Annotated in this window: 44 protein-coding genes and 2 pseudogenes (2 of these 46 running past the window's edge); 25 read left to right on the plus strand and 21 right to left on the minus strand. The window is 70.5% G+C overall.

The genetic code is table 11. The features are described 5' to 3' along the window. A protein-coding gene (locus AC1P0E_RS02940; RefSeq protein ID WP_482745633.1) for an FUSC family protein crosses the window boundary here: on the minus strand, positions 1-45 show its 5' end (the start). Its footprint begins 1,464 nt before the window's first position; the window shows 45 of its 1,509 coding nt (coding positions 1-45); it begins with the start codon at positions 43-45; the stop codon falls past the left edge of the window. A gap of 240 nt (positions 46-285) precedes the next feature. On the opposite strand from AC1P0E_RS02940, the gene AC1P0E_RS02945 reads away from it, so the two are divergent. The 4 genes from AC1P0E_RS02945 to AC1P0E_RS02960 all read left to right on the plus strand — a co-directional run bounded on the left by AC1P0E_RS02945 (position 286) and on the right by AC1P0E_RS02960 (position 4,311). Beyond that, a complete protein-coding gene (locus tag AC1P0E_RS02945) occupies positions 286-768 on the plus strand; it encodes an Lrp/AsnC family transcriptional regulator (protein ID WP_482740579.1) in 483 nt (160 codons plus the stop codon). Between the two features lie 25 nt (positions 769-793). Beyond that, positions 794-1,477, plus strand: coding sequence for an HAD family hydrolase (locus AC1P0E_RS02950; protein WP_482740580.1), 684 nt, complete (start codon positions 794-796; stop codon positions 1,475-1,477). Positions 1,478-1,703: 226 nt separating this feature from the next. After that, entirely contained in the window at positions 1,704-2,618 is a 915-nt protein-coding gene (locus AC1P0E_RS02955; protein WP_482740581.1) for a D-alanyl-D-alanine carboxypeptidase family protein, read from the plus strand. Between the two features lie 79 nt (positions 2,619-2,697). Then, on the plus strand, positions 2,698-4,311 hold the full coding sequence (locus AC1P0E_RS02960; protein ID WP_482740582.1) for an alpha-amylase family glycosyl hydrolase: 1,614 nt from the start codon (positions 2,698-2,700) through the stop codon (positions 4,309-4,311). Here the strand turns inward: AC1P0E_RS02960 and AC1P0E_RS02965 are convergent. Further along, positions 4,308-5,492 carry a zinc-dependent alcohol dehydrogenase gene (locus AC1P0E_RS02965; protein WP_482740583.1) on the minus strand — a complete coding sequence of 395 codons (1,185 nt, stop codon included), beginning with the start codon at positions 5,490-5,492 and terminating at the stop codon, positions 4,308-4,310. The two genes, AC1P0E_RS02960 and AC1P0E_RS02965, sit on opposite strands and share 4 nt — an antisense overlap. A 141-nt stretch (positions 5,493-5,633) precedes the next feature. On the opposite strand from AC1P0E_RS02965, the gene AC1P0E_RS02970 reads away from it, so the two are divergent. Beyond that, positions 5,634-5,927, plus strand: a complete 294-nt coding sequence (locus AC1P0E_RS02970) for a WhiB family transcriptional regulator (RefSeq protein ID WP_482740584.1) — start codon at positions 5,634-5,636, stop codon at positions 5,925-5,927. Positions 5,928-6,371: 444 nt separating this feature from the next. Here AC1P0E_RS02970 and AC1P0E_RS02975 read toward each other — a convergent pair whose 3' ends face one another. Continuing rightward, complete coding sequence (locus AC1P0E_RS02975; RefSeq protein WP_482740585.1) at positions 6,372-9,005, minus strand: AMP-binding protein; 2,634 nt, start codon at positions 9,003-9,005, stop codon at positions 6,372-6,374. 223 nt (positions 9,006-9,228) lie between these two features. On the opposite strand from AC1P0E_RS02975, the gene AC1P0E_RS02980 reads away from it, so the two are divergent. Then, positions 9,229-10,248: an iron ABC transporter substrate-binding protein gene (locus AC1P0E_RS02980; RefSeq protein ID WP_482740586.1), complete on the plus strand. Its 1,020-nt coding sequence runs from the start codon at positions 9,229-9,231 to the stop codon at positions 10,246-10,248. 6 nt (positions 10,249-10,254) lie between these two features. Continuing rightward, entirely contained in the window at positions 10,255-11,856 is a 1,602-nt protein-coding gene (locus tag AC1P0E_RS02985) for an ABC transporter permease (protein WP_482740587.1), read from the plus strand. A gap of 31 nt (positions 11,857-11,887) precedes the next feature. Here the strand turns inward: AC1P0E_RS02985 and AC1P0E_RS02990 are convergent, their stop codons facing one another. Continuing rightward, the gene (locus tag AC1P0E_RS02990; RefSeq protein WP_482740588.1) at positions 11,888-13,084 is read right to left on the minus strand and encodes an RNA-guided endonuclease InsQ/TnpB family protein; all 1,197 of its coding nucleotides are present in this window, start codon (positions 13,082-13,084) and stop codon (positions 11,888-11,890) included. A gap of 143 nt (positions 13,085-13,227) precedes the next feature. Here AC1P0E_RS02990 and AC1P0E_RS02995 point away from each other — a divergent pair, with 143 nt between their 5' ends. Then, positions 13,228-14,268 (plus strand): ABC transporter ATP-binding protein, encoded by a 1,041-nt coding sequence (locus tag AC1P0E_RS02995; RefSeq protein ID WP_482740589.1) that lies wholly within the window; start codon positions 13,228-13,230, stop codon positions 14,266-14,268. A gap of 29 nt (positions 14,269-14,297) precedes the next feature. On the opposite strand, the gene AC1P0E_RS03000 is transcribed toward AC1P0E_RS02995, so the two are convergent. Next, positions 14,298-14,849 (minus strand): DoxX family protein, encoded by a 552-nt coding sequence (locus tag AC1P0E_RS03000; RefSeq protein WP_482740590.1) that lies wholly within the window; start codon positions 14,847-14,849, stop codon positions 14,298-14,300. 695 nt (positions 14,850-15,544) lie between these two features. On the opposite strand from AC1P0E_RS03000, the gene melC1 reads away from it, so the two are divergent. Further along, entirely contained in the window at positions 15,545-15,928 is a 384-nt protein-coding gene (gene melC1 / locus AC1P0E_RS03005; RefSeq protein ID WP_482740591.1) for an apotyrosinase chaperone MelC1, read from the plus strand. 51 nt (positions 15,929-15,979) lie between these two features. After that, the gene (gene melC2 / locus AC1P0E_RS03010; RefSeq protein WP_482740592.1) at positions 15,980-16,807 is read left to right on the plus strand and encodes a tyrosinase MelC2; all 828 of its coding nucleotides are present in this window, start codon (positions 15,980-15,982) and stop codon (positions 16,805-16,807) included. Positions 16,808-17,018: 211 nt separating this feature from the next. On the opposite strand, the gene yicI is transcribed toward melC2, so the two are convergent. Both yicI and AC1P0E_RS03020 read right to left on the minus strand, forming a co-directional pair. After that, a complete protein-coding gene (gene yicI, locus AC1P0E_RS03015) occupies positions 17,019-19,301 on the minus strand; it encodes an alpha-xylosidase (RefSeq protein ID WP_482740593.1) in 2,283 nt (760 codons plus the stop codon). After that, positions 19,298-22,198: a glycoside hydrolase family 3 C-terminal domain-containing protein gene (locus AC1P0E_RS03020; RefSeq protein ID WP_482740594.1), complete on the minus strand. Its 2,901-nt coding sequence runs from the start codon at positions 22,196-22,198 to the stop codon at positions 19,298-19,300. The genes yicI and AC1P0E_RS03020 overlap by 4 nt, the downstream gene beginning before the upstream one ends. A gap of 313 nt (positions 22,199-22,511) precedes the next feature. Here AC1P0E_RS03020 and AC1P0E_RS03025 point away from each other — a divergent pair, with 313 nt between their 5' ends. The 5 genes from AC1P0E_RS03025 to AC1P0E_RS03045 are packed head-to-tail and all read left to right on the plus strand — an operon-like array spanning position 22,512 to position 28,883. Further along, positions 22,512-24,188: an extracellular solute-binding protein gene (locus tag AC1P0E_RS03025; protein WP_482740595.1), complete on the plus strand. Its 1,677-nt coding sequence runs from the start codon at positions 22,512-22,514 to the stop codon at positions 24,186-24,188. Between the two features lies 1 nt (position 24,189). After that, positions 24,190-25,209 carry an ABC transporter permease gene (locus AC1P0E_RS03030; RefSeq protein ID WP_482740596.1) on the plus strand — a complete coding sequence of 340 codons (1,020 nt, stop codon included), beginning with the start codon at positions 24,190-24,192 and terminating at the stop codon, positions 25,207-25,209. After that, positions 25,206-26,132 (plus strand): carbohydrate ABC transporter permease, encoded by a 927-nt coding sequence (locus tag AC1P0E_RS03035; RefSeq protein WP_482740597.1) that lies wholly within the window; start codon positions 25,206-25,208, stop codon positions 26,130-26,132. The genes AC1P0E_RS03030 and AC1P0E_RS03035 overlap by 4 nt, the downstream gene beginning before the upstream one ends. A gap of 32 nt (positions 26,133-26,164) precedes the next feature. Beyond that, positions 26,165-28,123, plus strand: a complete 1,959-nt coding sequence (locus AC1P0E_RS03040) for a beta-galactosidase (protein ID WP_482740598.1) — start codon at positions 26,165-26,167, stop codon at positions 28,121-28,123. Positions 28,124-28,163: 40 nt separating this feature from the next. Continuing rightward, positions 28,164-28,883, plus strand: coding sequence for a glycoside hydrolase family 12 protein (locus tag AC1P0E_RS03045; protein ID WP_482740599.1), 720 nt, complete (start codon positions 28,164-28,166; stop codon positions 28,881-28,883). A gap of 52 nt (positions 28,884-28,935) precedes the next feature. Here the strand turns inward: AC1P0E_RS03045 and AC1P0E_RS03050 are convergent, their stop codons facing one another. The 3 genes from AC1P0E_RS03050 to AC1P0E_RS03060 all read right to left on the minus strand — a co-directional run bounded on the left by AC1P0E_RS03050 (position 28,936) and on the right by AC1P0E_RS03060 (position 32,227). Continuing rightward, complete coding sequence (locus AC1P0E_RS03050; protein ID WP_482740600.1) at positions 28,936-29,943, minus strand: LacI family DNA-binding transcriptional regulator; 1,008 nt, start codon at positions 29,941-29,943, stop codon at positions 28,936-28,938. 206 nt (positions 29,944-30,149) lie between these two features. Next, positions 30,150-31,877, minus strand: coding sequence for a glycoside hydrolase family 6 protein (locus tag AC1P0E_RS03055; protein WP_482740601.1), 1,728 nt, complete (start codon positions 31,875-31,877; stop codon positions 30,150-30,152). A 206-nt stretch (positions 31,878-32,083) separates the two neighbouring features. Then, complete coding sequence (locus AC1P0E_RS03060; RefSeq protein ID WP_482740602.1) at positions 32,084-32,227, minus strand: hypothetical protein; 144 nt, start codon at positions 32,225-32,227, stop codon at positions 32,084-32,086. 307 nt (positions 32,228-32,534) lie between these two features. Here AC1P0E_RS03060 and AC1P0E_RS03065 point away from each other — a divergent pair. The 3 genes and pseudogenes from AC1P0E_RS03065 to AC1P0E_RS03075 all read left to right on the plus strand — a co-directional run. Continuing rightward, positions 32,535-33,431 (plus strand): annotated as a pseudogene (locus AC1P0E_RS03065) (cellulose binding domain-containing protein); the annotation flags it as partial. Then, positions 33,431-33,652, plus strand: a complete 222-nt coding sequence (locus AC1P0E_RS03070; RefSeq protein ID WP_482740603.1) for a glycoside hydrolase family 48 protein — start codon at positions 33,431-33,433, stop codon at positions 33,650-33,652. The pseudogene AC1P0E_RS03065 and the gene AC1P0E_RS03070, both read left to right, overlap by 1 nt. A 63-nt stretch (positions 33,653-33,715) precedes the next feature. Next, on the plus strand, positions 33,716-36,409 hold the full coding sequence (locus AC1P0E_RS03075) for a cellulose binding domain-containing protein (RefSeq protein ID WP_482740604.1): 2,694 nt from the start codon (positions 33,716-33,718) through the stop codon (positions 36,407-36,409). A gap of 253 nt (positions 36,410-36,662) precedes the next feature. Here the strand turns inward: AC1P0E_RS03075 and AC1P0E_RS03080 are convergent, their stop codons facing one another. The 3 genes from AC1P0E_RS03080 to AC1P0E_RS03090 all read right to left on the minus strand — a co-directional run bounded on the left by AC1P0E_RS03080 (position 36,663) and on the right by AC1P0E_RS03090 (position 40,005). After that, positions 36,663-39,110, minus strand: coding sequence for a glycosyl hydrolase family 95 catalytic domain-containing protein (locus AC1P0E_RS03080; protein WP_482740605.1), 2,448 nt, complete (start codon positions 39,108-39,110; stop codon positions 36,663-36,665). A 162-nt stretch (positions 39,111-39,272) separates the two neighbouring features. After that, positions 39,273-39,695, minus strand: coding sequence for a secondary thiamine-phosphate synthase enzyme YjbQ (locus tag AC1P0E_RS03085; protein WP_482740606.1), 423 nt, complete (start codon positions 39,693-39,695; stop codon positions 39,273-39,275). Positions 39,696-39,714: 19 nt separating this feature from the next. Further along, positions 39,715-40,005, minus strand: coding sequence for a hypothetical protein (locus AC1P0E_RS03090; protein WP_482740607.1), 291 nt, complete (start codon positions 40,003-40,005; stop codon positions 39,715-39,717). A gap of 100 nt (positions 40,006-40,105) precedes the next feature. On the opposite strand from AC1P0E_RS03090, the gene AC1P0E_RS03095 reads away from it, so the two are divergent. Then, on the plus strand, positions 40,106-41,191 hold the full coding sequence (locus AC1P0E_RS03095; RefSeq protein ID WP_482745634.1) for an FAD-dependent oxidoreductase: 1,086 nt from the start codon (positions 40,106-40,108) through the stop codon (positions 41,189-41,191). 5 nt (positions 41,192-41,196) lie between these two features. On the opposite strand, the gene mltG is transcribed toward AC1P0E_RS03095, so the two are convergent. Together mltG and AC1P0E_RS03105 are read right to left on the minus strand one after the other, a co-directional pair. Continuing rightward, positions 41,197-42,021, minus strand: a complete 825-nt coding sequence (mltG, locus tag AC1P0E_RS03100; protein WP_482740608.1) for an endolytic transglycosylase MltG — start codon at positions 42,019-42,021, stop codon at positions 41,197-41,199. Between the two features lie 372 nt (positions 42,022-42,393). Further along, on the minus strand, positions 42,394-44,202 hold the full coding sequence (locus AC1P0E_RS03105; protein ID WP_482740609.1) for an ABC transporter ATP-binding protein: 1,809 nt from the start codon (positions 44,200-44,202) through the stop codon (positions 42,394-42,396). A 112-nt stretch (positions 44,203-44,314) separates the two neighbouring features. Between AC1P0E_RS03105 and AC1P0E_RS03110 the strand changes: the two genes are divergently transcribed. The 4 genes and pseudogenes from AC1P0E_RS03110 to AC1P0E_RS03125 all read left to right on the plus strand — a co-directional run bounded on the left by AC1P0E_RS03110 (position 44,315) and on the right by AC1P0E_RS03125 (position 46,941). Continuing rightward, complete coding sequence (locus tag AC1P0E_RS03110; RefSeq protein ID WP_482740610.1) at positions 44,315-44,770, plus strand: MarR family winged helix-turn-helix transcriptional regulator; 456 nt, start codon at positions 44,315-44,317, stop codon at positions 44,768-44,770. 115 nt (positions 44,771-44,885) lie between these two features. Beyond that, a pseudogene (locus AC1P0E_RS03115) lies at positions 44,886-45,281 on the plus strand (FAD-binding oxidoreductase); the annotation flags it as partial. 104 nt (positions 45,282-45,385) lie between these two features. Further along, positions 45,386-46,465 carry an NAD(P)H-dependent amine dehydrogenase family protein gene (locus AC1P0E_RS03120; RefSeq protein WP_482740611.1) on the plus strand — a complete coding sequence of 360 codons (1,080 nt, stop codon included), beginning with the start codon at positions 45,386-45,388 and terminating at the stop codon, positions 46,463-46,465. Beyond that, the gene (locus AC1P0E_RS03125) at positions 46,462-46,941 is read left to right on the plus strand and encodes a carboxymuconolactone decarboxylase family protein (RefSeq protein ID WP_482740612.1); all 480 of its coding nucleotides are present in this window, start codon (positions 46,462-46,464) and stop codon (positions 46,939-46,941) included. The genes AC1P0E_RS03120 and AC1P0E_RS03125 overlap by 4 nt, the downstream gene beginning before the upstream one ends. 44 nt (positions 46,942-46,985) lie before the next feature. On the opposite strand, the gene AC1P0E_RS03130 is transcribed toward AC1P0E_RS03125, so the two are convergent. Continuing rightward, entirely contained in the window at positions 46,986-48,635 is a 1,650-nt protein-coding gene (locus AC1P0E_RS03130) for a GMC oxidoreductase (protein WP_482740613.1), read from the minus strand. Positions 48,636-48,721: 86 nt separating this feature from the next. Beyond that, on the minus strand, positions 48,722-50,356 hold the full coding sequence (locus tag AC1P0E_RS03135) for a peptide-N4-asparagine amidase (RefSeq protein ID WP_482740614.1): 1,635 nt from the start codon (positions 50,354-50,356) through the stop codon (positions 48,722-48,724). A gap of 156 nt (positions 50,357-50,512) precedes the next feature. Between AC1P0E_RS03135 and AC1P0E_RS03140 the strand changes: the two genes are divergently transcribed. Beyond that, a complete protein-coding gene (locus tag AC1P0E_RS03140; RefSeq protein WP_482745635.1) occupies positions 50,513-52,354 on the plus strand; it encodes an ABC transporter transmembrane domain-containing protein in 1,842 nt (613 codons plus the stop codon). After that, the gene (locus tag AC1P0E_RS03145) at positions 52,351-54,132 is read left to right on the plus strand and encodes an ABC transporter ATP-binding protein (RefSeq protein WP_482740615.1); all 1,782 of its coding nucleotides are present in this window, start codon (positions 52,351-52,353) and stop codon (positions 54,130-54,132) included. Before AC1P0E_RS03140 ends, AC1P0E_RS03145 begins: the two co-directional genes overlap by 4 nt. A gap of 228 nt (positions 54,133-54,360) precedes the next feature. On the opposite strand, the gene AC1P0E_RS03150 is transcribed toward AC1P0E_RS03145, so the two are convergent. The 4 genes from AC1P0E_RS03150 to AC1P0E_RS03165 form a co-directional block, all read right to left on the minus strand. After that, positions 54,361-55,860, minus strand: coding sequence for a SulP family inorganic anion transporter (locus AC1P0E_RS03150; protein WP_482740616.1), 1,500 nt, complete (start codon positions 55,858-55,860; stop codon positions 54,361-54,363). An 8-nt stretch (positions 55,861-55,868) separates the two neighbouring features. Continuing rightward, a complete protein-coding gene (locus AC1P0E_RS03155) occupies positions 55,869-56,477 on the minus strand; it encodes a carbonic anhydrase (RefSeq protein WP_482740617.1) in 609 nt (202 codons plus the stop codon). Positions 56,478-56,591: 114 nt separating this feature from the next. Continuing rightward, positions 56,592-56,981, minus strand: coding sequence for a hypothetical protein (locus AC1P0E_RS03160; protein ID WP_482740618.1), 390 nt, complete (start codon positions 56,979-56,981; stop codon positions 56,592-56,594). A 212-nt stretch (positions 56,982-57,193) separates the two neighbouring features. Then, a protein-coding gene (locus AC1P0E_RS03165) for a flavin monoamine oxidase family protein (protein ID WP_482740619.1) crosses the window boundary here: on the minus strand, positions 57,194-57,671 show its final stretch. 1,484 nt of this gene lie beyond the right edge of the window; the window shows 478 of its 1,962 coding nt (coding positions 1,485-1,962); the start codon falls outside the window, past its right edge — the gene reads right to left on this strand; the stop codon is at positions 57,194-57,196.

The following is a 57,671-nucleotide window of genomic DNA, read 5'->3' on the forward strand; positions in this document are numbered from 1 at the left end:
GGAGACGCGCAGCCGCAGGAGCCCCGGATCAGGAGCGGTAAACATCCTCTTCACGACGGTAGGTTCCGCCCCCCTTCGGCGTTCGAAGCACCCGCTTCAGACCTTCGGACATGGCAAAGGCGCCGCGGGTCCGGAAGCCGGCTTCGTTGCCGTCCGGCGCTGGCGGCGCCATCAATGAGTAAAGGAAAGCATCAAGAAGCACACTGGCTCAACTCGACCAGATATGACTGAACCATTGGTACAGTTCACGGGCAGACCGCCGGGCCAGAAGGAGACCAACGGATCATGGCAGTGGACGAGCTCGACACCCGCATCCTGCGACTGCTCATCGAGCAGCCGCGCACCAGCGTGCGCGAGTACGCCCGCCTCCTCGGCATCGCCCGCGGAACGCTCCAGGCCCGGCTCGACCGGCTGGAGCGCGACGGTGTGATCACCGGTACGGGTCCCTCCCTCTCCCCCGCCGCCCTCGGCCACCCCGTGCTCGCCTTCGTGCACGTCGAGGTCACCCAGGGGCATCTGGACGAGGTGGGTGACGAGCTGGCGGCCGTGCCCGAGATCATCGAGGCGTTCTCCATCACGGGCGGCGGGGACCTGCTGACGCGGGTGGCCGCCCGCGACAACGGGCACCTGGAGGACGTCATCCAGCGGCTGATCCAGATGCCCGGCGTCGTACGGACGCGGACCGAGGTGGCGCTGCGCGAGCGGGTGCCCCACCGGCTGCTTCCGCTGGTCGAGTCGGTGGGCAGGGCGGCCGCGAAACAGCGGTGACGGACCGGCTTGGCATGCTGGTGCCATGAACCGCCCGCACCGCACCTCGGTCATCTTCGATCTCGACGGCACGCTCGTGGACAGCGAGCCGAACTACTACCGGGCGGGCAGGCAGCTGCTCGCCCAGTACGGCGTCACGGATTTCGGCTGGGAGGAGCACACCCGCTTCATCGGCATCGGCACCCGCGAGACCCTGGCGGTGCTGCGTGAGCAGTACGGGATCACGGCGCCGCTCGACGAGATGCTCGCCGGCAAGAACCGGCTGTATCTGGAGCTGGCCGCCGCGGCCACCGAGGTCTTCCCCGAGATGCGGAAGTTCGTGGAGCGGCTGCACTCCGAGGGGACCCCGATGACCGTGGCCTCCGGCTCCTCCCGCGCCGCCATCGAGGCCGTGCTCGCGGGCACCGGGCTGGACACCCTGATCACCGAGGTCGTCTCCGCCGAAGAGGTCCCGCACGGCAAGCCCGCGCCCGACGTCTTCCTGGAAGCGGCCCGCAGGATCGGCGCCGCCCCGGCCGACTGCGTGGTACTGGAGGACGCCCCGGCCGGGGCGGCGGCAGCGCACGCCGCCGGCATGCGGTGCGTCGCCGTGCCCTATGTGCGCGGGACGGAGAACGATCCGGCGTTCGCCACGGCCGGACTGCTCTTCCCCGGCGGCCAGGACGAATTCACGGCGCAGGCGGCGTACGACTGGCTCGGACAGCGGTAACCCGGACAGCACTCACTCGGCAGCGCCGGCCGAGCTGTTCGCGGAGGATGGCGGCGGACGTCCGGGCGACACGGACACCACGGCCGTGGCGTCCGTTTGTGGACACCTGGTGGGCGAAAACAGGTCACCGGACCTTCACACTCACCCCACCGTTCCCCCGCAGCGAACCTGATGGGAACATGCCGTTCGACAGGATTCGTACAGTGAGTGGAACGGAGAACCATACGTGAGACCAGGGGGCATATCAGTCCGCCGCTGGGGGACGGCGCTGGTCGCGTCGACGGCGGCATTCGCGGTGATCACACCCACGGCCTCCGCACAGGCGGCCACCGGTCCTTCCGTCACCGCGAAGGGCGCGTTCCTGCTCGACAGCAAGCCGAACAAGACGCTGTGGAGCAAGTCCGCCGACACCAAGCGCCAGATGGCCAGCACCACGAAGGTCATGACGGCCGTCGTGGTGCTGGAGACCCGGGGTGTCGACCTCAACAAGAAGGTCACCGTAAAGCAGAGCTACCGCGACTACGTCGCGCGTAACGGTGCGAGCACGGCCGACCTGAAGAAGGGCGACAAGCTCTCGGTGCGTCAGCTGCTGTACGGGCTGATGTTGCCGTCGGGCTGCGACGCCGCGTACGCCATCGCCGACACGTTCGGCACGGGCACCACCGAGGCGGCCCGCACCAAGTCGTTCATCTCCAAGATGAACAAGAAGGCCTCGGACTTGGGGATGACCAACACCAAGTACGACTCCTTCGACGGTATTTCGCGGGCGGGGAACAACCTCACCACGCCCCGCGACTCGGCCAAGCTGGCCCGGCGCGCCCTCGGGAACTCGACCTTCGGGTCGGTCGTGAAGGCAAAGAGCACCAAGCAGACGGCCACCAACGGCCGGGTCTACACCTGGTACAACACGAACCAGCTGCTCGGTTCGTACAACGGCGCGATCGGCATCAAGACCGGTACCGGTTCCGTCGCGGGCCCCTGCCTGGTGTTCGCCGCCAAGCGGGGCGACCGGACGGTCGTGGGGGTCATTCTCAACGACGCGAACCGCTACGCGGACGCCAAGAAGATGCTCGACTGGGCGTTCAACACCCGCACCACCATGAAGCTGCGTACGCTCCCGGCGGGAGCCGAACAGGACTAGTGCCAGTCAGTACGGATGCCCCGGCCGGATCGTTTCCGGCCGGGGCATTTCGCGCTCCCGCCAGGGGAAGTACCCCTCCATGACACCGTTCCGCCCCACCCCCGCCTGGCTGGCCGACGCCGTCTTCTACCAGATCTACCCGCAGTCCTTCGCCGACTCCGACGGCGACGGCATCGGTGACTTCAACGGCATCACCGAGCGCCTCGACCACCTCGCCTGGCTGGGTGTGAACACGGTCTGGCTGAACCCCTGTTTCGCCTCGCCGTTCCTCGACGCCGGCTACGACATCAGCGACTACCTCACGGTCGCGCCCCGCTACGGCACCAACGACGACCTCGCCGCGCTCGTCGAAGCGGCCCGCCGACGCGGCATCCGTGTACTTCTCGACCTCGTCGCCGGGCACACCTCCGACCGGCACCCCTGGTTCACCGCCTCCGCCGACGACCCGGGCGACGACCGCTACATCTGGACCGACGGCACCCGGCCGCCGCCCGCGCGGTTCGTGGCCTCGCCCGGCGCCCGCCCCGGCGCGTACCTGCCGAACTTCTTCGACTCCCAGCCCGCGCTCAACTTCGGCTACGCCCGCATGAATCAGGCCGAACCCTGGCGCCGGCCCGTCGACGCCGAGGGCCCGCGCGCCAACCGGGCCGCCCTGCGCGACATCATGGACCACTGGCTCGGCCTCGGCCTGTCCGGCTTCCGCGTCGACATGGCCGCCTCGCTCGTCAAGGACGACCCCGACAAGAGCGAAACCTCGAAGATCTGGACCGGACTGCGCCACTGGCTCGACGCCACCCACCCCGAGGCCGTCCTGCTGGCGGAGTGGGGCGACCCGGCAGTCTCCGTACCGGCGGGCTTCCACGCCGACTTCTTCCTGCAGTTCGGCGGACCGACCGTGGGCCGCCCCCTGCGCTCCCTGTGGAACAACCGGCACGGCACCGACAACGACGACTGGGACCCCGTCGACTGCTTTTTCGACCCCGCGGGCAAGGGCTCGCCCCGCCCCTTCGTCGACGCGTGGCAGGACGCCACCGCCACCATCGCGGGGCGCGGGTTCACCGCGCTGCCCACCGCCAACCACGACTTCGCGCGTCTCAACTGCGGCCCGCGCACCGCCGAGCAGCTCCCCGCCGCGTTCGCCTTCCAGCTCACCTGGCCGACTCTCCCCGCCATCTATTACGGTGACGAGATCGGCATGCGCTTCGTCCCCGGCCTCCCCGACACCGAAGGCAGCGTCCTGGGCCCGCGCTACAACCGGGCGGGCTCCCGTACCCCCATGCAGTGGGACACCACCCCGGGGGCCGGCTTCTCCACCGCACCGGCGGACCGCTTCTACCTTCCGCTCGACCCCGACCCGGACCGGCCGACCGTGGCGGCCCAGCGCCAGGACGAAGGCTCACTGCTGCACCTGGTACGCCGCCTCGTCGCCCTGCGCACCGCCACCCCGGAGTTCGGGACCACGGGCACGGTGGCCGTCCTGCACGACGGTCATCCGTTCGTCTATGTGCGGGGCGGGCGCTACCTGGTCGTCATCAATCCCCAGCACCGCGCGGCCGGCGTCAGCACACCCGCCGCCGTGTCCGCCGGCCCGCCCCCACGGCCCGTGGAGGTCTCGGGCGTACACATCGGCGGCGGCAGGATCACGGCGGAGGGTTTCGCGTACGGCGTCTTCGAACTCGGCCGGGCCGGCTAGGGCTTGAGCAGCGTCTTGACCATGCCGTCCTGCTTGGCCTGGAACATCTCGTACGCCTTCGGCGCGTCCGCGAGCGGCATCCAGTGGGTGGCGAACCCCTCGACGCCCAGCGGGTCGTCGTCGCCGAGGAGCGGCAGGATGTCGTCCACCCAGCGCTTGACGTTGGCCTGGCCCATCCGCAGCTGGATCTGCTTGTCGAAGAGGGTCAGCATCGGCATCGGGTCCGCCATGCCGCCGTACACGCCGGACAGGGAGATCGTGCCGCCCCGGCGCACCACGTCGATCGCGGTGTACAGGGCGTGCAGGCGGTCCACCCCGGCGTGTTCCATCAGCCGCTGCCCGACGGCGTCGGGCAGCAGGCCGGTCATCCACTGTGCGGCCTTGGCGACGGGGGCGCCGTGGGCCTCCATGCCGACTGCGTCGATCACGGAGTCGGTGCCGCGGCCGTCGGTCAGGTCGCGGATGGCGTCGGGCAGGTTCTTGCCGTACGTGCGCAGGTCGAGCGCCTTGACGCCGCGGGTTCCGGCGCGGCTCAGCCGCTCCGGCACCAGGTCGACGCCGATCACCAGGCTCGCGCCCCGGTGCAGGGCGATGCGGGCGGCCATGTCGCCGATGGGCCCGAGGCCGAGTACGGTCACGGTGCCGCCGGGCGGGATCGCGGCGTACTCGACGGCCTGCCAGGCGGTGGGCAGGACATCGGAGAGGTAGACGAACCGCTCGTCGGGCGGCCCTTCGGGCACCTTGACCGGCAGACTGTCACCGAACGGTACGCGCAGGAACTCGGCCTGCCCGCCGGGGACTTGCCCGTACAGCTTGGTGTATCCGAACAGCGACGCGCCCATGCCGCGTTCCCGGACCTGGGTGGTCTCGCACTGGGAGTGCAGGCCCTGCTCGCACATGAAGCAGTGCTGGCAGGAGACGTTGAACGGGATCACCACCCGGTCGCCCGGCGCGAGCGCGCTCACACCGGCGCCGACTTCCTCGACGACGCCCATCGCCTCGTGTCCGAGGATGTCCCCGGGGTCGAGGTAGGGCCCGAGGACCTCGTACAGGTGCAGGTCGGAACCGCAGATGCCGGTCGAGGTGACGCGTACGATCACGTCGGTCGGCTCTTTCAGCTGCGGGTCGGGCACCGTGTCAACCCGTACGTCCCGCCTTCCGTGCCAGGTCAGTGCGCGCATCGCTCTCTCCTCGCCAGTCGGTCTCCCTGGATCTCCGGGTCCCCACGGAGGGCGTCTTCATTCCTTAATGTCCGGATCGCCCACAGGTGGGGTTTGGCCCCGGACGGTACGGGCACCCGGCGGCCCATGGATGGGCTCCCGATGGACCAGAGGTGGTTGGACAGGGCCGCCTGCGCGGACACCGACCCGGAACTCTTCTTCCCCGTGGGGGTCAAGGGACCCGCGCTGGACGAGCAGGCCGCGGCCAAGGAGGTGTGCGGGCGCTGCCCCGTGACCCGCCAGTGCCTCGCCTACGCGTTGCGTTCCGGACAGCGCACGGGGGTGTGGGGCGGCCTGGGCGAAGAGGAACGCTCTCCACTGCACCGGGCCGTGGCACGGTCCGGCCGCAGTGACCGGCCCGCTGGCCCCCGCCCGGGGTCTGCTCCGACCAGATGATCTTGCCGCTGTCGGTGTAGCGGGTGGATCGGGGCGGCTCCGTACCGGATGGCGTCGGTGACCAGCTCGCTGAGGATCAGTTCCGTGGTGAAGGATTCCTCGTCCGGGCCCCAGTCCGCGAGCCTGCGCGCGACGCCCTTGCGCACGTCGGCGACGGCCGAACCGATGAGGGGCGGGTAGCGGTGGGGTGTAGCGGGTCCCGTCCGGCGCGTACACGACGATCAGGTCCACACCGGCGCCCCGCCTGGCCTCCTCGGCCCACGGCTGCAGCGCGGCGGTGGGATCCGCGCTGTCCGGCGCCGGGGCGATTTCCGGGGAGTGCGCGGACGCCTCGGCGACGGCGTGCGTGCGGAGGGAGGCTTCCTGCATGCTCTCGCGCCGCCCCTGCAGTACGTGCGACACGACTGCCGCGGTGACCAGCAGCCCGGCGACGGCGAGCCTCCGTCAGCGGACGGGGTTCGCGCCGGTTTCGTGCCCGCGGCCGACCGGCGCCGTACGCCACCAGCGGAGGGAGGGCCGCCACTTCATGACGCGGGTGGCGAGGGCGGCGTACGCGATGCCGACGAGGAGCGAGGCGAGCGTCGCGACCAGTGCGAACTGGCCCTCCAGGCGCGGGAAAACCTGCCAGTGCGTCACGTAGATGTAGAGCGAACTGCCCGCGAGGACACCCGCGACCCGGTTGACGGAGGTGAGGCTCGGTATGTTCCGGACCCAGATCAGCAGAGTCAGGCCGATCACGACGACCACCTCGCGGGCGAGCTCCCCGGGGAAGAAGCCCGGCACCGTCGCGAGGACCGCGGCGTTCACGAGCAGCCGCTGCCGCGCCGTGGTCGCCCTCGCGGCGGTCCAGCCCAGGGCGAACAGCCAGAAGACCTCGGCCACCAGCGGAACGTGCCCCCGGGCGTCGAGGCCGAAGAGGTCGTAGCGGCCGATCAGCCCCAGGGCCGTCAGGACGGCGGGGAGCGCGAACGGGAAGCGCCGCTCGGCGCGATCCACTTGTGGCAGGGCCAGCAGCGCGGCCACCGCGACCAGCATGTAGAGCAGGACCTCGATGAACCAGAAACCGTCGTTGGGACCGAGGAGGCTGGTGAGCAGCAGGACGTTGGTGATGCGGTAGTCGTCGGTGACGAGCAGCATCAGCGCGAGCCACGCCACAGTCGGCACGACGATCCGCGCGATGCTGCGCCCCATGTTCCCGAGGCGCTCGCGCCGGCCGGCGGAACTGAGATGGAAGCGGGCGAAGTTGTACCCCGCCACACCCAGCAGCACATGGGCACCGCCCTTGATCCAGAAGAGATGGATGTGCGAGCCGACGATCAGCACGATGGCGACGGCGCGCAGGGCCACGCTGGTTTCCAGGGAACGGCGGCGGGTTTCCAGGAAGCCACGGCGAGCTTTCAGGGGGCCACCGCCGGCGCCGCGCCGCTTCGGCGCCGGCCGGGCCGACGGCTGCTGGAGTGCGCGGATGGGGAGCGTGTGCCAGTTGTCGGGCAGACGCCCCAGTACCCCTTCGAGGTTCAGCGACATCTCGACGTACGACAGGGAATCGCCGCCGAGGCCGACGAAGCTGCTGTCCTCGGTGACATCGTCCCGATCGAGGATCCGTGCGTACAGCCGGCACAGGTCGGCGGCGGTGAGTACGGACCCGGCCACGTCCGCAGGGGCCCCGGGTGCGGCTTCCGTCAGTTCGCGTATCGCCCGGTAGTCGGGCTTTCCCGTGGCGAGCCTGGGAAGTTGGGGAAGTACCCGGACGCGTACGGCGCGCGCCGGCAGACCGCATTCGGCGGTCACCAGCCGGCGCACCTCGGCCGGATCCACAGCCTCCGGGTCACCCGCGACGGCCACGGCCAGCGCGTCGTCGTCACCGGTGCAGCAGGAGGTGATGCCGCGCCTTTCGAGCATCACCTCCACCTGCTGGGGGTCGATGCGCAGGCCGAGGATCTTCGCGAACCGGCTGCGCCGGCCGACCAGTTCGTACAGACCGTCGGGGGTACGCCGGGCGATGTCGCCGGTGCGCAGTTCGTCGACCGTACGGCCGAGTCCGAGGTCGCGCGGGCTCTCGGCGTAGCCGAGCATGACGTTGGGCCCCGCGTACACCAGCTCGCCAGTGGACTCGCCGGGCCACTCCGGCAGCGGCTGGAGCCGGAAGGAGCCGCCGGGGACAGCGATTCCGGCCGCCTCGGGGCGGGATTGGGCGAGATGCGGCGGCAGGTAGGCCATGCGGGCCGTCGCCTCGGTCTGGCCGTACATGACGAACAGGTCCCAGCCCGCCTCCCGGCCGAGAGCGGCGTACCGCGCGACCCGGTCGGGCGCCAGCCGTCCGCCGGCCTGGGTGACGTAACGCAGATGCGGCAGTTCCATCGTCGCGAAACCGACCCGGTCGAGCAGGTCGAAGGTGTACGGGACGCCGGCCAAGGCCGATCCGCGGGCGCTGCGGAAGAGCTCCCAGAAGCAGGCGTCGGCGACCGAGAGGCCGGTGAGGATCACCGCGGCGCCGCGCAGCAGGTGGCTGTGGATGACCGAGAGGCCGTAGCAGTAGTGCATCGGCAGGGTGGTCGCGGCGCGGTCGGTGTCCCGGATGTCCAAGTACTCGGCTATGGACTCGGCGTTGGCCTGCAGGTTCTCGTGCGAGAGCCGGACGAGTTTCGGTGACCCGGTCGAGCCGGAGGTACTGAGCAGCAGCGCGAGGTCCGGGTGGAGGGCGTGCGCGGAGACCTGGCGCCGCTCGTCGAGCACCCACTCCCCGCCGTCGGCGTGCGCCACGACGTCCGGATCGTACGCGTCGGTCAGTGACCGCACGGCCTCGGGGTGGTCGCCGGGCACCAGCAGGGCGGGGTGGCCCGCCGCCAGCGCGGCGAGGTGTACGACGAGAGCGTCGACGGTGTTGGCGGCGACGAGCAGGACCAGGCGCCGGGCCGGGCCGAGGCGGCGGACGGTGGCGTCGACCCGTACGGCGAGCTCGCGATAGGACACCGGGCCGTCGGCGGTGATGACGGCCGTGCGGTCGCCGTGGGCCGCGAGCCCGGAGGCGAACGGAACGGTCTTGGTGCCTGGGAGCAGGCCGGAAGGGGCTTTCACGAGCGCATCTTAGGAAAGGCTTACCTGCTTGGATAGTCACGGAACCATCACAGGTGATCCACTGAGAGTGCACAGATAAAGAAGAGGTAAGGTCGGCTCCGCCGTCCGCACGACACGGCCGGAACGTTACGTACATCACTCTTGACGTTTAGGTTAGCTTTACCTTATTCATTGGGCGTCCCCAGCGGAGACAGCAGTCAGCCGCAATGCAGAAAGGCTTCGCATGCGACGCCCCTTGATCAGACGTCTGACCGCGCTGTGCGCCGCGGCGACCCTTCTTGCCACCGTCGCGGGCTGTGGCAACGCCGAGGACGACGCCGGACTCGTGATCTACTCCGGCCGCAACGAGAACCTGGTCAAGCCGCTCCTGGACGATCTCGAGAAGGCCATCGGCACCACGGTCGCCGTTCGCTACGGCGACAGCGCCGAGATGGCGGCCCAGATCCAGGAGGAGGGCGACAAGACCAACGCCGGTCTGTTCTTCTCCCAGGACGCCGGAGCACTCGGAGCCCTGTCCACGAAGGGCCTGCTGAAGAAGCTCCCCCAGCCGACGCTCGACCGGGTGGAGCCCTCCTTCCGCGGCAGCGCGGGCGACTGGATCGGCACCTCGGGACGCGTCCGCGTCCTGGCGTACAACCCCGGCCAGGTCACCGAGGTGCCGGACAGCGTGCACGAGCTGACGAAGCCCGAGTGGAGGGGCAAGGTCGGATACGTCCCGACCAACGCCTCCTTCCAGGCCTTCGTCACCGGCATGCGCGTCCTGGAGGGCGACGACGCCACGCGCGCCTGGCTCAAGGGCCTCAAGGCCAACGACCCCAAGGTGTACGAGAACAACCTCAAGACGCTGGACGCGGTCGGCCAGGGCGAGGTCGCTCTGGGCCTGGTCAACCACTACTACTGGTACGAGCAGGTCGCCGAGAAGGGCGAGGACAAGGTCGGCGCGAAGATCCACTTCCTGCCCGGCGGCGACCCGGGTTCGCTCGTCAACGCGGCCGGAGTCGGCATCCTCAAGAGCAGCGACCAGGCCCCGGCGGCGCAGAAGGCCGTGGACTTCCTGCTGTCCAAGAAGGCGCAGACGTACTTCGCCGAGGACACCAAGGAATACCCGCTGGCCGCAGGCGTCACCAGCACGGTCAAGGACCTGCCCCCGCTGGACTCCCTCGACGCCCCCGAGATCGACCTCGGCAAGCTGGAATCGCTTCAGGAGACCCTGAAGATGCTCCAGGACGTCGGGATGGTCTGAGCCGTCATGTCTGCCCCGGATCCCGTCGCAGCGGCGGGACCGGGCGCCCTCCCGCCCCGCCCGCCCGGCCCTTCCACGGCGCCGGCCGGGCGGTTGAGCGCCGAGCGCCGCCCGCCCGCCGTCCTCGTCGTTCCCGCCGTCGTGGCCGCGGTGTTCGCGCTGCTGCCGCTCGGCTACCTCGCGGTCCGCTCCCTGGAGCGCGGTCCCGCCTTCGCCTGGCAGGTCGTCGCGAACGAGCGCACGGCCGAACTCCTCGGCCGCAGCCTGGGACTGGCCTCTGTCGTCGTCACGGCCAGCCTTCTGCTGGGCATCTCGCTGGCGTGGCTGACGGTGCGGACCGCACTGCCCGCCGCCCGTGCCTGGTCCGTACTGGTGACCCTGCCGCTGGCGGTGCCCAGTTACGTCGCGGCGTTCGCCTGGCTGTCCGCCTTCCCGGAGCTGGCGGGCTTCACCGGGTCGGCCCTGGCGCTGACCCTGGTGAGCTTCCCGTACGTCTACCTGCCCGTCACGGCCTCGCTGCGCGGCGCGGATCCGGCACAGGAGGAGGTCTCCCGGTCGCTCGGCACCGGACCGCTGCGGACCTTCTGGCGTGTGACGCTGCCTCAGGTGCGGCCCGCGGCGGCCGGTGGCGCGGTACTCGTCGCGCTGTACGTACTCTCCGACTTCGGCGCCGTGTCCCTGATGCGGTACGACACCTTCACGCGCGGCATCTACACCTCGTACCGGGCCAGTTTCGACCGTACGCCCGCCGCCGCACTGAGCGTCGTCCTCGTCGTGATGACCGTCGCGCTGGTCGCCGCCGAGGCACGTACGCGCGGCCGCGCGGGCCACGCCAGGACGGGTACCGGCGCCGCGCGCCCGGCCGTCCCGGCGCCCCTCGGCCGGTGGCGCGTACCCGCGCTGGCCTGGTGCACGACGGTCACGGCCGTCGCCGTCGTCACGCCGCTGGCCACGCTCGGCTACTGGCTCGCGGTCGGCAACTCCGCCACCTGGGACCCGTCCCGGCTGCTCGACACGGCCGGCACGACCCTCGGCGTCGCCGCCGCGGGCGCCGCGCTCACCACCCTGCTCGCACTGCCGGTGGGGGTGATCGCCGCCCGCCACCGGGGCCGGACCGCGCATCTGCTGGAGCAGTCGGCGTACGCGGGCCACGCGCTCCCGGGCATCACCGTCGCCCTGTCGCTCGTCTTCTTCGCGGTGCGTTACGCCGAACCGCTCTACCAGGACTACCCGTTGCTGGTCTGCGCCTACGCCGTGCTCTTCCTGCCGGTCGCGGTCGCCGCGACGCGGGCCGCCGTACTTCAGTCCCCGCCGGTACTGGAGGACGTTGCCCGCTCGCTCGGCCGCAGCCCCCTGCGCGTGCTGCGCGAGATCACCGTGCCGCTGGCCGCGCCGGGCGTCGCGGCCGGGGCCGCACTGACCTTCGTCGTCTGCATGAAGGAACTGCCGGCGACCCTGCTCCTGCGCCCCACCGGCATGGACACCCTCGCCACCCGCCTGTGGACGGAGACGGGAACCGGGTCGTTCGCCGCCGCCGCGCCGTACGCGGCGGCGCTGATCCTGCTCGCCGCCATCCCCTCGTACCTCCTTGGGAGGCACCGCACTTGACATCCTCCCCCTCGTGAACGAGGGGGCTTCCTCACTTCGCAGTGAGGGTTTCCTGCTTCGCAGCAAGTTGCCCCGTCCGGGAGGACTCCCGTTGAGGTCTTACACCCGCTCCACAGGCTGTAACCGCCAGTCCGGCGGCCAGAATGTTGCGTGCCGCGTTCACGTCGCGGTCATGCGTGGTACCGCACACGCACGTCCATTCCCGGACGTTCAGCGGCAGTTTCTCTCGGATGGTGCCGCATGCGGAGCAGAGCTTGGTGGAGGGGAACCAGCGGTCGACGGTGACCAGGTTCCTTCCGTACCAGGCGCACTTGTACTCCAGCATCGAGCGCAGGTCGGTCCAGGCCGCGTCCGAGATGGCGCGGGCCAGAGTCTTGTTCTTGACCATGTTGCGTACGGTCAGGTCCTCGATCACGATCGTTTGGTTTTCACGAACGAGCCGAGTGGTGAGCTGGTGCAGGAAGTCCCGGCGCCGGTCAGCGATCCGGGCGTGCACCTTGGCGGCCTTGAGGCGGGCCTTGTCCCGGTTGCGGGAGCCCTTCTCCTTCTTCGCCAGGACCCGCTGGGCCCTGGCCAGACGTGCACGGTCTTGGCGTTCGTGCCGCGGGTTGGTGATCTTCTCCCCGGTGGACAGCGTCACCAGGCTGGTGATTCCGGCATCGATCCCGACCGCGGTGTCCAGCTTCGGCAGGGGCTTGACGGACGCGTCCTCGCACAGCATGGACACAAACCAGCGGCCCGCGCTGTCCTGGGACACGGTCACCGTGGACGGCTCCACCCCCTGCGGGGGCGGCCGGGACCACACGATCGCGAGGGGGTTCTTCATCTTCGCGAGCGTCAGTACACCGCCCCGGTACGTGAACGCCGACTTGGTGTACTCCGCACAGCGGCGGGTCTTCTTCTTCGACTTGAACCGGGGGTACTTCGCCCGGCCCTCGAAGAAGTTCGAGAATGCCCCTTGCAGATGCCGCAGCGCCTGCTGCAACGGCACCGACGACACCTCGCAGAGAAAAGCCAGCTCCTCGGTCTTCTTCCACTGCGTCAGCATCGCAGAGGTGGCGTTGTAGTTCACCCGCTCCTGACGCTGGAACCACGCCACCGTACGGGCTTCCAGTGCCAGGTTGTAGACCTTGCGGACACACCCGAACGTGCGCGACAGCTCCGCTGCCTGCTCGTTCGTGGGGTGAAAGCGGTACTTGAACGCCCGCTTCACCAGCTCGGTCTTCACATCTCACTAACTACCAGACCCGTTAATAGGACACGGACAGCCAGAACGGATGCGCACCGAGACTGCGCCGCTTCGCGGCTCCGGGCCAAGGATGCGTTTCCTCCCCGAGCCAAAGCACGGGGTATCCACGCAAGGAGTTTGGGATGAACGATCTGCGGATCACCGGAGTCTCCAAGGCCTACGGCCCGGGCGCCACGGTCCTCGACGGACTCGACCTGCACGTCCCCAGTGGCGCCCTGGCCGCCGTACTCGGCCCGTCCGGCTGCGGCAAGACCACGCTGCTGCGCATCATCGCGGGCTTCCTCCGGGCGGACGCGGGCACCGTCACGGTCGGCGGGCGCACACTGACCGCACCCGGAGTGCACCTCCCTCCGGAGAGCCGCCGAGTCGGCATCGTGCCCCAGGAGGGCGCGCTCTTCCCGCACTTGAGCGTCGCCCGCAATGTGAGCTTCGGCCTGAGCGGCCGGCCGAACCGCGCCAAGCGCCGCAGCCGTACGGACGAGATGCTCGAACTGGTCGGCCTGGCCGGATACGGCGACCGCATGCCGCACGAGCTGTCCGGAGGCCAGCAGCAACGCGTCGCCCTGGCCCGCGCCCTGGCACCGGAGCCCGCCCTGGTCCTGCTGGACGAGCCGTTCAACGCCCTCGACAGCGCCCTGCGCGCGGGCGTCCGGGCCGACGTCCGAGCCGCCCTGCGCGCCACCGGCGCCACCGGCGTCCTGGTCACCCACGACCAGCAGGAGGCCCTCTCCACGGCGGACGTCGTCGCGGTCGTACGGGACGGCAGGGTCGCTCAGTGCGGCACACCCCAGGAGGTCTACCGGCGCCCCGCCGACACCTGGGTGGCCCGCTTCGTCGGCGACGCGGTACTGCTCCCGGGCAAGGCCGACGCCGGCACGGCGACAACCGCCCTGGGCCGCCTTCCACTCGCCGCGCCCGCCGAGGGCCGCCGCGACGGCACCGTCCTGCTGCGCCCCGAGCAGCTGCGACTCCACCTCGACGAAACCGCACCGGTCCAGGGCACCGTGACCGATGTGGCCTTCTACGGTCACGACGCCATGGTCACCGTCACGGTCGACGGCCTGGAAGCCCCGGTAGGCATCCGCGTCACGGGCCCCGTGCCCGTCCAACCGGGCCAGCGCACCGGCATCGGCGTCACGGGAGAGGCGACGCTGCACGTCTGACACCGCGGCTCGTGGGGCTGCGGCGCCCCTCAGCCGACGGGAAGCCGGTCCCGCACGGAGCCGGCCGCCGACTGCACACTGTGCGCCGCACCGGAGACGGCCGAGCCCACGTCGCGCCCTGCCCGGCGAGCGCTGCGGCGGCCGGACGAGGCCGCGGCCCGCGAGCGGTAGGCCAGCGACGGCTTCCCGTGCGTGTCCGCCGCGGCGAGCAGCAACCCGCCGAAGAGGGACAGGTTCTTGACGAACTGGACGCGCTGACGGGCCCGTTCGTCCGGGTCCTCGGTGTTCCACCAGGCGTGCCCGGCGATCGTGGTGGGCACGAGCGAGGCCGCGAGCGCGAGAGCGGATGCGCGCGGGAACCGGCCGATGGAGAGCAGGACTCCGGCCCCCAACTGGACGGCGCTGTTGATCTGTACGAGCCGCACTGTCTCGTCCGGCAGCTGCGGTACCCGTTCCGTTACGGGCTGGGCCACCGGGTCGGCGGCAGGAGCCACGGATTGCGGGTCGCGCAAAGTACGCAGCCCGCCCGAGACGAAGACGGAGGCGAGCAGGGGACGCGCGGCTTTCCTCAGAATAGGCATGCCCACCGCGTGCCCCGAGTTGGGACGCTCACGCCTGCGGCATCACCCGAGGAAGCTCAGCCGCACCTGGCGGTCGGAGTTGTGCGCCCTGTCAGCGGCCCGTGTGTACGGTGCCCGTCAGTCCGCCGGTTCCGGAGCCGACGGGCACCATCGACCCGTCAGCGTCCGCGCGGAGGCGGCACGGACGGCGCCCCCGGGTCGCTTCCACAAGCCGGCCCTTCCAGACCCGCAGGTGGTTGTCGGCGCAGGCGGCCACGAGCAGGTCCTGGTCGTCACACCCCAGGCGCGCCCAGCGCAGGAACGGCCTTAGGCCCACCTGCAAATCCGGACAGCCTCCGGGCGTGACGACTGCCACGATTACCAGCAGGCGACAACAAATCCTTCACGCCTTGGCTACATTCTCCGCAAAATCTTCGGATCAATCCCAACTCAACGAGCAGCACAGGAAGATCGACTTGGTTCAAACCCGCACTATGTGTGGGCTCTTGTCCGTATAGCAACCACCGACTGCACCGCGACTTCGCCCTGCCGGACATAAGGCTGTAGTCATATTCCCCGACGGCCCGCCGGGGCCCGGACGGCCTGACCAGCCGGATGTTCCTCGGTGAGGGGTCGTCAATTTGCTGCCCAGCGCCGCAACAAGGGCCCCGGGCGCATCAACTCGCATCGACTCGCAACAACCAGGGGGAACAACCATGTCTCAACTAAGCCGACGCCGCGCCCTGGGCGCCTCCGCCACAGCTCTGGCCGGTCTCGCTCTGACGGGCTTCGCGCGAACGGCCGAGCCGTCCCGCCCTCCGGCCGCCGGCCACCGCCCTGGGCACACCCCCACACAGCCGAAGCCGTTCGACGAGTCCTTCAAAGGACGTCGCATACAAGGCGCGCTGTCACACCACGGAGGACACCACGGCGCCGGTTACTCCGTGCACATCGACGGCGAGGAGCTGCACGTGATGCAGAACGCCGACGGCACGTGGATCAGCGTTGTCAATCACTACGAGACGTTCGCCGGCCCGCGCGCCGTGGCTCGCGCCGCCGTGATCGAACTCCAGGGATCGCAGCTCGAACCCCTGCTCTGACGTCACCGCCGTCCAGCAACGCCGTCCAGCCCTGAACCCGAAGGCATTCCCATGACCGTACGCAAGAACCAGGCGAACCTCACCCCCGCCGAGAAGCGCCGCTTCGTCGACGCGCTGCTCGAGCTCAAGCGCAGCGGGCGTTACGACACGTTCGTCACCACCCACAACGCCTTCATCATGAGCGACACCGACAACGGAGACCGGGTGGGCCACCGTTCGCCGTCCTTCCTGCCCTGGCACCGCAGGTTCCTCATACAGTTCGAGCAGGCTCTCCAGGCAGTCGACCCGGACGTGGCACTGCCCTACTGGGACTGGACTGTGGACCGCTCCCCCACGTCCTCACTGTGGGCGGCCGATTTCCTGGGCGGTACCGGCCGAAGCAGGGACGGGCAAGTGAGCGACGGCGCCTTCGCAGTCACCGCCGGCAAGTGGCCGGTGTCCATACGGGTCGACGGGCGTGGTTTTCTCCGCCGAGCCCTCGGCTCCGGCGTACAGCAGCTGCCCACTCGTGCGGAGGTCGACTCCGTGCTCGCGATGCCCACGTACGACACCGCGCCCTGGAACAGCGCGTCCGACGGATTCCGCAACCACCTGGAAGGCTGGCGCGGCGTCAACCTTCACAACCGCGTACATGTATGGGTGGGCGGACAGATGGCCACCGGTGTCTCCCCCAACGACCCGGTGTTCTGGCTGCACCATGCGTTCATAGACCGGCTCTGGGCCCAGTGGCAGGCCCGGCACCCGGGATCGACGTACCTGCCTGCCGCCGGAACACCCAGCGTGGTGAGCCTCAATGACGTCATGCGTCCCTGGAACGACGTGACGCCCGCCGACATGCTGGATCACACCAGCCATTACACGTACGACACCGCGGCGTAGCCCGGCCTCCGCCCCTCGTCAACGAAAGGACTGGTACTGGCGGCGGAGGATCTCGATGTCTTACCCGCTGCCGCGGGTGTCCGAGTCAGTACGGGTGCGGAGCGGCGCCGGGCCGGTGAAGGTACTGGCGGCCATCACGGCAACGTCGGGGGCGGGGCGGGACTGTCTACGTGGCCGGCCGGGTGTGGCCGTGGGCGGCGGCATGATTCGGTCACCGCCCGCCCCGGCCGAGCCGCACCACTACCTCGCCCACTCCCTCGGAAGTCACGCGCCCGCCCACCTCCCGGACAGTGAAGGGTCTTTGCGTGCCCCGCGCCGTGACCCGCAGTTCGTCGTCGGCGCGCGTCACACGGAAGACGGCCGCGGGCTCTCCATCGAGCCCGGACACGACCCGCTCGCCCTCCTGCGTGTCCTGGGTGATCAGGAGCGTGAGGCCCTCCAGCCAGTCACCGTCGGGACGCTCGGCGTCGGCACCCCACGGCAGCACGGCGCCCGGGCGTACGTACAGCGGCAGGCTGTCGAAGCCGTGCACCTCGTGGCGCCAGCCCGGGCCCTGGACCCTCTCGCCGGTCAGCAGATGGGTCCAGGTCCCTTCGGGCACGTAGAACTCGACCTCCCCGCCGACGCTGAAGACGGGTGCGACCAGCAGGTCGGGGCCGAGCATGTACTGGCGGTCCAGAGTGCGGCAGGCCGGGTCGTCGGGGAACTCGAGGAGCATGGGCCGCATCATGGGCACGCCGGTGGTGTGCGCCTCGGCCGCGACGCCGTACAGATAGGGCATGAGGCGGTGCTTGAGGCGGGTGAACCCGGCGGCCACGGCGACCGCTTCCTCGCCGAATGCCCAGGGCACCCGGTAGGAGACATTTCCGTGCAGGCGGCTGTGCGAGGACAGCAGGCCGAAGGCCAGCCAGCGTTTGAAGACCGCCGGGTCGGGGGTGCCCTCGAAGCCGCCGATGTCATGGCTCCAGAACCCGAAACCGCTCAGCGACAGCGACAGGCCGCCGCGCAGCGACTCGGCCATGGCTTCCAGGGACGCGAAGCAGTCGCCGCCCCAGTGCACCGGGAACTGCTGTCCTCCGACCGTCGCGGAGCGGGCGAAGAGCACCGCCTCTCCCGGGCCGCGCTCCTCCTCGAGGAGCTCGAAGACCGCCTGGTTGTAGAGGTGCGTGTAGTAGTTGTGCATCCGCTCGGGGTCCGAGCCGTCGTACCAGGCGACCTCGGTGGGTACCCGCTCGCCGAAGTCGGTCTTGAAGCAGTCGACGCCCTGGTCGAGCAGGCCGCGCAGCAAGCCCGTGTACCAGGCGCGGGCGGCCGGGTTGGTGAAGTCGACCAGGGCCATGCCGGGCTGCCACAGGTCCCACTGCCACACATCGCCGTTCGGCCGCCGCACCAGGAAGCCACCCGCCCGCGCCTCCTCGAACAGCGCGGACTTCTGGGCGATATAGGGGTTGATCCACATACTGACCCGCAGCCCGCGCTCCTTGAGCCGGCGCAGCATGCCCTCCGGATCGGGGAAGACCTCAGGGTCCCACTCGAAGTCCGACCACTGGTACTCGCGCATCCAGAAGCAGTCGAAGTGGAAGACGCTCAGCGGGATCTCACGCTCGGCCATGCCGTCGACGAACGAGGTGACGGTCTGCTCGTCGTAGGGCGTGCAGAACGAGGTCGTCAGCCACAGCCCGAACGACCAGGCCGGCGGCAGCGCGGGACGCCCGGTCAGGCCCGTATAGCGGCGCAGCACGTCCTTCGGCGTGGGACCCGCCACGACGTAGAACTCGACCGACTGGTCCTCGACGCTGAACTGCACCTGCCCGACCGACTCCGAGCCGATCTCGTACGACACCTTCCCGGGGTGGTTGACGAGGACGCCGTAGCCGCGCGACGAGAGATGGAAGGGGATGTTCTTGTACGCCTGTTCGCTGCTGGTGCCGCCGTCGGCCTGCCAGATGTCGATGCTCTGGCCGTTCTTGATGTACGGCGTGAAGCGTTCGCCGAGCCCGTAGACGCACTCGCCGACACCGAGGGCGAGTTGGCCGATCATGTGGTGGGCGCCGTCCGGGGTGGTGGCGAAGGCGGTGCCCTTGGCTTCGACCGCGGTCAGCCGCTGTCCGTCGGCGTCGAGGAACTCCGGGCCCCAGGGCGCGGCGGTGTCCAGGCGGAGGGTGAGCGGGCCGCTGGTGAGTTCGGTGACGGTGCCGTCGCGGCGGATCTTCGCGAACCCGGAGTCGGTGTGCGCGCCCGGCAGGTCGAAGTCGGGGCCCCGCCGCTCCCTGCCCGCGTGGTGGGTCGCACGGACGCCGATGACGCCCTCGGCCGGGGAGAAGCATTCGACGGTGATCAGCGGGGAGTTGAGGGTGTCGCCGCGCTCGCGTACGCGGTGCACGGCCGCGTACGCCGTGAACCGGTCGTCGGCCACGTGCAGATCGCGTACTTCGGTCGCGTAGGAAGCCCGCACTCCGTCGCGCGGGAGCCAGAAGCCGTCGGTGAACTTCATGAAGTGGGGTTCCTCGGGGTCGGTGCGGCTGACAGGTCGGCGGCCCCGCCCGCTGCGGGCAGGGCGGTCGCGGAGACCGGGAAGTGGAGCCTGGCCAGACGCACCGTGCCGTGCAGCCGTACCCGCAGGTTCCGTACCCCCGAGGCGGTGAAGCGGGCGGTGCGGGAGGTGTACGCGTAGATCCCGGTGGTGGGCGCGACGGTGAGGGTGGCGCTCGCGTCGCCCGCGGTCACGTCGACGCTCCCCCCGCCCGCGACCACCACTGTGACGGCCACGACGCCCGCTGCGAAGTCGCAGTTCTGGAAAAGCAGTTCACCTTCCTCTCCCCCGATCGCGGTCACGGCGTCGCCCGCACGCTTGCTGAGGTCGACGATCTCGGTCCCCCGCTGCTCGTCGTACGCCACCGCCGCCAGGCCGGCCTCCCGCACCGGCCTGGCGGCGATCGCGTCCCCGTCGATCCAGACCTCCGTGGCGCACCGGATGTCCGCGCTCGACGCCCCGGCGAGGAACTCGTACGATCCGCTCGGCACGCACCACCGGTCGTGGGCGACGTCCCACAGCCCCAGCTCGGACAGCGGCAGGGCCACCGCGAAGCGCTCGCTCGCCCCGGCCTCCAGGTGGGTCCTGCGGTGGGCGACGAGCCTTCGCGAAGGCCGTACGACGGGCGAGGCAAGGGCCCGCGCGTAGACCTGGGCCACTTCCCCGGCGGCCACCGGACCGGTGTTGGTGACGGTCAGCTCGACAAACAGCATGTCGCCCGCGCGCTCGGCCGTCAGCTCCGCGTAGGCGAAGGAGGAGTAGCTCAGGCCGTGCCCGAAGGGGTAGAGCGGCACGCCTTTGAAGTACTGGTAGGTCTGGCGGGAGCCGATGATGTCGTAATCCAGCAGGTCCGGCAGGTCACGGTCGTCCGCGTACCAGGTTTGCGGCAGCCGTCCGGCCGGTGAGACGTCTCCGGCCAGGATCCGGGCGAGCGCGGTGCCCGCGGCCTGCCCGCCGTGCGCGGTCCACAGCAGGGCGGGCAGTTGCTCGTGGGCGTCCGTGACCGCGTACGGATAGGACGACACGAGGACGAGGACGGAACGGGGATTGGCGGCCCGGGCGGCCCGCCACAGTGCCTCCTGGTGCGGTGGCAGAGCGAGCGTAGTGCGGTCCTCGGTCTCGCGGCCGTTGATGTGCGGGTCGTTCCCGGCCACGACGATCACGGCTTCCGCGTCAGCCGCGGCCCGGGCCACCGCTTCCCCGCCGCGCTCCACGACCTCGACGTCGAAAATCTCTCCCTCGTCGGCAACCTTCAGACCGTCGGCGGCGACAGAGACGTACCTTCCCGTCCCTGTGTGCTGAAGGAGGAACCCGTCGCCGTGGCTCCGCAGGCCGAAGGTCTCCTGGACCACCCAGCCGCCCGGCTCGTCGGCCGACGCCCGCACATAGCCGTCGTCGGCCACCGAGAGGTACCGGCCGTCGGGCGCGCGCAGCGTCCAGGCGCCACCGCCCCAGTCGATCAGGGCGAATTCGGTGGGCTCGGCCCCGACGGTCAGCGGCGGCAGATCGGTGCGGCCGGCGATCAGTGCGGGGTCGAGCGCCCCCTCGGCGCCGCGCACCCCCTCGGGGGCGTCGGCCGCGGGCACCCGGATGCCACCCTTGGCGCAGCGCAGCCGTACCCGGTCGACGCCTTCGGCGAAGGTGACGTTGTGCGCTCCGAAGCGCTCGCGCAAACCGTCCAGCACAGTGGTCCTGCGGATGAGGCTGCCGCTGTACCAGTCGGTCTTGCAGGTGTCGGCGAGCAGTCCGACCACGGCGATCCGGGTGCCCGCCGCGAGCGGCAGCATCCCGTCGCTGTTCTTGAGCAGGACCACTGCCTGCTCGGCCGCCTCCTGGGCGAGGGCGCGGTGCGCCGGGGTGTCGAAGTCACGCAGGGACGCGTCCGCGTACGGATCGAGCCCCGGGTCGAACTCACCGAGCCTGAAGCGGACATGGAGGTGGCGGCGTACCGCCGTGTCGATGTCGGCCTCGGAGATCAGGCCCTGGTCCAGAGCGCCCCGGATCCGCGCGGTGATCAGCGACGGGTCGGTGCCGTGGTCGGTGAAGCTGTCCACGCCTGCGACGAGCGCGGCCGCAGTGGCCTCCTCATGGGTGTCGAAGTACTTCTGCGAGTCGACCAGATTGCTGGGCGCGCCCGCGTCGGAGCAGACCAGGAGCTCGCTCTCTGTCCAGGCGCGCAAGTGTGCGCGCAGATAGGGCGATACGTGGCTGGGGCGGCCGTTGACCAGGTTGTACGCAGGCATCACACCGGCGACCGAGCCCGCCTCGACGGCTCCGCGGAATGCGCGCAGGTCGTACTCGTGCAGGACCCGGGGACGTATCGAGGAGGAGGACGTGTCCCTGGTGGTCTCGTTGTTGTGGGCGAGCCAGTGCTTGAGGACGGGGGCGGTGCGCCAGTAGACGGGGTGGTCGCCGCGCAGGCCCCGGGTGTAGGCGACAGCGATCGCGGAGGTGAGCGCGGGGTCCTCGGAGTAGCCCTCCTCGTTGCGGCCCCACAGCGGGTGGCGCAGCAGATTCACCGTCGGCGCCCAGACGTTGAGCCCTACCCGGTCGTCATGGGAGCGCATGGCCCGCGCCTCGCTGCCGACGGCCGCGCCCACCCGGCGCACCAAGTCGTCGTTCCAGGTCGCACCAAGGCCGACCGCCTGTGGGAACACGGTCGCGGGGCCCATCCAGGCGACGCCGTGCAGGGCCTCCTGGCCGGTGCGGAAGGCGGCGATGCCGAGGCTGTCGACGGCGGGAGCGAACTGGTGGAGGAAGGCGATCCGTTCGTCGAGTGTCAGCCGGCCGAGCAGATCGTCGATGCGCTTGTCGACGGACAGCCCGGGATCGCGGAAGGGCGGCGGTCTTCCGGTCACGGGCGTATCCCTTCGGCGCTACGGACGTACATTTTCGAAGCGCTTCGATGCTGCGGTCCGCGGGGTTCCGGTGTCAAGAGCGGCTCTCCGGATGCCGCCGGCACAGCGCGCCCTTCCCGCTCGCACCGCAACTCCCCTGGCACTGAGAGGAATTCGGTGACGAGCCTTGTTACCGCCCGCGCCTTCACTTAACCTCGCAGCCATATCGAAGCGCTTCAACAGAGGTCACTTCGCAGACAAGTCGCCTCCCATGCAGAAGAGCCGACCGGCGGTGACCGCCGTGAGTCCCGGCGAGCCACGAAGGGTTGACGCAATGACGCCGAACTTTCCCTCCGCGCACTCTCCTTTGAGCCGGAGAACGCTGCTGTCGTCCACTGCGGTCGCCGCCGTCGCGGTGGCCGGCGGGCTGCCGCTGCTGACCGCGTGCGGCGGCAGCGGGTCGAAGAACGAGGGAACCACGACGGGCAAGCGACTCAAGGACCTGCTGCCCGACCATGTGGCGCCGACCCTGGTCACCCCCGACATCCCGCCCCAAAACGGCTCGGCAGCGGGCTTCACCACCGCGCTGCCGACGGGGCAGCTGAAGGTGTCCGTGCCGACGAAGCTCGGCAAAGGCAGCGAGTTCAGCGTCATGTCGCCCCTGTGGGGCAACGTCCCCAAGCAGGGCAACGCCTACTGGACCGCGATGGACGAGGGCGCGGGTGTCCGGGTCAAGTGGCAGAACCAGGACGGCAACACCTACGGCCAGAAACTGGGCGCGGTCCTCGCCTCGAACGGCATTCCGGACGCGGTGGTCGTGCCCGGCTGGGAGCTGACCGGCAAGATACCCAGCGCCATCAGCAACAAGTTCGCCGACCTCGGCCCCTATCTGACCGGCGACAAGGTGCGGAACTATCCGAACCTCGCGGCGATCCCGACCGGCGCCTGGCAGCGTTCGGTGTTCGGCGGCAAGCTGCGCGGACTGCCGATGCCCGCCCCGGTCACTCCGAACATCGCGCCGCTCTACCGGGCCGACCTCTTCGACAAGGAGGGCATCCAGCCGCCGAGGAGCACCCAGGAGTTCTACGACCTGTGCAAGCAGCTCAACGCCCCGAAGAGCAAGGTGTGGGCCTGCGGCGACATGAGCTGGGCGGCGTACAACTTCTTCGGTGTGCTGCCCGAGAAGCCGTACTACTGGAAGCTCGTGAACGGCAAGCTCGTCAACCGATACGAGACCGACGAGTACCTCGAAGCCCTGGAGTGGTCGCGAAAGCTGTACTCGGCGGGTTTCGTCCACCCGGACGCGAAGTCCGAGACCGGCAGCATCGGTGACCTGTGCGCCTCGGGCAAGGTCTGGATGTACAACGGCGACCTGTCCGACTGGTACGGCAAGACCGTCGTGCAGCGCGTGGACAGCGAGAAGTTCGAGATGGCGGCGATGGACTACTTCGCCCCCGGCGGCGGCAAGCCCACGCTTTACGCGCGCCCGCCCGCCGACATCTGGACATTCGTCAGCCGGAAGGCCGACGAGAGGACGGTCCGGGACATCCTCGCGCTCGCCAACTACTGCGCCGCGCCGTTCGGTTCGAAGGAGCAGCGTCTGCGCCAGTACGGCGTCGAGGGAGTCCACCACACCCTGAAGGACGGGGTGCTCGCCAAGAACGGCAAGGGCAACAACGAGGTCTTCGGCACGTACGAGTACATCGCCTCGCCCGCACCGTTCATCGCCCAGCCGGACCATCCGGACGTCGTGGAGGGCATGGTCGGCTGGCAGCAGCGGCAGGGCGCGTACACCCGCAAGCCGCTCTTCCACGGCATGGTGATCACCGAGCCCAGCCGGTATGCCGACCTGAACGCCGAGTTCGAGGACCTGGAGAAGGACATCGTCCGCGGCCGCAAGAAGGTGTCCGACATGCAGCAGGCGGTGTCCGACTGGACGTCGGGCGGCGGCGACAAGCTGCGGGACTGGTACAAGAAGCTGCTCGACGAGACCGGCAGCTCGGCGTCCTGACATGGCGCACAGCAACACTGACACGCGCGGCGCAGCCAAGGTGGCGCCCGCGCCGGCCGCACCCGCCCCGCGTACGGCCAAGGCCCCTTCGGGTGGCGTCACCCTGCGCCGACGCCTGCGCCGGGACCGTGTCCTTCTCCTGATGGTCCTGCCCGCGCTGCTGCTGGTGCTGGTCTTCAACTACGTACCGCTCATCGGCAATGTCGTGGCGTTCCAGGACTACGACCCCTACATCGCGGACAACGCGTTCCAGGCGATCGCGCAGAGCCCCTGGGTCGGCTTCGAGCACTTCCAGCACATGGCCGACGACCGGCTGTTCTGGCAGGCGGTCCAAAACACCCTGGCCATCTTCCTGATCCAGCTGACGCTGTTCTTCCCGGTGCCGATTCTGCTCGCGCTGTTCATCAACAGCTTCGTACGCCCCAGGGTGCGGGCCGTCGCCCAGGCGATCCTCTACCTCCCGCACTTCTTCTCGTGGGTCCTGGTCATCACGATCTTCCAGCAGATGTTCGGCGGGGCGGGCCTGGTGGCTCAGGTGCTGCGCGACCACGGGCACGAGGGCTTCGACCTGATGACCGATCCCGGCCTGTTCAAGTTCCTGGTCACCTTCGAGATGATCTGGAAGGACGCCGGCTGGGGCGTCATCGTCTTCCTCGCGGCGCTCGCCGCCGTCAACCCGGACCTGTACGAGGCCGCGGCGATGGACGGAGCGAACCGCTGGCGGCGGATCTGGCACATCCAGCTTCCCACGCTGCGCCCGGTCCTGGCCCTGCTGCTCGTCCTACAGGTGGGCAACGCGCTCACCGTGGGCTTCGAGCAGATCCTGCTCCAGCGCACCGCCGTGGGACCCACCGCCTCCGAGGTCCTGGACACCTATGTGTGGAACACCGGCCTCGACAACGGCAACTTCGGCTACGCCGCCGCCATCGGCATCGTCAAGGGAGTCTTCGGCCTGCTCCTCGTGCTCGGCGCCAACAAGGCCGCCCATCTGATGGGCGAGCAGGGGGTGTACAAGCGATGAGCCTGCTCAGCTTCGGTATCCGGCCCGGCAGCCGCAGCGGTCTGCGTCCGGTCTGGGAGGAGTCACCGACCGGCCCCGGCCTCGTCACGAAGGGCGTGACGCTGACCCTGGTCTGCCTCGCCGTGCTGTTCCCGGTGTGGGTCGTGGTGGTCACGAGCCTGTCCTCGGTGAAGACGATCACCGAGGCCGGCGGTCTGGTGGTCGTCCCCCGCGGCCTGACCCTCATCCACTACCAGGAGCTTCTCGGCGGCGGCCAGGTCAGCCGGGCGGCGCTGGTCAGCGTGGGCGTCACCGTCGTCGGCACGGTGTTCAGCACGGCGGTGTCGGTCCTGTGCGCGTACGGCCTGTCGCGCACCGGTTCCGTACTGCACCGCCCGCTCCTTCTGACGCTCGTCGCCACGATGTTCTTCGGAGCGGGTCTGATCCCGACGTATCTGGTGGTGCAGGGCCTCGGTCTGACCGACACCTATCTGTCGCTGATCCTGCCGAGTGCGGTCAGCATCTTCAACATCCTCGTCCTGCGGGCATTCTTCATGAGCACGGCGCAAGAGCTGATCGACAGTGCGCGGGTCGACGGCGCCGGGGACCTGCGCGTTCTGTGGCAGATCGTGCTGCCGCTCTCGCGGGCCGTGGTCGCGGTCATCACCCTGTTCTACGCGGTGGGCTACTGGAGCGCCTGGTTCAACGCCTCGATCTACCTCAGCGACCCGGACATGCTGCCGCTGCAGAACGTCATGCAGCAGCTGGTGATCAAGCAGCAGCGGCCGACGGGGCTGGCCCAGGCCATCAACACCGGGCATCTGTCGCCACTGGCCATCCAGATGGCGGTGATGGTGCTGGCGCTGATCCCGGTGTCGGTCCTCTCGCCGTTCGTCCAGAAGCACTTCAAGCAGGGCATGCTCACCGGCGCCGTCAAGGGCTGAGCGTGCGCCCCCACTCGACCACAGGGACCGCTGTGATCCACAACCGCATCCTCTTCGGTGGCGACTACAACCCCGAGCAGTGGCCCGAGGAGGTCTGGGCCGAGGACCTCCGCCTGATGAGGGCGGCCGGGGTCAACTCGGTCACGCTCGGCGTCTTCTCCTGGGCGAAGCTCGAACCCCGCCCCGGCGCCCGCGAGTTCGACTGGCTCGACCGGCTGATGGACCTCATGCACGAGGCGGGCATCGGCGTGGTCCTGGCCACCCCGACCGCGTCCCCGCCGCCCTGGATGGGCGCCCGCCACCCCGACACCCTGCCGCGAGACGAGAACGGCCAGGTCGAGTGGTGGGGCTCGCGGCAGCACTTCTCGCACTCCAGCGCCACCTACCGTCGCTGTGCCGCCGCGATCACCGAGGATCTGGCGGCCCGCTACGGCAGCCATCCGGCGCTCACGATGTGGCACATCAACAACGAGTACTGCACCTACGACTGGGGCGACGAGGCGGCGGCGGCCTTCCGGCGCTGGCTCCGGAACAGATACCGGACGCTGGACGCCCTCAACACCGCCTGGGGAACGGCGTTCTGGGGTCAGATCTACGACGCCTGGGCCGAGGTCGTGCCACCGCGCCGCGCCCACTACCTGAAGAACCCGACACAGGTCCTGGACTTCAAGCGGTTCACCTCCGACGCCCTGCTCGAGTGTTACGTCGCCGAGCGCGACATCGTCGCCCGCCACAGCCCGCACATCCCGGTCACCACCAACTTCATGCCGCTGTGGACGGGGCAGGACGCCTGGAAGTGGGCCCGGCACGAGGACATCGTGTCCGTCGACATCTACCCGGACCCCACAGACCCGCACTGCGGCCAGTACAACGCCATGATCGGCGACATGACCCGCTCGCAGGCGGGCGGCCCGTGGATGGTCATGGAGCAGGCGGCGGGCGCGGTCAATTTCCGCGGGGTCAACCACCCCAAGCCGCGCGGACTCAACCGGCTGCTCTCCTGGCAGTCCGTGGCGCACGGCGCCGACGCCGTCTGCTTCTTCCAGTGGCGCCAGTCCCGGCAGGGCGCGGAGAAGTTCCACTCGGGGATGGTGTCCCACGCGGGCGAGCACGGCCGTACCTACCAGGAGGTCAAGCAGCTGGGCGCCGAACTCGCCCGGCTCGGACCGCGGATCGCCGGTACGCACTCCCCTGCCGAGATCGCCGTACTGCACGACTGGGACTCCTGGTGGGCGGACCAGCAGGACGGCCGGCTCTCCCGTCTCGTCGACTACACCGAAGTCCAGAACGCCTGGCACCGGGCCCTGTGGGAGTCGAACCTGCCCACCGACTTCGCGCATCCCGAGCACGACCTGACGGCGTACCGCCTGGTGGTCGTCCCCCATCTGTATCTGCTCACCGACACGGCGATCACCCGCCTCGTCTCCTACGTACACGGCGGGGGCACCCTCGTCTGCGGCTTCCTGACCGGGGCGGCCGACGAGGACGACCGGGTGCGGGAGGGCGGCATGGATGTCCGGCTGCGGGAACTGTTCGGCATCCGCACGCTGCACGAGTGGTGGCCCCTGGACACCGGATCGACCGTGGACTGCGGCGAATTCAGCGGCACCCTGTGGTCCGAGGAGCTGGAGCCCGCCGAGGGAGCGCAGCCGGTCGCGGCGTACAAGGGCGGCGAGCTCGACGGCAGGCCTGCGGTGCTGCGCAACGGCCGCGCCTGGTACCTCTCCACGCTCCCCGAACCCGACGCACTGCGGGATCTGCTCGCCGGCGCGGCGGCTGCGGCCGGTGTGCGCCCCGCCCTTGAGGAGCTGCCCGCGGGCGTCGAGGCGGTGCGCCGCGGCGAGCTGCTGTTCGTCCTCAACCACGGCACCGGCGACGTCACCGTGCCGCTGCCGGAGGGGCAGTACCGCGACCTGCTGACCGGCACCGCCGCAGCGGGCTCGCTGCCCCTGGAGCGCTACGGCGTCGCGATCCTGACCGCTGCGCCGTAGCCGGCCAACCCCCCATCCCCACCCACGAAAAGGGACAGTCATGGCATCACGCACACTGCTGCCCAGGTTCGCCCGGGCGGTACTCGCGCCCGCACTCGCGCTCAGCGCCACGGTCGCGCTCGCCTCCGCCCCGGCGCACGCCGCCGTCTGGAGCACCTGTGACCAGTGGGGCAACACCAGCCTGGGCGGCTACACGCTGTACAACAACATCTGGGGTTCGGGCGCCGGAGCCCAGTGCACCTGGGCCAACTCCGGCACCGACTGGGGGACCTGGGCCAACCATCCCGACATGGGTGGCATCAAGTCCTACCCCAACTCCAAGAAGGTGATCAACAAGCCGGTGAGCGCTCTGCGGTCGCTGACCAGCACCTACAACGTGACCGTTCCGTCAGCGGGCGCGTACAACTCCTCGTACGACATCTGGGACACGGACTACGACTACGAGATCATGCTCTGGGTCAACCAGTACGGCCCGGTCGGTCCGATCGGCTCCCACCAGGGCAACCTCACGCTCGGCGGCCACACCTGGGCCGTCTACAAGGGGAGTAACGGCAACAACGAGGTCTTCTCGTTCCTGCGGACGTCCAACTCCAGCGCGGGCACGGTCGACATCCTGCCGATCCTGAAGTGGATCACGAACACCAAGGGCTGGATGCCGGGCGATGAGGTGATCGGCGATGTGCAGTTCGGCTTCGAGGTCACGTCCTCGTCCGGCGGCCTGGACTTCCGCGCCGACAACCTGACGGTGTCGTCGAGTTAGTCCGCACAGCCGCATCACACCGCTGCGCGGTGCGGTGCGGCGGCCGTGCGGGTCAGGCGGGGGCAGACCCCGAGCTGGCCCGCACGGTCAGCTCCGGGACGATCAGCTCGACGCCGTCCGCTCCCTCGCCGGCGAGCTTGGCGATGACCTGCTCCACGGCCTGCCGGCCCATTTCCTGCGCGGGGATGGAGACCGAGGTGAGACGCACAGAGGCCTGCAGCGCCACCTGGTCGGGGCAGATCGCGACCACGGAGACATCCTCCGGAACAGCCCGCCCCTGCTGGCGCAGCAGGCCGAGCAGCGGCTCGACGGCCGACTCGTTCTGCACGATGAACCCCGAGGTGCGGGGCCGCTCGTCGAAGACCCTGGCGAGGGTCGCCCCCATCGCGGCATACCCGCCCTCACTGGGCCGGTGCAGCATCCTCAGGCCCAGCTCGCGGCTCTTGGCGCGCAGCCCGTCCAGGGTGCGCTCGGCGAATCCGGTGTGCCGTTCATAGACGGCGGGCGCCTCACCGATCACCGCGATGTCACGGTGGCCGAGCCCGGCCAGATGCTCGGCGCACAGCGCTCCCGTCGCCGCGAAGTCGAGGTCCACACAGGTCAGGCCGGTGGCGTCGGCGGGCAGGCCGATCAGCACGGCGGCCTTCTCGCTCTCGCGCAGCAGCGGCAGGCGCTCGTCCTCGAGCTCGACGTCCATCAGGATCATGGCGTCGGCGAGGCCGCTGCCGGTGACCCGGCGCACGGCCGCGGAGCCCTCCTCGCCGGTCAGCAGCAGCACGTCGTAGCCGTAGCCCCGGGCCGTGGTGGTGACCGCGATCGCGATCTCCATCATCACCGGGACATACATGTCGGTACGCAGCGGCATCATGAGGGCGATGATGTTGGACTTGCTGCTGGCCAGGGCACGCGCGCCCGCGTTCGGGTGGTAGCCGAGTTCCTGGATGCTGCGCTCCACCCGCTCGCGGGTGCCCAGCGAGATGGACCGCTTGCCGCTGATGACGTAACTCACCGTGCTGGCCGAGACTCCGGCATGCCTGGCGACCTCGGCGAGGGTTACCATTTCCGCTCTCCCGGACTCGGCGGCGAATCGCTTCGACAGTCTCTGCTGCGATGTGACGGTGCAGCTGAGCCCCTCGACCTTAGTTGTACGCCCAGAAGGTGTCCAGAGGTGAGTCGAAGCGCTTCGACTCACCTCTGGACAGTGGCACTTGGCCCCAGCTCAAGAAGTGCGGCGCCGGGGACCGGGGCGCCGGAGCCGCATGCGGCCTACAGCGCCGGGTGGGCGTTCTTCATGAGCTCCTGGAACTGGGCGGAGAACCAGTGCCCGGACAGTGGTGCGCCGGGCAGCGCCCCCGACATGTGGTTGTTGTTCCGGGGGTTGCCCTCGTACGTCGGGTCGCACATGCGGTCGAAGCCCTTGCCCTCGTTGTTCGGGATCTCCCGGCTGGAGCCGTCGGACTCGCCCGGCGGCTTCATCCACACGTAGGCGTCGATACCCGCGGCGGGCGCGGCCTGGGGCCGCTCGCCGAGGCCCGCCCCGGCCTGGTTGCACCAGTTGCCGAGGTGGATGCGGCGGTCGTAGCGGCCGCCGTCGACATAGCTGTCCACACTGGTCTTCGGCCCGGGAGCGGTGGGCCGGGCGGCACCGCCCCAGCCGTTGCGGGAGGTGTCGATCAGCATGCCCAGGCCGGTGTCGAAGCCGAGCGAGACCAGCTTGGTACGCATGGCCTGGGCGTAGGAGAGTTCGTCGACGGAGCGGTTCCAGTCGACCCACTTGGACTGGCGGACCGAGGCACCGTTCACAGAGTCGTCGATGGTGAAGTGGTCCTCTTTGAGGGCGCTGTAGTTGGCGGTGTTGACGATGAAGCCGTGGACGTCGTCGACGGTCGCGCCCTCGGCGGTGGCGGCGGTCTTGAAGAGTTCCGCGGAGGCGCCGAGGTTGTCGTCCCAGCCGAGCCAGCCGTGGTGTCCGGCGTCGACGTAGTTGTAGACGTTGGTCGCGTCGCCCAGCTTGTTCAGGGCATACCCGACGCCCTTCACGTAGTTGCCGTTGGCCTTCATCGTGTCGCAGTTGGGGGTGGCCGTCGGGCGCGGTGTGGTGTTGGTGACGAGGTTGGGCAGCGAGTCGATCTCGACGGTCGTCACGATGCGCAGACCGGCGTACTTCTCGTCGGCGAGGATCGAGGCGATCGGGTCGATGTACTGGGTCCTGTACTTGTCGATCTCGGCGGGGCCGAGTTCCCCGTTGGAGGCGAGGGCGGCGCAGTCGCGGCCCGGCAGGTTGTAGATGACGAGCTGGACGACGAGTTCGCCGTCGCCCTTCTGGGTGAGCGCCTCGTCGAGGTGGTCACGCAGGCCCATGCCGCCACCGACGCCCTCGATCGCGGCGGTTCGGTCGAGCCAGACGCCGGTGGGCTGGCCGGAAACGCGGTTGCCGCCCGGTTCCGCGGCGGCCTTGGCGGACCACTCGGGGTTCACATAGACCTTGGCGCCGGCGTAGGGGTTGTCCACGCGGTCGCCGGGGCCGGGCGGATCGGTGGGCGGGTCCGTGGGCGGGTCGGTGGGCTCACCCGGTCCGGCGTTGCAGGTGACGCCGTTCATCTTGAAGGTGGCCGGTATCGCGTTGCTGCCGCTGTACGAAGCATTGAATCCGAAGGAGGCGGAGGCTCCGGTGGCGAGCGTGCCGTTGTAGGAGACGTTCCTGGCGGTGACGTCGGCGCCGCTCTGGGCGATGTCGGCGTTCCAGCCCTGGGTGACCTTCTGGTTGCCCGCGAAGGCCCACGCGAGGTTCCAGCCGCGCACTGTGTCACCGGTGTTGGTGACCGTGATCCCGGTGGTGAAGCCGGAGCCCCACTGGTTCTGCACCGTGTACTCGACGGTGCAGCCCGCGGCGGCGGCCGCGGCCCCGCCATTGGCCGCGCTCATGGCGCTGGCCGTTCCGGTGGCGGCCGCTGTCAGAGCGGCGGCGGCCAGTAATGCCGTGCGAGATCTCATGGCTGAAGTCACTTTCTGTCCAGGGCGCGCAGGCAGTCGCGCAGCCCGATGCCGAATACGGTGGGTGTGCCGTCGTGGGAGCTGATCAGGGCGGGGCCGGCGGAACAGCCCCAGGCCTGGCGTTCCAGCCCCGGATCACCTTCTGATTCCCGGAAAGTCGGAGGTTGGGCTCCAACTGCCCAGCGCCGCACTGTCGTTGGTGAGCGTCATGCTGCCCTGGAAGCCGCCCGCCCGCTGTTGGCGGCGGAGTACTCCGCTGTGCAGGTGGGTGTGGCGGCCTCCGCGGAGACGACGGGAGCGACGGCAGTGCCGATCAGGGAAAGGGCTGCCGTGGTGAGCAGTACCGACAAGTGCGGGAGGGTGTCGCATGAGCGACTCCTTGCAGCTCGGTGCGGCCGGTACGGCCGCGTCGACTGACGGAATCGCTCCCACTGGTATTCACGAAGCTAGCGGCAAGCCCTTTGGATGAACAGGGGGTTCCGCGTTGATTTCTGAGACAGACAGCCCTCCAGCCTGTCGAATGACTTCGACTCTTCACATACCTTGACCGGGACATGGCGTGCGCTCACGCTGGGAGCGCTCCCACTGATTCAAGGCTTGACGCTCCACCTCCACCGCAGTCTCCGCCCTCAGAGCCGCAAGGAGGAGCAGAAACCCATGCCCCCCAGAAGGAGACGCCGCACTCGACGACGGTTATGGACCGCCGTCCTGGCAGCCTTCGCGCTGCCGCTGACGACGCTGACCCTCGGACCCGCGCCCGTACAGGCCGCCGAGATCGCATGCAGTGTCGACTACGCGACCAACGACTGGGGTTCGGGGTTCACCGCCGAGCTCACGGTCACCAACCGCTCGGCCGCCGCGCTCGACGGCTGGGCCCTGACCTACGCCTACGGCGGTGACCAGAAGCTGACCAACGGCTGGAACGGGGTCTGGTCCCAGTCCGGCAAGAACATCACCGCCAAGAACGCCGACTGGAACAAACCCGTCCCCCCGGGCGCGGCGGTGTCCACCGGCGCCCAGTTCACCTACAGCGGTACGAACACGGCGCCCACCTCGTTCGCCGTGAACGGCACCGCGTGCGCCGGCGCCCACCAGCCGCCGATCGCCGTGCTGACCAGCCCGCGGCCGGGCGCGGTCTTCACCGTGGGCGACTCGGTGCCGATGGCCGCGACCGCGGCGGCGGCCGACGGTGCGGACATCACCAGAATCGAGTTCTACCGCGACACGGAGCTGCTCGGCACGGACGCCGGCTCCCCGTACACCTTCGAGGCCACAGGCCTGACCGCGGGCGACCACTCCTTGTATGCGAAGGCGTACGACAGCCAGGGCGCCGCCGCCGAGTCCTCGCCCGTCGGCATCAAGGTCACCTCGGGGCCGGCGCTCGCCGCGGCCCCGGCCCAACTCGGCGTACAGCAAGGAAAGTCGGGCACCTTCGAGCTGAAGCCGTCCACCCGGCCGGCCTCGAACGTGACGGTCACGGTGGCGCGCACCTCCGGCAACACGGGCCTGACCGTCACCGACGGCGCCAGTCTCACCTTCACCCCGGCGAACTGGTGAACGCCGGCTCGACGTTGGCCTCCATCCGGTCCTTCTACCAGGACGACCCGGCCTGGTCGAAGATCGAGTCCTATCTGCGCGGCGGCGCGGCACCGGTCTTCACCTACCACCGGTTCTGGGCCCAGGCCGACATCGCACTGGCCATGGGCTCGTACGCGGAGCTCCTCGAACAGGCCCCGCCGCTCCGCGTACCGGCCGGGCAGGCCCCTCCTCCCTGAGGCCTGCCCGGCTCGTCCCGCGCGACCGCCCTCTGATCCCCGTGAACCCTGGAAGGACCCCCCATGCGCACATCCCTGCGCGCACCCGTGGCCCGCCCCGGCAGAGCGCGACTGCTCCCGGCACTGCTCGCCCTCGCAGCCGGAACCCTCGCCGGCGCCCCGCCGCACGCCCACACCGACTCGCCAACCACCACGGCCGTCGTCAAGGACGCCCCGGCCGGGACCGCCGCCGACTCCTACACGTGGAAGAACGTCCGGATCGACGGCGGCGGCTTCGTGCCCGGCATCGTCTTCAACCGGACCGAGAGGAACCTCGCGTACGCCCGCACCGACATCGGAGGCGCCTACCGCTGGCAGGAGCCGGCCAAGTCCTGGACGCCTCTGCTCGACTCGGTCGGCTGGGACGACTGGGGCCACACCGGGGTGGTCAGCCTCGCCTCCGACTCCGTCGATCCCGGCAAGGTGTACGCCGCTGTGGGGACCTACACGAACAGCTGGGACCCGGGCAACGGAGCCGTACTGCGCTCTTCGGACCGGGGCTCCAGCTGGCGCAAGGCCGACCTCCCGTTCAAGCTGGGCGGCAATATGCCGGGTCGCGGCATGGGCGAGCGCCTGGCCGTCGACCCGCACAAGAACAGTGTGCTCTACCTTGGCGCCCCCAGCGGCAAGGGGCTGTGGCGCTCCACCGACTCGGGCGCGAGCTGGGCGCAGGTGACGAACTTCCCGAACGTCGGCAACTACCGGGAGGATCCGTCCGACACCAGCGGCTACGCCTCCGACAACCAGGGCATCGTCTGGGTCACGTTCGACGAGTCCACCGGCTCCCGCGGCTCGGCGACCCGGACGGTCTACGTGGGTGTCGCCGACCGGGACAACGCCGTCTACCGTTCCACCGACGCGGGCGCCACCTGGTCCCGGCTGGCCGGCCAGCCGACCGGCAAACTGGCGCACAAGGGGGTCCTCGACGCCGAGAACGGATACCTGTATCTCGCCTACAGCGACAAGGGCGGCCCGTACGACGGAGGCAAGGGCCAGGTGTGGCGGTTCGCCACGAGGACCGGCGAGTGGAAGGACATCAGCCCGGTCGCGGAGGCCGACACCCACTTCGGCTTCAGCGGGCTGAGCGTCGACCGGCAGCGTCCGGGCACCGTCATGGTCACGGGCTACAGCTCCTGGTGGCCGGACACCCAGATCTTCCGTTCCACCGACAGCGGCGCCGCCTGGACCCGGGCCTGGGACCACACCTCGTACCCGGACCGGGAGAACCGCTACACCCTGGACGTGTCGTCCGTGCCCTGGCTCACCTGGGGCGCGAACCCCTCGCCGCCCGAGCAGACCCCGAAACTGGGGTGGATGACGGAGGCCCTGGAGATCGATCCGTTCGACTCGGACCGGATGATGTACGGGACGGGCGCGACGGTCTACGGGACCGAGAACCTCGGGCAGTGGGACAGCGGCGGCAAGTTCACCATCAAGCCGATGGTGAAGGGCCTGGAGGAGACCGCGGTCAACGACCTCGCCGCTCCCCCGTCCGGAGCGCCGCTGCTCTCCGCGCTCGGCGACATCGGCGGCTTCCGGCACACCGACGTCACCAAGGTCCCCTCGATGATGTTCACCTCGCCGAACTTCGCCACCTCGACCAGCCTGGACTACGCCGAGTCGAAGCCGGACACCGTGGTGCGCGTCGGCAACACGGACTCGGGCCCGCACATCGCCTTCTCCACGGACAACGGCGTCAGTTGGTCCGCCGGGCAGGACCCTTCCGGGGTGACGGGCGGCGGCACCGTCGCCGCGGCGGCCGATGGCAGCCGGTTCGTGTGGAGTCCGGAGGGCACGGGGGTGCGGACGGCGGCCGGGGCCGGCGCGTCGTGGACCGTCGCGACCGGAATTCCCGAGGGTGCCGCCGTCGAGTCGGACCGGGTCGACCCGAAGGCCTTCTACGGCTTCAAGTCCGGTACTTTCTACGCCAGTTCGGACGGTGGCGCGAACTTCACCGCCAAAGCCTCCAGCGGCTTGCCCACCACAGGCAGCGTCCGCTTCAAGGCCGTGCCGGGCGCGAAGGGCGACATCTGGCTGGCGGGAGGCGACAGCAAGGGGGCGTATGGTCTGTGGCACTCCACGGACGGCGGGAGCAGCTTCGCCAAGCTGTCCGGTGTGGAGCAGGCCGACACCATCGGCTTCGGCAAGGCGGCGCCCGGCGCGTCGTACCAGACCCTCTACGCCAGCGCGAAGATCGGCGGGGTACGGGGGATCTTCCGCTCCACCGACCAGGGCGTGAGCTGGACCCGTATCAATGACGATGCCCACCAGTGGGGTTGGACGGGCGCGGCGATCACCGGCGACCCCCGGGTGTACGGGCGGGTGTATGTGTCGACCAACGGGCGGGGCATCCTGTACGGCGACTCGGCGGGCTCGGACGGCGGCGGCGATCCGGCAGCCGCCTGCGCGGTGACGTACAGGATCACGAATGAATGGCAGGGCGGCTTCCAGGCCGATGTGCGGCTCACCAACACGGGGGCGAGCGCCTGGGCCGGCTGGCGGCTCGGCTGGTCCTTCGCCGACGGCCAGAAAATCACTCAAATGTGGAACGCCGAGTCCGCTCAGGAGAGTTCGGCGGTGACGGCGACGAGCCTGAGCTGGAACGCACAGGTGGCGCCCGGCGCCTCGGTGAGCTTCGGCTTCACCGGCAGCCGGTCGGGAAGCAATGCGAAACCGACGGCATTCACGCTGGGCGGCCGGACCTGCGACACCACCTGACAAGGGCCGGAGACGGGGACAGTCTGCTGGGCGGTGCGGGCCGGGAGCGCGTCGTGGGCGCTGTGAAAGGGGCGAGGTGATGTGCGCCCCGGCCGACCTGGTTCCGGCCGAGCAACCGCACGGTGAAGGTCCCTCCGTCGACCGGGTAGCTGCCCACGACGACGTGGCTGCCGCGGCGGTGGATCCGGTGGACCGCGGAAGTCGCCTGCGGCCGACGAGAGGCGGCCGACCGCGGCAGGGGACCGTTCACCGCTCACTCCAGTACGGCGGTCTGCCCGGCTGCGAGTTCCACCGTGCGCGCGTGCCGGGTGCCGTCGCACCCCGTCCAGCGGACCTCGGCGCGCGTGTCGGCCAGCGCCTCGACCGTCGCCGACACCACCGAACCGCCGGACCAGGCCAGTTCCGCGACGCGGATCGCGCCGCGCGCCCGCAGACCGGTCACCCGCCCCTCCGGCCAGCGCGGGGGCAGGGCCGGCAGCAGCTCGACCACCGGCAATCCGTCTCCGTTCACGGTGTGGCTCTGCAGCAGCATCTCCGCGATCGCCGCGGTCACACCGAAGTTGCCGTCGATCTGGAACGGCGGGTGCGCACACAGCATCGACCGGTACACCCCTCCACCGCCACCGCCGGCGAACGCGTCGCCGTCCGGATCGGGGTCGACCGGGCGCAGGTACTCGCCGAGCAGGCGGTGCGCCGACGCACCGTCACCGAGGCGCGCCCACAGGCCGATCTTCCATGCGATCGACCATCCGGTCCCGGCGTCGCCCCGGCCCTCCAGTGACCGGCGGGCTGCCTTCCGCAGTGCCGGACCGGCCAGGGACCGGCCGGGGTAGAGGCCGATCAGGTGGGAGAGGTGACGGTGGTGGGGCTCGGTCTCATCCGGTTCGCCCGGCCACTCCAGGATCCGGCCGTCCGCCCCGACGCTCAGGGGCGCCAGTCGCGACAGGGCCTTGCGGACCTCCTCGACGGCGGCGGCGTGCTGGCCGGTGCGGGCGACGCCGGCGGCTTCCAGTTCGCGGTCGGCCTCCAGCACGAAGTCGAAGAGCTCGCGGGCCAGCGTCACATCGGCCGTGCTGCCGGCCACCACGCTGGCCGGGCCCTCGGCGGTCAGGAAGTCGTTCTCCGGACTGGTCGACGGGGACGGGACGAGGTACCCGTCGCCACCCTCCACCAGCAGGTCCAGGACGAAACGGGCCGCTTCCACGCTCACCGGGAAGGCGGTCCGCGTCAGAAAGTCCACGTCGCGCCCGAACCGCCAGCGCTCGGCCAGGTGCGTCGTGAGCCAGGCCCCGGCCAGCGCCCACTGCGACCACTTCGGATCGCCCAGACCCTTGCCGACGGGCACGGCGATGCGCCACAGGTCGGTGTTGTGGTGGCACGTCCAGCCGCGCGCGCCGTACAGACCCCGGGCCGCCGCGCGGCCGGCCACGGCCAGATCGGCCACCAGGTCCAGGAGCGGCTCATGGCACTCGGGCAGGGCCGTGGTCTCGGCCGGCCAGTAGTTCATCTCGACGTTGATGTTGGTCGTGTACTGGCAGTTCCACGGCGGCACGATGTGGTCGTTCCAGATGCCCTGGAGGTTGGCGGCCTGCGTGCCCGGACGGGAGGAGGAGACCAGCAGGTAGCGGCCCAGGGCGAAGGCCAGCACGCACAGCCCCTCGTCGTCGGCGCCGCCGGCGCGGCGGGCCAGCCGCTGGTCGGTCGCCGGGGCCGGCAGCTCCGACGGGGCGCCGTCCTTCCCCAGGTGCAGGGTGACCCGATTCATCAGGGCACGGTGCGCGGCGACATGACGAGTCCTCAGCTCACGCCAACCGAGCACGACGGCGTCGGCGAGGTCCGCCGCCGCGTCGCGAAGGCACTCCTCGGCCGCCCGCCTCGGAGCGGAGTCCCAGCCGGCGAAACCGGTGCGGATCGCGACGAAGGCCGTCACCGCCGACGCACCACGCACCGCGACTACGGGGGCCGACACCCTCCGGTCCCCCGACCCGGCCGCATCCCCGTTCCCGACGCGCGCCGCGCCGCCCTCGACGGACACCCGTAGCAGCGCTGCGGCTCGCATCGAACGTACCCCGTCGTCCTCGGAGGTGACGCCGTCCCGGCGGGGCCAAGGCACCACGTGGCGCGGCGCGGCGAGCAGCAGCGCCAGCCCACCCCCCTCGGGGCGGACCTCGGAACGGCGCTGCGGGGTGGACAGCCGCAGGTCCACCGCGAGGCCCTCCGGGGCATCCGTCTCCAGCCGCACCGCGATCACCTGGTGCCCCACGGAGGCGATCACCTCCTGCCGCACGAGGTGCCCGGCGGCGGTCCGCTCCACCCGCGCGATCCCGTCGCGCAGGTGGAGGGAACGGCGATACGACTTGGCCCCCGCGAATGATCCGACGAACTCCAGCTCCAGGTCGCCGACAGGCTGGAACGCCTCCGCGTCGGCGCCCTGGGTGGCCCGCAGCTCCAGGCCGGCAGCGACGTGTCGGCCCGTGCGGATGTGGTGACGTACACCCTCAAGGAGGCCATCCGGAACTTTGGGCACGAGGGTGTCACCGGGCCCGGACCAGAACGTGTCCTCGTTCAGGTGGACACGCTCGACCGTGTGCCCGCCGCGGACCATGGCACCGAGCCGGCCGTTCCCGACAGGCAGCGCCTCCGCCCAGACCGCGGCCGGTTCCGTGTAGGTCAGCATCAGCGCGTGGTTCCCGGCTTCCATGGTGCGTCCTTCCCTGGCGGGGCACTCGTGCCGGGGCGGGGCCGGCAGAGGTGAACGAGCCCCATGGCGAAGATTCATCCGATGGTTCGTCGATGCCTTCTCCTGTTCCGCACGCAGCGTAAGGAGAATCGGCGGCCACCCCCAGGACGATCTTGACCTCGATCAGCCCAGGAAACTCAGCCGCACCTGACGGTTGGGATTATCCATATTGGTGTCGACCAGGCAGACGGACTGCCAGGTGCCCAGTTCCAGGCGGCCGCCGATCACCGGCAGGGTCGCGTGCGGGGGTACCAGGGCCGGGAGTACGTGGTCGCGGCCGTGGCCGGGGGTGCCGTGGCGGTGTTGCCAGCGGTCGTCGGCCGGGAGCAGGGTGTGCAGCGCCGCGAGGAGGTCGCTGTCGCTGCCGGCGCCCGTCTCGAGGATCGCGATGCCGGCCGTGGCGTGCGGGACGAAGACGTTGAGCAGGCCGTCCCTGCCCCGTGCCGCCTGCTGGAGGAACTGCTCGCAGTCGTGGGTCAGGTCGGCCACGGTCTCGTCCGTGCCGGTGGTGACGTTCAGGATGCGGGTGGTGAAGGCGTCGGACATGCCTCCATCATGCACGCGCCTACGCGCCCGGCAGAGTGTCCAGGTCCGGCTGGACCTCCACCGTGCATTCGGCGTCCTCCGGGCCCACGCCCTCCATGTCGCGCCATACGCAGATGCGTACGTGGTGGACGCCCGAGCCCTCGTGGTCCCACTCCGTCGCAAGGTCACGCACCACCACCGCCGCCACGAATTCGGCGTCCTCGGGCAGTGTGGCGGTGGTGATGGTGCCCCGGTAGCGGGCACCGAGGGGGCGCCAGCCGGCGCTTCCCGCGGGTGCGTCCACCCGGTACACGTAATCGACGGTGGTCATTCCGGCACCGTACCCACATCGCCGGGGATTACGTGGGGCGGAAGGTCCGGGGAAGATCCGCACCCTCCGGCCTGTTAGTAGAAACATGAACAATATTGGCGTGCGGGACGTGGACGTGGTGGTCATCGGTGCCGGGCAGGCCGGGCTGTCCAGTGCGTACCACCTGCGCCGCGCCGGACTGGAGCCCGGCCGGGACTTCGTCGTGCTCGACCACTCCCCGCGGCCGGGCGGCGCGTGGCAGTTCCGGTGGCCCACGCTGACGTACGGCAAGGTGCACGGCATGCACGCGCTGCCGGGCATGGAGCTGACCGGCGCCGACGAGGGCCGGCCCTCCTCCGAGGTCGTCGGGGAGTACTTCGCGGCGTACGAGCGGACCTTCGGTCTGGGTGTGCACCGGCCCGTCCGTGTGTCCGCGGTGCGTGAGGGCGAGGGCGGGCGGCTGCTCGTCGAGACGTCGGAGGGGGCCTGGTCGGCGCGCGCGCTGATCAACGCCACTGGCACCTGGGACCGGCCGTTCTGGCCCCGCTACCCCGGCCAGGAGACGTTCCGCGGGCGGCAGTTGCACACCGCGAACTACCCGGGGCCGCAGGAGTTCGCCGGACAGCGGGTGGTCGTCGTGGGCGGCGGGACCTCCGGCGTACAGCATCTGATGGAGATCGCCGGCGTCGCGGCGCGGACCGTCTGGGTGACGCGGCGGCCGCCGGTCTTCCGTGACGGCCCTTTCGGCGAGGAGCAGGGGCGCGTGGCGGTCGCGCTCGTCGACGAGCGGGTACGGCGCGGGCTGCCGCCGCAGAGCGTCGTGTCGGTGACCGGGCTGCCCGTGACCGAGGCCGTCGCACGGGCGCGCGCGGCGGGTGTGCTGGACCGGCTGCCGATGTTCGACAGGATTACGCCGAACGGGGTGTCCTGGGCCGACGGGCGTACGGTCGACGCCGACGTCATCCTGTGGGCCACCGGATTCCGTGCCGTGACCGACCACCTGGCGCCGCTCAAGCTGCGTGAGCGAGGCGGCGGCATCCGCGTGGAGGGCACGCGGGCGACGCACGACGAGCGGATCCATCTGGTGGGCTACGGGCCCTCGGCCAGCACCATCGGGGCCAACCGGGCGGGGCGGGCGGCCGTGCGCGGGATCATGCGGCTGCTGGAGCGGCGGGCGGAGAGCGAGCCGGTCGCGGTCGGTGGCTGAAGGCGTCAGCCGCCGTTCTTGCTCACGCCCCTGCGGTTCGCGTTGAACTCCTCGACGTTCTCGCGCTGTTCGGCGTAGCTGGCGGTGAAGCGGGTGTCCCCGGGTGCGACCGTGACGAAGTACAGCCACTCCCCCGGCGGCGGCTTCAGCGTCGCGTCCATCGCCTGCCGGCCCGGGTTGCCGATCGGCGTGGGCGGCAGGCCGACGCGCGCGTACGTGTTGTACGGGGTGTTGATCTTCGTGTCCGCGTGCGTGGTGTCGAGGGTCGAGCGCTTCAGGGCGTAGTTGAGCGTCGAGTCCATCTGGAGCGGCATGCCACGCGCCAGCCGGTTGTCGATGACGCGCGCGACCTTCCCCATGTCCTGGGCCGTGTCGGCCTCGGCCTGCACGATGCTGGCGATGACGACGTTCCGGTAGGCCGAGGGCGTGGCCCCGAAGTTCTTGCCTGCCGTGTTGACCATGTACGAGAGCAGACTCGCCGGGGTCGTCTTCTCGCCGACGGGGTAAGTGGCCGGGAAGAGGAAGCCCTCGGGGTTTCCCCTGGCCACGCCCGGCAGTTTCAGCTGCGCCTCCCTTGCCACCTTCTCGGTGGTTCTCGGAGCGACGCCGAGCGCTTTGTCGACAGCGGCGTACACCTGGGAGGACCGCCATCCCTCCGGGACCAGAAGGGTCCGGGGCTCGCGCGCCTCCTCCTCCTTGAGCAGCAGCAGGGGCACCAGGACCGCGGCGGTCGCCATCGCGGCGGCGACGCCCGCGATCAACAGCATCCGGCCGCGGCGCGTCAGACGGCGGCTGCCAGCGGGCCGTTTCTGCGCGGACTCGTTCTCCATGCGGGCACGCTAACCTGCCGTGCTCGCCGTTCCGGGGACCCGGGAGCAGCAATCTGTCCGCCCGGGCGGCGCGAACACACGAACACGGGAGCGGATGTTCGCCCGAACGCGTGGTCGTACCGCATTCCATTGCCCGGTCCGCTTGGGAGGCAGGATGCTTACGGTGCGCGAGCGACGGGCTGCAGACCGCGACCGCGCCGTCCCGAAAAGCACGAAGTACAAGGAGAACCCACGCTCATGAACCTCATCACCGACCTTCTCGCCGGCGCCTTCCACTTCCTGGGCTGGCTGGTCTGACCGAGGTCTCGCCCGGCGCCGCCCCTCCCCCGTCCCAGGGGACGGGCGGCGCTGCCGCGTCTCCGCCGCGGACCTTCAGGCTGTGGGCGACAGCCGGGCGTCCCTGCGCACCAGGGCCGCGTACCGGCCGTCCTGTGCGAGCAGTTGCTCGTGCGTGCCGCGCTCGACGGTCTTGCCGGCGTCGAGGACGACGATCTGATCGGCGTCCCTGACCGTGGAGAGCCGGTGCGCGATGGTGATGGTCGTACGGCCCGCCGAGAGCGCGTCGATGGCTCGTTGCACGGCGTGTTCGGTACGGGTGTCGAGCGCGCTCGTCGCCTCGTCGAGGATGAGGACGGGCGGGTCGCGCAGGATGGTCCGGGCGATCGCCAGCCGCTGCTTCTCGCCGCCGGAGAAGCGGTATCCGCGCTCGCCGACCAGGGTGTCGTACCCGTCGGGCAGTGAGGCGATGTGGTCGTGGATCTGCGCCGTGCGGGCGGCCGCGCGCAGCTCCTCGTCGGTCGCGTCCGGCTTGGCGAAGCGCAGGTTCTCGGCGACGGAGGCGTGAAAGAGGTACGTCTCCTGGGAGACCACGCCGACGGCGCGGGCCAGTGTGTCGAAGTCCAGGTCGCGTACGTCGATCCCGTCGAGGGTGACGCCGCCGTCCGTCACGTCGTACAGCCGGGGCACCAGGTAGCTGAGCGTGCTCTTGCCGGAGCCCGTGGGTCCGACGACGGCCAGGCTGCCGCCCGCCGGGACCGTGATGTCGATGCCGGTGAGGGTCTGGCCGCTCGTCTCGTCGTACGTGAAGTGCACGTCCTCGAAGCGCACTTCGCCGCGGATCTTCTCCAGCCGGACCGGCTTCTCGGGCTCGGTGATGTCCACCGGCAGGTCGAGGTACTCGAAGATCCGCTGGAAGAGCGCGAGCGAGGCCTGCATCTGCACGCCGGTCGACAGGAGGCTCACGGCCGGCCGGAAGAGTCCCTGCTGGAGCGAGACGAAGGCGACGAGGGTCCCGAGCGAGACGGCCGCGCCGCCGGTTGCCATGGTCAGGCCGGCGGCCCAGTAGATGACGGCGGGCATGGCCGCCATGACGATGCCGATGGTGGACATCCGCCAGCGCCCCGCCATGTTGGAGCGCACTTCCAGGTCGACGAGGCGCTCGGACTCGTCGGCGAAGGACTTGGTGAGGGAGTCGGCGCGGCCCATGGTGCGGCCGAGCAGGATGCCGCTGACCGACAGCGACTCGGTGACGGTGGCGGCCATGGAGGCCATCTGTTTCTGCCGCTGCGTGGTGATCTTCTTGCGCTCGCGGCCGACCCGGCGGCTGATCCACACGAAGACCGGCAGCAGGAGCAGCGAGACGACCGTCAGCCGCCAGTCGAGCGCCAGCATGGCGACGACCGTGGCCACGACCGAGGTGAGGTTCGAGACGAGCGAGGTGGCGGTGGAGGTCACCGTCGCCTGCATGCCGCCGATGTCGTTGGCGATACGGGACTGCACCTCGCCGGTGCGGGTCCTGGTGAAGAAGGCGAGCGGCATGCGCTGCAGCTGGGCGTAGACGGCGGTGCGCAGGTCGTGCATGACGCGCTGGCCGACCGTCGTGGAGATCAGGGTCTGGAGTACGCCGAAGACGCTCGTCACCACGGCGGTCAGGATCATGCCGAGGGCGAGCAGGCTCAGCAGCCCCGTGCGCCCCTGCGGGATGGCGGTGTCGAGGATCTCCCTGAGCATGAACGGGGAGGCGACGGCGACGAGGGACGAGGCTGCGACGAGCAGCCCGACGACGGCCAGCCGGCCCCGGTAGGGGCGGAACAGCCTGAGGATGCGGCGCACCTGCGCGGGCTCCTCCGGCTGGACGGGATCGCGGGCCGGGGGTGTCCACGTCGGTTGATCGGGATGCATGGGCTCCTTCGCGAGGGTTGAGACTGCCGGGATTCAGGGATCCTAGCGCATTGTTACCTACACTCACAATGACTGTATTCACAATGAGTATGGTCCTGATATTGTTCCCGGTATGAGCACCTCAGACGCCGACGGCCTGCTCGCCGAGCAGCTTCTCCGGCTGACGCGCCGGCTTCACCGGATCCAGCGTCAGCAGATGGAGCCGATCGGCATCACACCGGCCCAGTCACGCCTGCTGCGCACCGTTTCGCACTACGACCTGCACCACGAGCCGCCGCCGCGCATGGCCGACCTGGCCAAGCGCCTGGACGTGGTCCCCCGCGCCGTGACCACTCTCGTCGACGGCCTGGAGGCGAGCGGCCGGGTGCGCCGCGTGCCCGATCCCACCAATCGCCGCGTCATCAGGATCGAGCTCACCGACACCGGCCGCGCCACGCTCCGCGCCCTGCGCAGCGCGCGCCGCGACGCCGCGGAGGACATCCTGGCTCCATTGACCGCCGAGCAGCGCGAGGTGCTCGGAGGCCTGATGTCCGCTCTGGTCGACGGGATGCCGGAGCGCCGCTGCTGAGTCGAGGGGACTGACCCGGATGCCTCTGCTGGAGCCCGAGCCCGGATCGCTGCGCCCCGCAGGCCCGCACGGCCCCGCGCCCGACCGGGTGCCGGACGCCCTGGCCGGCGGCACGCGGGAGTTGCACGCGGAGCTGACCGTCGTCGATTCGGTCGTCCGGGCGGCCGACGAGCTGCTGCCCCGTCTGCCGGTGCTGCGCAGGGCCGGCTGCGCCGTCCTGCATCCCATGTGCTGGATGCGGCACTTGGGGGACGAGGCGCAGCTGCGTACGGTCGCGAAGGCGTGCGCCGAGGACGTCGTCGTGCCGGACGACGTACGCTGCTGCGCGTTCGCCGGGGACCGCGGGATGCTGCACAAGGAGCTGACGGAGTCGGCCGCGGCGCGGGAGGGCGCGGAGGTCGGGGCGCGTAAGTACGACGTGTACCTCTCCGCCAACCGGATGTGCGAGGTCGGGATGGAGCGCGCGACGGGCCGCGGCTACCGGTCCGTACTGCTGGAGCTGGAGGCGTGACGCGGCCGCCCACGTGACGGACCATCAGTTCCCGGGCCCGGGCTCGTCATTGTTTCCCGTCACGCCTCTGGGAACCGAAGGGCCCTCGCGCTACCCTCCGCCGCATGATTTCCACGGTGGTATGGGGCACCGGCAACGTCGGCCGCGCGGCCGTCCGTGCCGTCGACGCCCATCCGGCGCTGAAGCTCGCGGCCGTTCTCGTACACAACCCCGCCAAGGCCGGCCGCGACGCCGGTGAACTCGCCGGGCTCGGCCGGGATTTGGGCATCGCGGCCACGGACGACATCGACGCCGTACTGGCCACGCGGCCCGACGCCGTGGTGTACGCGGCGTCCGGCGACCTCCGCCCCGACGAGGCCCTCGCGGACATCATCAGGGCGATCCGGGCCGGAGCCGTGGTGGTCACGCCATCGATGTACGCGCTCTACGACCGGGTGGGCGCCCCGCCGGAGCTGCGCGAACCCGTGCTGGCCGCCGTCGCGGAGGGCGGCGGCTCGCTGTTCGTCTCGGGTGTCGACCCCGGCTGGGGCAACGACGTACTGCCGCTGCTGATCAGCGGGCTCGGCACCACCGTGGACGTGATCCGCTGCCAGGAGATCTTCGACTACTCCACCTACGACCAGCCGGACTCGGTCCGCCACCTCGTCGGCATGGGCCATCCGATGGACTACGAGCCGCTCATGCTCGCACCGACGGTCCCGACGATGGTGTGGGGCGGGCAGATACGGCTGATGGCCAGGGCGCTCGGCGTCGAACTCGACGAGATCCGCGAGACCATGGCCCGGCGACCGCTCGACGCCACGGTGACCACGAGAGCCATGGGCGAGTTCGAGGCCGGCACCCAGGGCGCGGTGCGGTTCGAGGTGCAGGGCATCGTCGCGGGCGAGCCGCGCATCGTCATCGAGCACGTCACCCGCATCCACCCGTCCTGCGCACCCGACTGGCCGACGCCGCCCGACGGCGCCGGGGCGCACCGGGTCGTCATCGAGGGCCGCCCCCGCATCGAGGTCACGGTCGAGGCCACCGACGAGGGCGAGAACCGGTCGGCGGGCGGGAACGCCACCGCCGTGGGCCGGCTGGTGGGCGCCATCGACTGGCTCGTGGACGCGAAGCCCGGCCTCTACGACGCGCTCGACGTCCCCCTGCGCCCCGCGGTCGGCAAGCTCGGAAGGAGCCAACGATGAGGATCGACATCCCCGAGCGCAAGAACGCGATCGAGTACGTGTGGGGCGAGATGGTCCCCGGTATCGGGATCGCCGCCTCGAATTTCTCGCTGTCCGTGTACGCCCATACAACCCTGGGACTGCGCGAGTTCGAGGCCGCGCGGCTGCGGATCGCGCAGATCAACGGGTGCGCCTTCTGCCTCGACTGGCGGACCGAGCGGGACGGCCGGAAGGTCGAGGAGGAGTTCGCCGAGGCGGTGACGCGGTGGCGCACCACCGACACCTTCGACGACCGCACCCGCCTGGCCGCCGAGTACGCCGAGCGGTACGCCCTGGATCACCACGGCCTGGACGACGAGTTCTGGACGCGGATGACGGCGTACTACAGCCAGCTCGAGATCGTGGAGCTGAGCATGAGCATCGGCTCCTGGCTGGCCTTCGGCCGGCTCAACCACGTACTGGGCCTCGACACGGTGTGTGTGCTGCCGGGTCACTGAGGTGGGTCCGGGGCCGCTCGGTGAGTCCGGCCGGCCCCGGCAGGTCATCGCCGCAGGTCGGCAGCGATGATCTTTTCGATGTTGCGTTCGGCGAGCGCCGTGATGGTGACGAACGGGTTGACACTGGCGTTGCCGGGGATCAGCGAGCCGTCGATGACGTACAGGCCCGGGTGGCCGTGGAGACGGCCGTAGTTGTCGGTGGCCTTGTTCAGCACCGCGCCGCCGAGCGGGTGGTACGTGAGGTGGTCGCCCCAGATCTTGTACGCGCCGAAGAGGTCGGTCCGGTAGATGGTCCCCTCCTTCGCGTTGATCTTGTCGAAGATCGTCCTGGCGGCGTCGATGGACGGTTGCTTCCAGGCGGTCTGCCAGTTCAGGCCGGCCTTCCCCGTCGCCGGGTTCCAGGAGAACTCGGCGCGGTGCGGGTTCTTGGTGATCGACAGATAGAACGAGGCGTAGGTCTCGATCCCGGTGGGCAGCGGCGCCACCTCTGCGAAGGCTCCACCTGCCGCCCAGTTGTCGATGCCGGCCGTGGGCATGGACGACTGGAGCTTGCCCGTCGCGTCCCACATGTGGTTGGCGCGGCCGCACATGACGTTGCCGTTGTCGCCCCAGCCCTTGCCGACCTCGTTGTTGAGGCCGGGGAGCGCACCGGTGGCCTTGAGCTCGGTCAGCAGCTTGCTGGTGCCGACGCTGCCGGCCGCGAAGAACACCCGGTCCGCCGTCACGCTCGTGGTGGCCGTGGTGTCACCGCCGGTGCTGATCCGTTCGATGACGACCGTGTAGCCCCCGCCGGCCGCCGGGGCGACCGAAGTGACCTTGTGCAGCGGCGAGATGGTGACCTTGCCGGTCGCCCTCGCGCGGGCGAGGTAGGTCTGCAGCAGCGACTTCTTGCCGTAGTTGTTGCCGTAGAGGACCTCGCCCTCCAGCGCCGACTTGGGGACGGCTCCGGCCGCCTCCTGCTTCATGTAGTCCCAGTCGTACACGTTGGGTACGAAGACGAACGGGAAGCCGGAACGCTGGGCGTGCTTACGGCCGACCCTGGCGTACTGGTAGCAGGCCGCGCCCTCCCACCAGGCCGGGTCGACATGGCTGACCCCGAGCCCGGCGTTGGCGCGCGGGTAGTAGACGTCGTACATCTCGGCCGCGTTCACCGACGGGAGGACGGCGCCGAAGTTCTCGCGCCTCGGGGTGACCGCCATCCCGCCGTTGACCAGCGAACCCCCGCCGACGCCGCGGCCCTGGTAGACCGTGATGCCGCCGAAGTCCTCGGCGTCCAGGATCCCGGTGTGGCGGGGGATGTCCTTGTCGAGCGGAAACCCAAGGAAGTTGCTGAGGGGCTGTTTGGTCTTCGTACGGAGCCAGAAGGAGCGGTAGTCCGGCCTGGTCGTGTTGGCGAAGATCCTGCCGTCCGGTCCTGGGGTGTCCCAGGACATGCCCATCTCGACCATGTGTACGTCGACGCCTGCCTGGGCGAGACGCAGAGCGGCGACGGAGCCGCCGTATCCGGTACCGATCACCAGGACCGGGACGTGGGCCCCGGCGGCGAGGGGAGCGGCGGCGGGGGCGGCCTTCACCGAAGCCGCGGCGGCCGGACCACCGAGCGCGACGCCCCCCAGAATGGAACCAGTTCCAGCGATGAATCCACGACGCGAGACGCCTCTGGAACCGGCGTCACGCTCGACAGTGTCACCCATGTGACGTTCCTCACTTTGAGGTGAACGGAAACAGGTTCTACTGCCGCCCGCGAACGAAGTCACTACATACCTGTGGGTAATTTCCGTCAGCAGCGCAGCCGGTCCTCCGTCACCGTCCCCTGCGCCGTCTTCAGGCTCCGGTCGTAGCAGCCCGCCGTTCCGTACAACCGGTAGCGCTCACTCGACGTGCCGACCGCGTGCCGCTCCTCACGCGGGACGTTCGCGGTGTACGTGGCGTCGCCCTCGTACGCGTCGTCGAACCGCGACCAGGACACCCGCTTTCCGCCCCGCACCGTGGCGGTGTCGGCGCGGTCGCCGAGCGAGAGCACGGTGCGCAGCCGGTCGCCGGCGGCGCCGAACGTCAGTGTCGTCGCGCCGTCCATGGTGTACGTGCGGTGGGCGCGCACGGTGGTGGCCGGGCCGCGCCCGTCGGCGGTGACGGTCTCGTTGTCCGTCCACGTGCCCTTGAGCGCGTCGGTGTTGCCGGTCCCGCCGTCGGTCCAGCGGTGGACCGAGGTGTGGGCGAGCGTGCGGTGGACGGACGTGACGACCCGCCCGTGCGAGGTGTTCAGATGGCCGGAGAGCGTGAGCCGGTGGCCGCCCTCGGTGTCGAGGCGGTGCTCCGAACCCGCTGTGTACGTCGAGGAGTTCGCGGGGGCGCCGTTGTCGTGCCGGGTCAGCGCACCCGTGACGACCTCACTGCCCTTGTCCTGCCACACCAGCACATTGACGGGCGTGCTCCAGCCGGTCTGCCCCTGCGGAACACCGACGACCGAGACCTCCACGCGGTGCGGCCGGCCGTCGTTGAGCCTGCCGGCGAAGGGGGTCAGGTCGTACTGGATGGGCTTGATGTCGAAGGCGCGGGGGCCGGGGATCACGTACCAGAGGAAGGGGTTGGACCAGCCGCCCGTCCAGACGGTCGGGAACGGTGCGGCGATTCCCGCCAGTTGTCCGTCGACCTTGATCTGCACCTCGCGGTAGGGGCCGTCCGGCGTCTTGCAGGAGTACGGCGCCTCCTCGGGGACGGACAGGTACCAGTACTCCTCACAGCCGCCGCCCGAGCCCGTCGCGTACACCTCGGCGAGGACGCGTTCGGAGTTGCGCGGGGTGGTGAGCCGGTCCCCGCCGTCGAGGGTGAGGACACGGTCCGGGGTGGTGGCGGCCGGCGCGGTGCGGCCTTCGGCTGCGTAGAAGGTCAGGGTCGCCCTGACGTCGATGACGCCGGTGTACGTCTCGTTGACGACATTGCCGATGAGCATCTCGACGGGCTGTTCGCGGCGCAGGGTGTCGCTGTAGCGCGTGACGTCCTTCTCCACGGACCAGGCGATGCCTTCGGGAGAGGGTTGCGGGGTGGAAGTGCGCAGTACCTCGACGCCGCCGATGTGCAGGTAGCCGAGGCGGTCGTACTGCCGTCCCGCGACCTTGCCTTCGAGGCGGAGCACCACCTTGCTCCAACGGCGGCCGCAGTCCTTCGGGGGCGCGTATCCGCCTCTGTACGGCGTGAAGTCGCGGAACTGGGCCCGTGCGACGGTGACTTGGCAGGACCGCGTGCCGGGAGCGGCGACGGGCGGCGCCGCGGTGACGGGATCGTGCCAGTCGCGGCCGAATTCGGCGGGCGGCCCGGCTGCGGCGGTGGCCGCTCCGGCCTGACCGGCCCCGAACACGGACCCGGCCACCAGGGCCAGTCCCGCGAGCATGCACATGACTTTTGGTCGTCTCATGCGTGAGGAGTGAAGCGTGGGACGGCTCGGAGCGCCAGAGCCGGATGTTCGATCTTGGCGTGTTCTGTGTCCCGGCGCCCATAAATCGATTGCCTTCGCCGGGGGAAAACGCGAACCTTGCACGGTTTCAGCCAGTACACCGAGCCGTGGGACGTCATGCAGATTCGCGATCTTCCGTATCCCGATCCGGGCGTCCCCGACGTCCGGTCCGGGCCCCGATTCCTCTACTGGCTCGGGCGGAACCAGCTCGGGGGGCAGCTCAAGTCGCTCTCGTGGGGGCTCCTGCACCAGTGCGGCGTCGCCGGCCTGCCGCTGGGCGTGGGGCTCTCCGTACAGGCTGTGATCGACCGGTCCGGCAGCGGGCTGGCGCTCGCCGCCGGGCTGATCGCCCTGCTGGGCGTGGCCGTCGCCCTCGGCGACACCATGCTGCACAGGACCGCCGTCACCAACTGGATCACCGCGGCCGCCCGGGTGCAGCAGCTGCTCGCCCGCAAGACCGCGGAGCTCGGCTCGGCGCTGACCCGCAGGGTCGCGGCGGGCGAGGTCGTCGCCGTGTCCACCGGCGACGTCGAGAAGATCGGCTGGTTCGTCGAGGCGCTGTCGCGCTTCGCCGCCGCCGCTCTCACCCTCGTCCTCGTGTGCGTGGGGCTGGTGGTCTACCAGCCGGCGCTGGGCATCGTCGTGGCGATCGGGGTGCCCGTACTGGCCCTGTCCGTCCTGCCGTTGCTGCCGAAGGCGACCCGGCGGGCCGACGCCCAGCGCGAGATGGCCGGCAAGGCCACCGAGCTTGCTTCCGACACCGTCGCGGGCCTTCGCGTACTGCGCGGTATCGGCGGCGAGGAGCTGTTCCTCGGCCGCTACCGCAAGGCCTCGCAGGAGGTGCGCAAGGCGGCCGTGCGCAGCGCCCGGATGTGGGCGCTCATCTCGGCGGTCCAGGTGCTGCTGCCCGGCCTGCTGCTGATCACCGTCGTGCTGTACGGGGCGAAGCTCACCCTCGACGGACGGATCACGGTCGGCGAACTGGTCACCGTCTACAGCGCGGTCACACTCCTGCTCTACCCGCTGCGGCACTTCGAGGAGATCGCCATGGCGTACTCCTTCTCGCGGCCCTCGGCCAAGCGGGCCGCGCGGGTGCTGTCGCTGGAGCGCACGGCGTACGCGGCGGGCGACTCGGCTCCTTCCGCCGAAGAGGAGACACCGGCCGGCGACCTGTACGACCCGGCCACCGGACTGCTCGCACCCGCGGGCCGGTTCACCGCCGTCGTGTGCGGTGACCCCGACCTGGCGGGGCGGCTCGCGGAGCGCCTCGGCGGCCACGCCACCTCGGACACCGCCACCGGGGACACGGCGCCGCCTTCGGCACTGCTCGGCGGAGCGGCGCTCGACGACCTCCCGCTGATCACCGCGCGCGGTGCGGTGCTCGTCCAGGACAAGGACCCTGTGCTGCTCTCCGGCACGCTCAGCGAGCTGCTCGACGTACCGGCTTCGGGGAACGTGGCGGCGGCGGACGCGCTGGACGCGGCCCAGTGCGACGACGTACTGGCGGCTCTCGCCCAGGCTTCGGCGGACCGCTCGGACGACCCCATGCACACCCGGATCACCGAGCGCGGGCGCTCGCTCTCCGGCGGCCAGCGTCAGCGCCTGGCGCTGGCGCGCTCGCTGGTGACCGACCCGGAGGTGCTCGTCCTTGACGAGCCGACCTCGGCCGTCGACTCGCACACCGAGGCGCGGGTCGCGGCGGGCGTGAAGCGGCTGCGTACGGGACGTACGACCGTCGTCTTCGCGTCGTCGCCGCTGGTGCTCGACCAGGCCGACCGGGTGGTGCTCGTCGACGAGGGCGAGGTCGCCGCGGTCGGCGTGCACCGCGAACTGCTGCACACCGACCCGCGGTACCGCGCGGTCGTCACCCGCGAGACGGACGCCGAGAGCGCCGCGGTCACGCGGGCCATGGAACAGGCCGACGTACCCGTACTGGAAGAAATCGAGGAATCGGCATGATCGGCGTCGCGCCACCGGCGTACGACCCGGCGGCACCGGAGTCGGCGACGACCCTGCCCGTCGGCAGTCCGGCGACCGTACGGACGTATGTGCGCGAGCTGATGAGACGGCACCGCAGGGCGTTCGCCGTCCTCGTGTCGTTCAACGCGCTGGCCGTCATCGCCTCGATGGCGGGCCCCTACCTCCTGGGCTCGCTCGTCGAGGACTTGGCGGCCGGGGCGCGCGAACTCCATCTGGAGCGCACCGCCGCGGTCTTCGCGGCGGCCCTGCTCGTCCAGACGCTCTTCACGCGCCAGATGCGGCTGCGGGCCGCGATGCTCGGCGAGGAGATGCTGGCCGACCTGCGCGAGGACTTCCTCGTACGGTCGGTCGGCCTGCCACCGGGCGTACTGGAGCGGGCGGGCACGGGTGATCTGCTGTCGCGCATCACGACCGACATCGACCGGCTGGCGAACGCGATGCGCGAGGCCGTGCCGCAGCTCGCCATCGGTGTGGTGTGGGCCGGGCTGCTGATCGGTGGCCTGACCGTCACCGCGCCGCCGCTGGCGCTGGCGGTTCTGGTGGCTGTGCCCGTTCTCGTCATCGGCTGCCGCTGGTACTTCAGGCGGGCGCCGTCGGCGTACCGCTCGGAGGCGGCGGGCTACGCGGCGGTCGCCGCGATGCTCGCCGAGACGGTGGACGCGGGGCGGACCATCGAGGCGCACCGCCTCGGCGGCCGCCGGGTGGCCCTGTCCGAGCAGCGGATCAGGGAGTGGACGGCGTGGGAGCGGTACACGCTGTGGCTGCGGTCGGTGCTCTTCCCCGTCATCAGCGTCACGCACATGACGATCCTGTGCTCGGTGCTGGTGATCGGCGGCGTCTTCGTCCTGGAGGGCTGGATCAGCGTCGGCCAGCTGACGACGGGCGCCCTGCTCGCGCAGATGCTGGTCGACCCGGTCAACCTCATCCTGCGCTGGTACGACGAACTCCAGGTCGCCCAGGTGTCGCTGGCCCGGCTCGTCGGCGTACGGGAGATCGAGCCGGACGCCGGTGACGCAGCGGTCACACCCGACGGGCGAGCGGTACGGGCCGACGCGGTGCACTTCGGGTACCGGGCGGACGTCGACGTACTGCACAAGGTGACGCTGGACGTCGCGCCGGGCACTCGGATGGCTCTGGTCGGCCCTTCGGGCGCCGGCAAGTCCACGCTGGGGCGGTTGCTCGCGGGGATCTATGCGCCGCGTACGGGCGAAGTGACGTTGGGCGGGGCCGAGTTGTCACGGATGCCGGCCGAGCGGGTGCGCGCGCACGTGGCGCTGGTCAACCAGGAGCACCACGTCTTCGTGGGGTCCCTGCGCGACAACCTGCTGCTGGCCCGCACGGGCGCGGACGACGCGGAGCTGTGGGCGGCGCTCGGTGCGGTCGACGCGGACGGCTGGGCGCGGGCGCTGGACGACGACCTCGACACCGAGGTCGGCTCGGGCGGCCAGGCGCTCACCCCGGCGCAGGCGCAGCAGATCGCGCTGGCCCGCCTGGTGCTCGCCGACCCGCACACGCTGGTGCTGGACGAGGCGACGTCGCTGCTGGACCCACGGGCGGCGCGCCATCTGGAGCGCTCGCTGGCGCGGGTGCTCGACGGCCGTACGGTCGTGGCGATCGCGCACCGGCTGCACACCGCGCACGACGCGGATGTGATCGCGGTGGTCGAGGAGGGCCGGATCAGCGAACTGGGCAGCCACGACGAACTGGTGGCGGCGGACGGCGCGTACGCCGCACTCTGGCGCTCCTGGCACGGCTAGCGCCGCGGGGGCGGCGCGGCGCCGGTGCGGGTGCGGGTGCGGCGCCGGCCCCCTGCGGGGCCTTTCCCCACCCCGCCCCTTCCCGAAGGCGGGGCTCCGCCCCACACCCCGGTCCTCAAACGCCGGACAGGCTGGGGGGTGCGGGGCGGCCCTGCGGGCGCGGTGCGGTACGGCCCCGTCCCCGGGGGGCCAAGGGCGGCACCACGGACGCCCGGCACGCGCGGGGTGTCAGGCCGCCACGCGTACCGGTTTTACTCCCTCTTCGTTGTGGCGGTCCGTCCAGGCTGTCAGGGCCGCGCCGCAGGCGTGGTCCACGTGGCGCAGGCCCGACAGGTCGAGTTCGATCGGCCGGTCGCGGGGCAGCGCCTCCAGTTCGTCGAGGAGCTTCGGCAGGCGCAGGAACGTCGCGTTGCCCAGGACACGGACGCGTACCGGGCCCCGCTCGTCCTCGTCGGTGCCGGAGACCTCCACGTGGACGTGGGACGTCTCCCAGGCCGTCTTCGCTACCGCCAGCAGCAGGCCGATCAGTACCCCTTCGAACATGTTGATCGCCACGATCGAGAGCGCCGTGACCCCCAGCACCACCGCCTCGCCCCGGTGTTCGCGCCACAACGGCGCGAGCTCCTTCACCGGGATCAGCTTCCAGCCCGCGTGCACCAGCACACCCGCCAGCGCCGCCACCGGGATCACCCCGAGAGCCGCCGGGAACGCCGCCGCGAAGACGAGCAGCCATACGCCGTGGAGCACCCGGGAGGCCTTGGTGCGCGCCCCGGCCTGCAAGTTGGCCGAGCTGCGTACGATCACCGCCGTCATCGGCAGCGCGCCGAGCATTCCGCACACCGCGTTGCCCGCGCCCTGGGCGACGAGCTCCTTGTCGTAGTCGGTCCTCGGACCGTCGTGCAGCCGGTCCACCGCCGCCGCGCTGAACAGGCTCTCTGCCGACGCGATCAGGGTGAAGGCGACGACCGTTCCCAGCAGGCCCACCTCGGCCAGCTGTCCCAAGTCGGAGAGCCCCGGCGGCTGTACGGCGTCGAGCAGCCCCTTGACCTCCACCCGCGCGACCGGCGGGTCGAAGACCACCGCCACGGCAGTCGCGAGTGCGACCGCCGCCAGCGGGGCGGGCAGCACGCGTGCCGCGGCCGGAATCCTCGGCCACAGCACCAGTACGGCCACCGTGCCGGCCCCGATACCCAGCGCGGTCAGCGCAGGACCCGACCCGAGGGTGTCGGCCGCGAGACCCGGCAGGCCGCCGATCTTCGCGAGCCCGCCGGCGGGCGCCTCGGCGTCGGCCAGCGCGTACAACTGGCCGGCGATGAGCACCAGGCCGATGCCCGCGAGCATGCCCTGCACCACCGCGATCGAGATCGCCCGGAACCAGCGGCCCAGCCGGAAGGCGCCCATGGCCAGTTGCAGCACCCCGGCGCCCAGCACGATCACGCCGAGTGCGCCGATCCCGTACTCCTGCACCGCCTCGTACACGAGCACGGTCATCCCGGCCGCCGGGCCGCTGACCTGGAGGCTGCTGCCGGGCAGCAGCCCGGTGACGAGGCCGCCCACGATCCCGGTGACGAGGCCGAGTTCGGCGGGCACACCGGAGGCGACGGCCACGCCGACGCACAGCGGCACCGCCACCAGGAAGACGACGAGCGAGGCGGTGAAATCGGCACGGAGATCGCCGGAGCGGCGCTGCCTGAAGACGTTCGCGACGGCCTGGGTCAGGGTCTTCACGCCGGCGCTCACAGCGGGAGGAAGGCGTCGGCGGCGGGCTGGTGAGCGAGGACCAGACCGGTGTCCACGGCGTAGAACCAACCGTGCAGCCGCAGTTGTCCGGCGGCCATCCGCTCCGCGACGCACGGGTAGGCGCGCAGCCGCTCCACCTGCTCGCGGACGTTGCGCTGGACGGCTGCGGCGACCTCCGTGTCGGCGTCCGCGTGGAGTCCGGCCAAGTCGTCCGGCAGCTGGCTCTCCAGCCATCCGGCGACCGCCGGTACGGCGCGCAGGTCCTCGCCGCGCACCCGCGCGCCGATGGCGCCGCAGTGGGAGTGCCCGCACACCACGATGTCGGGGACGCGCAGCACACTCACCGCGTACTCGATGGTCGCGGCCTCACCGCTGGGCCGGTCCGGGCGGTAGGCGGGAACCGCGTTGCCCGCCGTACGCAGCTCGAACAGCTCGCCGGGGCGCGCGCCGGTGATCAGGGAAGGGACGACGCGGGAGTCGGAGCAGGTGATGAAGAGCGCCTGCGGGGACTGGCCGGCCGCCAGCCGTCCGAACCACTCGCTCTGCTCACGGTGCGCGGCTATTCGTTCGCCCAGCGAGCGGGCATGGTCGATGAAGGTCTGCATGGGGGGAATCGCCTCCAGGAGCGATGGCAGTACCGAGATGACGTATCGGTACGTAGTACGAGAAATCGGCCCGCAGAGCTCAGTTCTACGGGGAAATCGGTCCGTACGGCCGTCTCAGCAGCGAAAGACCTGGAGGGCGATCGGGAGTTCCCCGGATCTGGAGGGGGTGTGTCTGTACGGCGCGTCGCCGTCGGTCGCGAGGGCGTCTCGCGGGAGCTCCACGGCCGGGGTGGGCAGGGGGTGGACCGCGTGGACGACCGCCTGAGGGGCGCCCGTCTCCGGCCGCTGCGCGCGGCGAGCCTGGCCGGGATGGGCCTTGGTGTCGGAGTCGGGGGGCGAACAGGAACCCTGCGCGGCCACCGGCGGCGCCGTTTCGGGCTCGGTGAGCAACGCGAGTCCGGCGGCGGAGCGAACGGCGCCGGCCTGGTCGGTGGCGACCGTGAGGGAGAGCAGTGCGAAGACCGCCAACAGCAGTGCCTTGGCGGCCGCGGTGATCCGCAGCAAGGTTCCCCCCTCCCCTGGACGTCGTGCGTGCGTTGTGCGGCACGGCATGGTGTCGAGTGCCGTCACCATTGTGTCAAGGAGGAGGCGCCGAACAGCAACTCGGCAATTTACAACGACGTTAACTCTCCGCGAACGGGGTCACATCGCACCCGGCGGGGTGAGGCGGGGACACCGGCCGGAGCCGCGGCCGGCGTCCCCGCGACGTGACGCCGTCAGCGACCGCCGTGAACCTCCAGCGCCGCACGCACCGCGGACTCCAGCGCCCCCTCGATCCAGGCGGGCTTCAGCGAGGTGTGGCAGCCGGCGAAGTGCAACGGGCCTTCGGGGGTGCGCATGTCCGGGAAGATCTCGGTGTGCTGACCGGGCAGGAGTACGGACGCCTCCCCGTAGGCGTACGGGTCGCGCTGCCAGCTCTGGGTGCGGCCGACGCCCGTGTAGAACACCTCGAGCCGCTGCCCGTACACCTCCTGCATGCCGCGCAGCGCGAGCGCGTAGCGGGCCTCGTCGTCGTAGGAGTCCCAGCGCCTGGCGTCGTCCGCCCAGCTGTACGAGGCGAGTACGACGCCTCCGTCGCTGCCCTCCACGGGGTGGGACGGGTTGAACATGAAGCGGTTCGGGTTGTCGGTCACCGATCCGCCGCCGATGACCTCCGCCGCCTCGGGCTGGTCACGGGAGACCCAGCAGTGCGCC

This window comes from Streptomyces sp. TRD_SC_5, assembly GCF_056836825.1.

What these genes read in the sequence shown, in the direction of transcription:
- AC1P0E_RS03075 (WP_482740604.1), top strand. Translation starts at nt 33,716, where the DNA reads ATGCGCACATCCCTGCGCGCACCCGTGGCCCGCCCCGGCAGAGCGCGA.
- melC1 (WP_482740591.1), top strand. Translation starts at nt 15,545, where the DNA reads ATGTCTCAACTAAGCCGACGCCGCGCCCTGGGCGCCTCCGCCACAGCT.
- AC1P0E_RS03055 (WP_482740601.1), bottom strand. Translation starts at nt 31,877, where the DNA reads ATGAGATCTCGCACGGCATTACTGGCCGCCGCCGCTCTGACAGCGGCC.
- AC1P0E_RS03105 (WP_482740609.1), bottom strand. Translation starts at nt 44,202, where the DNA reads ATGCATCCCGATCAACCGACGTGGACACCCCCGGCCCGCGATCCCGTC.
- AC1P0E_RS03025 (WP_482740595.1), top strand. Translation starts at nt 22,512, where the DNA reads ATGACGCCGAACTTTCCCTCCGCGCACTCTCCTTTGAGCCGGAGAACG.
- AC1P0E_RS03120 (WP_482740611.1), top strand. Translation starts at nt 45,386, where the DNA reads ATGATTTCCACGGTGGTATGGGGCACCGGCAACGTCGGCCGCGCGGCC.
- melC2 (WP_482740592.1), top strand. Translation starts at nt 15,980, where the DNA reads ATGACCGTACGCAAGAACCAGGCGAACCTCACCCCCGCCGAGAAGCGC.
- AC1P0E_RS03155 (WP_482740617.1), bottom strand. Translation starts at nt 56,477, where the DNA reads ATGCAGACCTTCATCGACCATGCCCGCTCGCTGGGCGAACGAATAGCC.
- AC1P0E_RS03110 (WP_482740610.1), top strand. Translation starts at nt 44,315, where the DNA reads ATGAGCACCTCAGACGCCGACGGCCTGCTCGCCGAGCAGCTTCTCCGG.
- AC1P0E_RS03000 (WP_482740590.1), bottom strand. Translation starts at nt 14,849, where the DNA reads ATGCCTATTCTGAGGAAAGCCGCGCGTCCCCTGCTCGCCTCCGTCTTC.
- AC1P0E_RS02995 (WP_482740589.1), top strand. Translation starts at nt 13,228, where the DNA reads ATGAACGATCTGCGGATCACCGGAGTCTCCAAGGCCTACGGCCCGGGC.
- AC1P0E_RS02960 (WP_482740582.1), top strand. Translation starts at nt 2,698, where the DNA reads ATGACACCGTTCCGCCCCACCCCCGCCTGGCTGGCCGACGCCGTCTTC.
- AC1P0E_RS02965 (WP_482740583.1), bottom strand. Translation starts at nt 5,492, where the DNA reads ATGCGCGCACTGACCTGGCACGGAAGGCGGGACGTACGGGTTGACACG.
- yicI (WP_482740593.1), bottom strand. Translation starts at nt 19,301, where the DNA reads ATGAAGTTCACCGACGGCTTCTGGCTCCCGCGCGACGGAGTGCGGGCT.
- AC1P0E_RS03045 (WP_482740599.1), top strand. Translation starts at nt 28,164, where the DNA reads ATGGCATCACGCACACTGCTGCCCAGGTTCGCCCGGGCGGTACTCGCG.
- AC1P0E_RS03140 (WP_482745635.1), top strand. Translation starts at nt 50,513, where the DNA reads ATGCAGATTCGCGATCTTCCGTATCCCGATCCGGGCGTCCCCGACGTC.
- AC1P0E_RS02950 (WP_482740580.1), top strand. Translation starts at nt 794, where the DNA reads ATGAACCGCCCGCACCGCACCTCGGTCATCTTCGATCTCGACGGCACG.
- AC1P0E_RS02980 (WP_482740586.1), top strand. Translation starts at nt 9,229, where the DNA reads ATGCGACGCCCCTTGATCAGACGTCTGACCGCGCTGTGCGCCGCGGCG.
- AC1P0E_RS03130 (WP_482740613.1), bottom strand. Translation starts at nt 48,635, where the DNA reads ATGGGTGACACTGTCGAGCGTGACGCCGGTTCCAGAGGCGTCTCGCGT.
- AC1P0E_RS03135 (WP_482740614.1), bottom strand. Translation starts at nt 50,356, where the DNA reads ATGAGACGACCAAAAGTCATGTGCATGCTCGCGGGACTGGCCCTGGTG.
- AC1P0E_RS03050 (WP_482740600.1), bottom strand. Translation starts at nt 29,943, where the DNA reads ATGGTAACCCTCGCCGAGGTCGCCAGGCATGCCGGAGTCTCGGCCAGC.
- AC1P0E_RS02970 (WP_482740584.1), top strand. Translation starts at nt 5,634, where the DNA reads ATGGACCAGAGGTGGTTGGACAGGGCCGCCTGCGCGGACACCGACCCG.
- mltG (WP_482740608.1), bottom strand. Translation starts at nt 42,021, where the DNA reads ATGGAGAACGAGTCCGCGCAGAAACGGCCCGCTGGCAGCCGCCGTCTG.
- AC1P0E_RS03145 (WP_482740615.1), top strand. Translation starts at nt 52,351, where the DNA reads ATGATCGGCGTCGCGCCACCGGCGTACGACCCGGCGGCACCGGAGTCG.
- AC1P0E_RS03085 (WP_482740606.1), bottom strand. Translation starts at nt 39,695, where the DNA reads ATGTCCGACGCCTTCACCACCCGCATCCTGAACGTCACCACCGGCACG.
- AC1P0E_RS03030 (WP_482740596.1), top strand. Translation starts at nt 24,190, where the DNA reads ATGGCGCACAGCAACACTGACACGCGCGGCGCAGCCAAGGTGGCGCCC.
- AC1P0E_RS02945 (WP_482740579.1), top strand. Translation starts at nt 286, where the DNA reads ATGGCAGTGGACGAGCTCGACACCCGCATCCTGCGACTGCTCATCGAG.
- AC1P0E_RS02985 (WP_482740587.1), top strand. Translation starts at nt 10,255, where the DNA reads ATGTCTGCCCCGGATCCCGTCGCAGCGGCGGGACCGGGCGCCCTCCCG.
- AC1P0E_RS03080 (WP_482740605.1), bottom strand. Translation starts at nt 39,110, where the DNA reads ATGGAAGCCGGGAACCACGCGCTGATGCTGACCTACACGGAACCGGCC.
- AC1P0E_RS03035 (WP_482740597.1), top strand. Translation starts at nt 25,206, where the DNA reads ATGAGCCTGCTCAGCTTCGGTATCCGGCCCGGCAGCCGCAGCGGTCTG.
- AC1P0E_RS03125 (WP_482740612.1), top strand. Translation starts at nt 46,462, where the DNA reads ATGAGGATCGACATCCCCGAGCGCAAGAACGCGATCGAGTACGTGTGG.
- AC1P0E_RS03090 (WP_482740607.1), bottom strand. Translation starts at nt 40,005, where the DNA reads ATGACCACCGTCGATTACGTGTACCGGGTGGACGCACCCGCGGGAAGC.